57 protein-coding genes and 2 pseudogenes (1 of these 59 running past the window's edge) are annotated in these 56,228 nt (G+C 56.0%); 27 read left to right on the top strand and 32 right to left on the bottom strand.

What is annotated here, in order from left to right; translation table 11 throughout:
• Positions 1-942, bottom strand: the 5' portion of a protein-coding gene (gene glyQ, locus IV01_RS13295) for a glycine--tRNA ligase subunit alpha (RefSeq protein ID WP_020292021.1). The gene continues 12 nt to the left of window position 1, outside the view; 942 of the gene's 954 nt are visible here — the first part of the coding sequence; its start codon is at positions 940-942; its stop codon lies beyond the left edge, outside the window.
• Between the two features lie 80 nt (positions 943-1,022).
• On the opposite strand from glyQ, the gene IV01_RS13300 reads away from it, so the two are divergent.
• Both IV01_RS13300 and IV01_RS13305 read left to right on the top strand, forming a co-directional pair.
• A complete protein-coding gene (locus tag IV01_RS13300; RefSeq protein WP_032628483.1) occupies positions 1,023-1,574 on the top strand; it encodes a DNA-3-methyladenine glycosylase I in 552 nt (183 codons plus the stop codon).
• A 38-nt stretch (positions 1,575-1,612) separates the two neighbouring features.
• Positions 1,613-2,500, top strand: coding sequence for a lysophospholipid acyltransferase (locus IV01_RS13305; RefSeq protein ID WP_032628482.1), 888 nt, complete (start codon positions 1,613-1,615; stop codon positions 2,498-2,500).
• Between the two features lie 115 nt (positions 2,501-2,615).
• Here the strand turns inward: IV01_RS13305 and trkA are convergent, their stop codons facing one another.
• The 4 genes from trkA to def all read right to left on the bottom strand — a co-directional run bounded on the left by trkA (position 2,616) and on the right by def (position 7,071).
• The gene (gene trkA / locus IV01_RS13310) at positions 2,616-3,989 is read right to left on the bottom strand and encodes a Trk system potassium transporter TrkA (RefSeq protein WP_032628481.1); all 1,374 of its coding nucleotides are present in this window, start codon (positions 3,987-3,989) and stop codon (positions 2,616-2,618) included.
• 169 nt (positions 3,990-4,158) lie between these two features.
• Entirely contained in the window at positions 4,159-5,475 is a 1,317-nt protein-coding gene (gene rsmB / locus IV01_RS13315) for a 16S rRNA (cytosine(967)-C(5))-methyltransferase RsmB (RefSeq protein WP_032628480.1), read from the bottom strand.
• On the bottom strand, positions 5,472-6,431 hold the full coding sequence (gene fmt / locus IV01_RS13320; RefSeq protein WP_032628479.1) for a methionyl-tRNA formyltransferase: 960 nt from the start codon (positions 6,429-6,431) through the stop codon (positions 5,472-5,474). The genes rsmB and fmt overlap by 4 nt, the downstream gene beginning before the upstream one ends.
• 133 nt (positions 6,432-6,564) lie before the next feature.
• Positions 6,565-7,071: a peptide deformylase gene (gene def, locus IV01_RS13325; protein WP_032628478.1), complete on the bottom strand. Its 507-nt coding sequence runs from the start codon at positions 7,069-7,071 to the stop codon at positions 6,565-6,567.
• Between the two features lie 140 nt (positions 7,072-7,211).
• On the opposite strand from def, the gene IV01_RS13330 reads away from it, so the two are divergent.
• From IV01_RS13330 to IV01_RS26315, 6 genes and pseudogenes are all read left to right on the top strand, one after another.
• On the top strand, positions 7,212-8,237 hold the full coding sequence (locus tag IV01_RS13330; protein WP_032628477.1) for a LysM peptidoglycan-binding domain-containing protein: 1,026 nt from the start codon (positions 7,212-7,214) through the stop codon (positions 8,235-8,237).
• 123 nt (positions 8,238-8,360) lie between these two features.
• Positions 8,361-9,047 (top strand): annotated as a pseudogene (locus tag IV01_RS0125035) (DNA-processing protein DprA); the annotation flags it as partial.
• 31 nt (positions 9,048-9,078) lie between these two features.
• On the top strand, positions 9,079-10,758 hold the full coding sequence (locus tag IV01_RS13335; RefSeq protein WP_195758781.1) for a recombinase family protein: 1,680 nt from the start codon (positions 9,079-9,081) through the stop codon (positions 10,756-10,758).
• Between the two features lie 70 nt (positions 10,759-10,828).
• A complete protein-coding gene (locus IV01_RS13340; protein ID WP_032628475.1) occupies positions 10,829-11,053 on the top strand; it encodes a hypothetical protein in 225 nt (74 codons plus the stop codon).
• Between the two features lie 331 nt (positions 11,054-11,384).
• Entirely contained in the window at positions 11,385-13,157 is a 1,773-nt protein-coding gene (locus tag IV01_RS13345; protein WP_032628474.1) for a hypothetical protein, read from the top strand.
• Between the two features lie 247 nt (positions 13,158-13,404).
• Positions 13,405-14,442 carry a replication initiation protein gene (locus IV01_RS26315; protein ID WP_080290290.1) on the top strand — a complete coding sequence of 346 codons (1,038 nt, stop codon included), beginning with the start codon at positions 13,405-13,407 and terminating at the stop codon, positions 14,440-14,442.
• Positions 14,443-14,550: 108 nt separating this feature from the next.
• On the opposite strand, the gene IV01_RS13350 is transcribed toward IV01_RS26315, so the two are convergent.
• From IV01_RS13350 to IV01_RS13360, 3 genes are read right to left on the bottom strand one after another with little or no spacing between them, the layout of a single operon-like run.
• Positions 14,551-14,937 carry a hypothetical protein gene (locus IV01_RS13350; protein WP_032628473.1) on the bottom strand — a complete coding sequence of 129 codons (387 nt, stop codon included), beginning with the start codon at positions 14,935-14,937 and terminating at the stop codon, positions 14,551-14,553.
• A gap of 47 nt (positions 14,938-14,984) precedes the next feature.
• Positions 14,985-15,398: a hypothetical protein gene (locus tag IV01_RS13355; RefSeq protein WP_032628472.1), complete on the bottom strand. Its 414-nt coding sequence runs from the start codon at positions 15,396-15,398 to the stop codon at positions 14,985-14,987.
• A gap of 29 nt (positions 15,399-15,427) precedes the next feature.
• Entirely contained in the window at positions 15,428-16,324 is an 897-nt protein-coding gene (locus tag IV01_RS13360) for a TIR domain-containing protein (protein WP_050507512.1), read from the bottom strand.
• Positions 16,325-16,406: 82 nt separating this feature from the next.
• Between IV01_RS13360 and IV01_RS0125030 the strand changes: the two are divergent.
• Positions 16,407-16,835 (top strand): annotated as a pseudogene (locus IV01_RS0125030) (DNA-processing protein DprA); the annotation flags it as partial.
• A 36-nt stretch (positions 16,836-16,871) separates the two neighbouring features.
• A complete protein-coding gene (locus tag IV01_RS13365) occupies positions 16,872-17,429 on the top strand; it encodes an L-threonylcarbamoyladenylate synthase (RefSeq protein WP_032628471.1) in 558 nt (185 codons plus the stop codon).
• A gap of 138 nt (positions 17,430-17,567) precedes the next feature.
• On the opposite strand, the gene IV01_RS13370 is transcribed toward IV01_RS13365, so the two are convergent.
• Positions 17,568-18,545, bottom strand: coding sequence for an NADPH:quinone reductase (locus IV01_RS13370; protein WP_032628470.1), 978 nt, complete (start codon positions 18,543-18,545; stop codon positions 17,568-17,570).
• 330 nt (positions 18,546-18,875) lie between these two features.
• Between IV01_RS13370 and hemF the strand changes: the two genes are divergently transcribed.
• Positions 18,876-19,793 carry an oxygen-dependent coproporphyrinogen oxidase gene (hemF, locus tag IV01_RS13375; RefSeq protein ID WP_032628469.1) on the top strand — a complete coding sequence of 306 codons (918 nt, stop codon included), beginning with the start codon at positions 18,876-18,878 and terminating at the stop codon, positions 19,791-19,793.
• Between the two features lie 164 nt (positions 19,794-19,957).
• Positions 19,958-20,779, top strand: a complete 822-nt coding sequence (gene aroE / locus IV01_RS13380; RefSeq protein ID WP_032628468.1) for a shikimate dehydrogenase — start codon at positions 19,958-19,960, stop codon at positions 20,777-20,779.
• Here aroE and IV01_RS13385 read toward each other — a convergent pair.
• The 3 genes from IV01_RS13385 to betC all read right to left on the bottom strand — a co-directional run bounded on the left by IV01_RS13385 (position 20,776) and on the right by betC (position 25,015).
• Positions 20,776-22,344, bottom strand: coding sequence for a SulP family inorganic anion transporter (locus IV01_RS13385; protein WP_032628467.1), 1,569 nt, complete (start codon positions 22,342-22,344; stop codon positions 20,776-20,778). The two genes, aroE and IV01_RS13385, sit on opposite strands and share 4 nt — an antisense overlap.
• Positions 22,345-22,535: 191 nt before the next feature.
• A complete protein-coding gene (choX, locus tag IV01_RS13390) occupies positions 22,536-23,462 on the bottom strand; it encodes a choline ABC transporter substrate-binding protein (RefSeq protein WP_032628466.1) in 927 nt (308 codons plus the stop codon).
• A 47-nt stretch (positions 23,463-23,509) separates the two neighbouring features.
• Positions 23,510-25,015 (bottom strand): choline-sulfatase, encoded by a 1,506-nt coding sequence (gene betC, locus IV01_RS13395; RefSeq protein ID WP_032628465.1) that lies wholly within the window; start codon positions 25,013-25,015, stop codon positions 23,510-23,512.
• 115 nt (positions 25,016-25,130) lie between these two features.
• Here betC and IV01_RS13400 point away from each other — a divergent pair, with 115 nt between their 5' ends.
• Positions 25,131-26,081 carry a choline sulfate utilization transcriptional regulator gene (locus IV01_RS13400; RefSeq protein WP_032628464.1) on the top strand — a complete coding sequence of 317 codons (951 nt, stop codon included), beginning with the start codon at positions 25,131-25,133 and terminating at the stop codon, positions 26,079-26,081.
• Positions 26,082-26,218: 137 nt separating this feature from the next.
• Here the strand turns inward: IV01_RS13400 and IV01_RS13405 are convergent, their stop codons facing one another.
• A complete protein-coding gene (locus IV01_RS13405; RefSeq protein WP_032628463.1) occupies positions 26,219-26,797 on the bottom strand; it encodes an NAD(P)-dependent oxidoreductase in 579 nt (192 codons plus the stop codon).
• Positions 26,798-26,893: 96 nt separating this feature from the next.
• On the opposite strand from IV01_RS13405, the gene IV01_RS13410 reads away from it, so the two are divergent.
• The gene (locus IV01_RS13410; RefSeq protein ID WP_032628623.1) at positions 26,894-27,226 is read left to right on the top strand and encodes a DOPA 4,5-dioxygenase family protein; all 333 of its coding nucleotides are present in this window, start codon (positions 26,894-26,896) and stop codon (positions 27,224-27,226) included.
• A gap of 128 nt (positions 27,227-27,354) precedes the next feature.
• Here IV01_RS13410 and IV01_RS13415 read toward each other — a convergent pair whose 3' ends face one another.
• From IV01_RS13415 to trpB, 3 genes are all read right to left on the bottom strand, one after another.
• Positions 27,355-27,861, bottom strand: coding sequence for an anti-virulence regulator CigR family protein (locus IV01_RS13415; protein WP_032628462.1), 507 nt, complete (start codon positions 27,859-27,861; stop codon positions 27,355-27,357).
• 123 nt (positions 27,862-27,984) lie between these two features.
• On the bottom strand, positions 27,985-28,797 hold the full coding sequence (gene trpA, locus IV01_RS13420; RefSeq protein WP_032628461.1) for a tryptophan synthase subunit alpha: 813 nt from the start codon (positions 28,795-28,797) through the stop codon (positions 27,985-27,987).
• Positions 28,794-30,023 carry a tryptophan synthase subunit beta gene (trpB, locus tag IV01_RS13425; protein ID WP_032628460.1) on the bottom strand — a complete coding sequence of 410 codons (1,230 nt, stop codon included), beginning with the start codon at positions 30,021-30,023 and terminating at the stop codon, positions 28,794-28,796. The genes trpA and trpB overlap by 4 nt, the downstream gene beginning before the upstream one ends.
• A 124-nt stretch (positions 30,024-30,147) precedes the next feature.
• Between trpB and IV01_RS13430 the strand changes: the two genes are divergently transcribed.
• On the top strand, positions 30,148-31,047 hold the full coding sequence (locus IV01_RS13430) for a LysR family transcriptional regulator (protein WP_032628459.1): 900 nt from the start codon (positions 30,148-30,150) through the stop codon (positions 31,045-31,047).
• A 22-nt stretch (positions 31,048-31,069) separates the two neighbouring features.
• On the opposite strand, the gene IV01_RS13435 is transcribed toward IV01_RS13430, so the two are convergent.
• Entirely contained in the window at positions 31,070-31,396 is a 327-nt protein-coding gene (locus IV01_RS13435; RefSeq protein WP_032628458.1) for a DUF883 family protein, read from the bottom strand.
• 167 nt (positions 31,397-31,563) lie between these two features.
• On the opposite strand from IV01_RS13435, the gene IV01_RS13440 reads away from it, so the two are divergent.
• Positions 31,564-31,779 (top strand): dodecin, encoded by a 216-nt coding sequence (locus IV01_RS13440; RefSeq protein WP_032628457.1) that lies wholly within the window; start codon positions 31,564-31,566, stop codon positions 31,777-31,779.
• Between the two features lie 159 nt (positions 31,780-31,938).
• On the top strand, positions 31,939-32,163 hold the full coding sequence (locus IV01_RS13445; RefSeq protein WP_032628456.1) for a DUF1161 domain-containing protein: 225 nt from the start codon (positions 31,939-31,941) through the stop codon (positions 32,161-32,163).
• A gap of 379 nt (positions 32,164-32,542) precedes the next feature.
• Here the strand turns inward: IV01_RS13445 and IV01_RS13450 are convergent, their stop codons facing one another.
• Complete coding sequence (locus IV01_RS13450) at positions 32,543-33,544, bottom strand: LLM class flavin-dependent oxidoreductase (protein WP_032628455.1); 1,002 nt, start codon at positions 33,542-33,544, stop codon at positions 32,543-32,545.
• A 246-nt stretch (positions 33,545-33,790) separates the two neighbouring features.
• Between IV01_RS13450 and IV01_RS13455 the strand changes: the two genes are divergently transcribed.
• Together IV01_RS13455 and IV01_RS13460 are read left to right on the top strand one after the other, a co-directional pair.
• Positions 33,791-34,222: an OsmC family protein gene (locus IV01_RS13455; RefSeq protein ID WP_032628454.1), complete on the top strand. Its 432-nt coding sequence runs from the start codon at positions 33,791-33,793 to the stop codon at positions 34,220-34,222.
• A gap of 128 nt (positions 34,223-34,350) precedes the next feature.
• Positions 34,351-34,584 (top strand): DUF1161 domain-containing protein, encoded by a 234-nt coding sequence (locus IV01_RS13460; protein ID WP_032628453.1) that lies wholly within the window; start codon positions 34,351-34,353, stop codon positions 34,582-34,584.
• 3 nt (positions 34,585-34,587) lie between these two features.
• On the opposite strand, the gene IV01_RS13465 is transcribed toward IV01_RS13460, so the two are convergent.
• A complete protein-coding gene (locus tag IV01_RS13465; protein WP_080290297.1) occupies positions 34,588-35,001 on the bottom strand; it encodes a hypothetical protein in 414 nt (137 codons plus the stop codon).
• A gap of 92 nt (positions 35,002-35,093) precedes the next feature.
• Here IV01_RS13465 and IV01_RS13470 point away from each other — a divergent pair, with 92 nt between their 5' ends.
• On the top strand, positions 35,094-36,152 hold the full coding sequence (locus IV01_RS13470) for an aminopeptidase (protein WP_032628452.1): 1,059 nt from the start codon (positions 35,094-35,096) through the stop codon (positions 36,150-36,152).
• Positions 36,153-36,316: 164 nt separating this feature from the next.
• Here the strand turns inward: IV01_RS13470 and IV01_RS13475 are convergent, their stop codons facing one another.
• From IV01_RS13475 to dadA, 5 genes are all read right to left on the bottom strand, one after another.
• Positions 36,317-36,739 carry a c-type cytochrome gene (locus IV01_RS13475; protein WP_032628451.1) on the bottom strand — a complete coding sequence of 141 codons (423 nt, stop codon included), beginning with the start codon at positions 36,737-36,739 and terminating at the stop codon, positions 36,317-36,319.
• Positions 36,740-36,911: 172 nt separating this feature from the next.
• On the bottom strand, positions 36,912-37,460 hold the full coding sequence (locus tag IV01_RS13480; RefSeq protein ID WP_032628450.1) for a cupin domain-containing protein: 549 nt from the start codon (positions 37,458-37,460) through the stop codon (positions 36,912-36,914).
• A 224-nt stretch (positions 37,461-37,684) separates the two neighbouring features.
• Positions 37,685-38,755, bottom strand: coding sequence for an alanine racemase (alr, locus tag IV01_RS13485; protein ID WP_032628449.1), 1,071 nt, complete (start codon positions 38,753-38,755; stop codon positions 37,685-37,687).
• 136 nt (positions 38,756-38,891) lie between these two features.
• A complete protein-coding gene (locus IV01_RS13490) occupies positions 38,892-39,245 on the bottom strand; it encodes a RidA family protein (RefSeq protein WP_032628448.1) in 354 nt (117 codons plus the stop codon).
• Positions 39,217-40,518, bottom strand: coding sequence for a D-amino acid dehydrogenase (dadA, locus tag IV01_RS13495; RefSeq protein WP_032628447.1), 1,302 nt, complete (start codon positions 40,516-40,518; stop codon positions 39,217-39,219). The genes IV01_RS13490 and dadA overlap by 29 nt, the downstream gene beginning before the upstream one ends.
• Before the next feature lie 157 nt (positions 40,519-40,675).
• On the opposite strand from dadA, the gene IV01_RS13500 reads away from it, so the two are divergent.
• Entirely contained in the window at positions 40,676-41,164 is a 489-nt protein-coding gene (locus IV01_RS13500) for an Lrp/AsnC ligand binding domain-containing protein (protein WP_032628446.1), read from the top strand.
• A 132-nt stretch (positions 41,165-41,296) separates the two neighbouring features.
• On the opposite strand, the gene IV01_RS13505 is transcribed toward IV01_RS13500, so the two are convergent.
• Complete coding sequence (locus tag IV01_RS13505) at positions 41,297-41,650, bottom strand: YkgJ family cysteine cluster protein (RefSeq protein ID WP_032628445.1); 354 nt, start codon at positions 41,648-41,650, stop codon at positions 41,297-41,299.
• Positions 41,651-41,792: 142 nt separating this feature from the next.
• Between IV01_RS13505 and IV01_RS13510 the strand changes: the two genes are divergently transcribed.
• Positions 41,793-43,106 carry an NAD(P)/FAD-dependent oxidoreductase gene (locus tag IV01_RS13510; protein ID WP_032628444.1) on the top strand — a complete coding sequence of 438 codons (1,314 nt, stop codon included), beginning with the start codon at positions 41,793-41,795 and terminating at the stop codon, positions 43,104-43,106.
• Between the two features lie 250 nt (positions 43,107-43,356).
• On the opposite strand, the gene IV01_RS13515 is transcribed toward IV01_RS13510, so the two are convergent.
• Positions 43,357-43,590, bottom strand: coding sequence for a DUF1127 domain-containing protein (locus tag IV01_RS13515; protein WP_032628443.1), 234 nt, complete (start codon positions 43,588-43,590; stop codon positions 43,357-43,359).
• 176 nt (positions 43,591-43,766) lie between these two features.
• Between IV01_RS13515 and IV01_RS13520 the strand changes: the two genes are divergently transcribed.
• Entirely contained in the window at positions 43,767-45,185 is a 1,419-nt protein-coding gene (locus IV01_RS13520) for a PLP-dependent aminotransferase family protein (protein WP_032628621.1), read from the top strand.
• Between the two features lie 69 nt (positions 45,186-45,254).
• On the top strand, positions 45,255-46,838 hold the full coding sequence (locus tag IV01_RS13525) for a phospholipase D family protein (protein WP_032628442.1): 1,584 nt from the start codon (positions 45,255-45,257) through the stop codon (positions 46,836-46,838).
• On the opposite strand, the gene IV01_RS13530 is transcribed toward IV01_RS13525, so the two are convergent.
• Together IV01_RS13530 and IV01_RS13535 are read right to left on the bottom strand one after the other, a co-directional pair.
• Entirely contained in the window at positions 46,835-47,983 is a 1,149-nt protein-coding gene (locus IV01_RS13530; RefSeq protein WP_032628441.1) for an MFS transporter, read from the bottom strand. The two genes, IV01_RS13525 and IV01_RS13530, sit on opposite strands and share 4 nt — an antisense overlap.
• 197 nt (positions 47,984-48,180) lie before the next feature.
• Positions 48,181-49,674 carry an aldehyde dehydrogenase gene (locus IV01_RS13535; protein ID WP_032628440.1) on the bottom strand — a complete coding sequence of 498 codons (1,494 nt, stop codon included), beginning with the start codon at positions 49,672-49,674 and terminating at the stop codon, positions 48,181-48,183.
• Positions 49,675-49,947: 273 nt separating this feature from the next.
• On the opposite strand from IV01_RS13535, the gene IV01_RS13540 reads away from it, so the two are divergent.
• Both IV01_RS13540 and IV01_RS13545 read left to right on the top strand, forming a co-directional pair.
• Complete coding sequence (locus IV01_RS13540) at positions 49,948-50,310, top strand: cupin domain-containing protein (protein ID WP_032628439.1); 363 nt, start codon at positions 49,948-49,950, stop codon at positions 50,308-50,310.
• A gap of 83 nt (positions 50,311-50,393) precedes the next feature.
• Complete coding sequence (locus IV01_RS13545; RefSeq protein WP_032628438.1) at positions 50,394-50,597, top strand: I78 family peptidase inhibitor; 204 nt, start codon at positions 50,394-50,396, stop codon at positions 50,595-50,597.
• A gap of 194 nt (positions 50,598-50,791) precedes the next feature.
• Here IV01_RS13545 and rpmG read toward each other — a convergent pair whose 3' ends face one another.
• Both rpmG and rpmB read right to left on the bottom strand, forming a co-directional pair.
• Entirely contained in the window at positions 50,792-50,947 is a 156-nt protein-coding gene (rpmG, locus tag IV01_RS13550) for a 50S ribosomal protein L33 (RefSeq protein ID WP_003437824.1), read from the bottom strand.
• Positions 50,948-50,958: 11 nt separating this feature from the next.
• A complete protein-coding gene (rpmB, locus tag IV01_RS13555; protein WP_007920377.1) occupies positions 50,959-51,192 on the bottom strand; it encodes a 50S ribosomal protein L28 in 234 nt (77 codons plus the stop codon).
• 365 nt (positions 51,193-51,557) lie between these two features.
• Between rpmB and IV01_RS13560 the strand changes: the two genes are divergently transcribed.
• Positions 51,558-53,147, top strand: coding sequence for an ABC transporter substrate-binding protein (locus IV01_RS13560; RefSeq protein WP_032628437.1), 1,590 nt, complete (start codon positions 51,558-51,560; stop codon positions 53,145-53,147).
• A 137-nt stretch (positions 53,148-53,284) separates the two neighbouring features.
• Here IV01_RS13560 and IV01_RS13565 read toward each other — a convergent pair whose 3' ends face one another.
• Both IV01_RS13565 and IV01_RS13570 read right to left on the bottom strand, forming a co-directional pair.
• Complete coding sequence (locus IV01_RS13565; protein ID WP_032628436.1) at positions 53,285-55,222, bottom strand: acetyl-CoA hydrolase/transferase C-terminal domain-containing protein; 1,938 nt, start codon at positions 55,220-55,222, stop codon at positions 53,285-53,287.
• A 181-nt stretch (positions 55,223-55,403) separates the two neighbouring features.
• Positions 55,404-56,057, bottom strand: coding sequence for an HAD family hydrolase (locus tag IV01_RS13570; protein WP_032628435.1), 654 nt, complete (start codon positions 56,055-56,057; stop codon positions 55,404-55,406).
• Between the last annotated feature and the right edge of the window lie 171 nt (positions 56,058-56,228).

Here is a 56,228-nt window from a genome sequence, read left to right as displayed (position 1 = left end):
CTCCAGCTTGGCCAATACTTCATCACGTAGATCAGGCGGCGCCATCGGGAAGCCCAGCTTGGCGCGAGCCATCAGGTAAGCTTGAGCCACCGAGCGCGCCAGGGTCCGCACACGCAGGATGTATTGCTGGCGAGCGGTGACCGAAATGGCGCGACGTGCATCGAGCAGGTTGAAGGTATGGGAGGCCTTCAGAACCATTTCGTAGCTTGGCAGCGGCAGCGGCTGATCCAGTTCGATCAGACGCTTGGCTTCGCTTTCATAGAAATCGAACAGTTCGAACAGCTTGTCGACATTGGCGTGTTCGAAGTTGTAGGTCGATTGCTCCACTTCGTTCTGGTGGAACACATCGCCATAAGTCACGCGCCCGAACGGACCGTCAGCCCAGACCAGGTCGTAGACCGAGTCGACGTTCTGCAGGTACATCGCCAGGCGTTCCAGACCGTAGGTGATTTCCCCGGTAACCGGGTAGCACTCGATACCACCCGCTTGCTGGAAGTAAGTGAACTGCGACACTTCCATACCGTTGAGCCAGATTTCCCAGCCCAGACCCCAGGCGCCCAGCGTTGGCGATTCCCAGTTGTCTTCAACGAAGCGCACGTCGTGGACCAGCGGGTCCAGACCGACATGCTTCAACGAGCCCAGGTACAACTCTTGAAAGTTGTCCGGGTTAGGCTTGAGCACTACCTGGAACTGGTAATAGTGCTGAAGGCGGTTCGGGTTTTCGCCATAACGGCCGTCAGTGGGACGGCGGCTTGGCTGTACGTAGGCGGCGTTCCAGGTTTCCGGGCCAACGGCGCGCAGAAACGTGGCGGTGTGGAAAGTACCGGCGCCTACTTCCATATCGTAGGGCTGAAGTACCACGCAACCTTGCTCGGCCCAGTATTGCTGGAGGGCGAGGATCAAGTCTTGGAAGGTACGCACGGCTGGCGTAGGCTGGCTCACGAAATTCACCTGTACTGGGGCTGCGATTTAAAGAGCGGGAGTATACCCGATTCGGCCGCACCTCTACCCTTGGGAGCCCTATGCCACGCTGCTTTTGGTGCAACGAAGAGCCGATTTACATCGATTATCACGATCAGGAGTGGGGCGTGCCGTTGCGCGATGCGCAGAAGCTCTTCGAGTTGCTTTTGCTCGAAGGGTTCCAGGCGGGGCTTTCATGGATCACGGTTCTGAAAAAACGCGCCCGCTATCGGGAGGTAATGTTTGGCTTTGACGTGCATCGTATCGCCGCGATGACTGACGATGAGGTCGAGGCGTTAATGCAGGAACCGGGCATCATCCGTAACCGTCTCAAGCTCAACGCCGCTCGGCGCAACGCGCAGGCATGGCTGAAGCTGGATGATCCGGTCGCATTCCTCTGGTCATTCGTGGGAGGCAAACAGAAGGTCAACCACTTCAAAAGCCGCAGCGAAGTCCCGGCCATCACGCCCGAGGCCGAGGCCATGAGCAAAGCCTTGAAGAAAGCCGGCTTCACCTTCGTCGGCCCAACCATCTGTTACGCCTACATGCAGTCCAGCGGCATGGTCATGGACCATACGGTGGATTGTGATCGATACGCGGTTTTGACTCGCTGATGGTTACAATGGCCGCCTTGAGTTTTAGGGAGTGATCTGTGGAAAAGTTTAAAGGTGCCTTTATGGTGGGCGCGTTGCGACTGTTTGCCTTGTTGCCCTGGCGCGTTGTGCAATGGGCTGGCGCGGGTATCGGCTGGCTGATGTGGAAGCTGCCGAACCGTTCGCGAGAGGTGGCGCGTATCAATCTGGCCAAGTGCTTCCCGGAAATGGATCCCGCCGAGCGTGAGCGTCTGGTGGGTCGCAGCTTGATGGACATTGGCAAGACGTTGACCGAAAGCGCCTGCGCGTGGATCTGGCCCGCTCAGAAGTCCATCGACCTGGTCCGCGAAGTGGAAGGCCTCGACGTGCTCAAGGAGGCGCTGGCTTCGGGTAAAGGCGTGGTCGGCATCACCAGCCACCTGGGTAACTGGGAAGTGTTGAACCACTTCTATTGCAGCCAATGCAAACCGATCATTTTCTATCGTCCCCCCAAGCTCAAGGCGGTCGATGACCTGCTGCGCAAACAGCGCGTGCAGCTCGGTAACCGGGTAGCAGCGTCCACCAAGGAAGGCATTCTCAGCGTCATCAAGGAAGTGCGTAAAGGTGGCTCGGTGGGCATTCCGGCGGATCCGGAGCCAGCTGAATCAGCGGGAATCTTCGTGCCGTTCTTCGCGACCACGGCGCTGACCAGCAAGTTTGTGCCGAACATGCTGGCCGGCGGCAAGGCAGTGGGTGTGTTCCTGCATGCCATGCGCCTGCCGGATGGTTCGGGCTACAAAGTGGTTCTGGAAGCGGCGCCTGAAGCCATGTACAGCACCGATACCGAAACCTCGGCGGCGGCCATGAGCAAGGTGGTCGAGAAATATGTCCGGGCCTATCCAAGCCAGTACATGTGGACCATGAAGCGCTTCAAGAAGCGTCCGGCGGGGGAAGCTCGCTGGTATTGAACATTATGAGCTTTGTTGGAGCGAGGCTTGCCCGCGAATGTGTCACCTCGGTCTGTCAGGCACACCGCGTCTAATTCTTCGCGGGCAAGCCTCGCTCCAACGAGTACGAGATGCTTCAAAAAAAGCTCAACCCCACCTGAAACAGCCGCTCCACATCTCGGATGTACTTCTTATCCACCAGAAACATGATCACGTGGTCGCCGGATTCGATGACCGTGGCGTCGTGGGCGATGATGACTTCGTCGGCGCGGATGATCGCGCCGATGGTGGTACCCGATGGCAGCGCGATGTCTTTGATGGCACGGCCGATCACCTTGCTGGATTTCGGATCGCCGTGGGCGACCACCTCGATTGCCTCCGCTGCCCCTCTGCGTAGAGAGTGAACGCTGACGATATCGCCACGTCGCACATGGGCCAGCAAGGTGCCAATCGTCGCCAGTTGCGGGCTGACCGCGATGTCGATTTCCCCGCCCTGCACCAGATCCACATACGCCGGGTTATTGATGATGGTCATTACCTTGCGCGCACCGAGCCGCTTGGCCAGCAATGACGACATGATGTTCGCTTCGTCGTCGTTGGTCAGCGCGAGGAACAGATCGGTGTTGGCGATGTTCTCTTCCATCAGCAAATCGCGATCCGACGCACTGCCCTGCAACACCACGGTGCTGTTCAGGGATTCCGACAGGTAGCGGCAGCGAGCCGGATTCATCTCGATGATCTTGACCTGATAGCGGCTTTCGATCGCCTCGGCCAACCGCTCGCCAATGTGCCCGCCGCCGGCAATCACGATACGTTTGTAGTTTTCATCAAGGCGGCGCATTTCACTCATCACCGCGCGAATGTCAGCTTTGGCGGCGATGAAAAACACTTCGTCGTCCGCTTCGATGACTGTGTCGCCCTGGGGCATGATCGGCCGGTCGCGACGAAAGATCGCGGCCACCCGCATATCCACATTGGGCATGTGTTCGCGCAATTGACGCAGTTGCTGGCCTACCAGTGGTCCGCCGTAATACGCCTTCACCGCGACCAGTTGGGCTTTTCCACCGGCGAAGTCGATCACTTGGAGCGAACCTGGGTACTCGATCAGGCGCTTGATGTAATTGGTCACCACCTGCTCAGGGCTGATCAGCACATCCACCGGGATCGCGTCGTTATCAAACAGCCCGGAACGGGTCAGATACGCGGCTTCCCGCACGCGGGCGATCTTGGTCGGCGTGTGGAACAAGGTATAAGCGACCTGACAGGCAACCATGTTGGTTTCGTCGCTATTGGTCACCGCCACCAGCATGTCGGCATCGTCAGCTCCGGCCTGGCGCAGCACCGTTGGGAACGATCCGCGTCCCTGCACGGTGCGGATATCCAGGCGGTCGCCCAGATCACGTAACCGGTCGCCATCAGTGTCGACCACTGTGATGTCGTTGGCTTCGCTGGCCAAATGCTCAGCCAGCGTACCGCCAACCTGCCCTGCGCCGAGGATGATGATTTTCAATCGGTTGCTCCTTGAAGCGGCGGAATGCTCTGTTTTTGTGGGACCGGCTTTAGCCGGGAAGGCGGCATTCCTTATAAAGCAAATGTGGCGATTGGTCCGGCCCCTTCCCGGCTAAAGCCGGTCCCACGGGGTTTCATTCAGCCCGATAAGTGCCGGAATCAGCTCGCGATCAACCCGCGATCTTGATCAGTTTGGCGTAATAAAACCCGTCGTGCCCGCCTTCCTGAGCCAGCAACTGGCGTCCGTGAGGTTGTTTCAGGCCCGGGGGCTGTTGGCCCAGTTGACCGGCGATGTCCAATTCACGGGCACCTGATGTACGGGTCAGGAAAGCTTCAATGACTTCGGTATTTTCCATCGGCAGCGTTGAGCAGGTGGCATATAAAAGTATGCCGCCCACCTGCAATGTCGGCCAAAGGGCGTCGAGCAATTCGCCTTGCAGCGTCGCCAGTGCGGGAATGTCATCGGCCTGACGGGTCAGCTTGATATCAGGGTGGCGACGGATTACGCCGGTGGCCGAACACGGGGCATCCAGCAGGATCCGCTGGAACGGCTTGCCGTCCCACCACGCTTTGGTATCCCGGGCATCGGCGGCGATCAGTTCAGCGCTCAGCCCCAGGCGTTCGAGGTTTTCCCGTACGCGAACCAGACGCTTGGCTTCCAGATCCACCGCCACGACACTCGCCAATGCCGGCTGCACTTCCATCAAGTGGCAAGTCTTGCCACCGGGGGCGCAGCAGGCGTCGAGCACCCGCTGGCCTGGGGCGAGTTCGAGCAGGTCGGCGGCCAGTTGCGCGGCTTCGTCCTGCACGCTGATCCAGCCTTCAGCGAAGCCTGGCAGGCTGCGCACGTCGCAAGGTTCGGCGAGCAGAATGCCGTCCTGGCTGAAGGTGCAGGCGATAGCCTGAATATCGGCGCCGCGCAGCAACTCAAGGTACTGATCGCGGCTGTTATGGCGACGATTGACCCGCAGGATCATCGGCGGATGGGCGTTGTTGGCGGCGCAGATCGCTTCCCATTGTTCAGGCCATGCAGCCTTCAGCGCTTTTTGTAGCCAGCGCGGGTGAGCGGTACGCACGACCGGGTCATGCTCCAGCTCAGCCAACAGTGCTTCGCTTTCTCGCTGGGCGCGGCGCAATACCGCATTGAGCAAGGCCTTGGCCCATGGCTTTTTCAGCTTGTCGGCGCAACCCACGGTTTCGCCGATGGCGGCATGGGCCGGAATGCGCGAATAGAGCAACTGATACAAACCCACCAGCAGCAAGGCTTCGACGTCGGCGTCGGCAGCCTTGAAGGGCTTCTGCAGCAACTTGGCGGCCAGCGCGGAAAGTCGTGGCTGCCAGCGCGCGGTGCCGAATGCCAGATCCTGGGTAAGACCGCGATCACGCAGTTCAACCTTGTCCAGTTGCGTGGGCAGCGAGCTGTTCAGCGAAGCTTTACCGCTGAGTACAGCGGCCAAGGCCTTGGCAGCGGCCAGACGCGGGTTCATTGCGCCGCTTCCTGGTGACCCAGCACGGTGCCGATGGCGAATTTCTCGCGACGGCTGTTGAACAGATCAGTGAAATTCAGCGGCTTGCCGCCGGGCAATTGCAGGCGAGTCAGACGCAAGGCGCCGTCCCCACAGGCCACGATCAGGCCATCTTTGCTTGCTTCGAGAATTTCCCCCGGCGCGCCCTGCCCTTCGGCCAGGCTCGCGGCCAGAACTTTCAGAGCTTCGCCGTTCAGCGTGCTGTGGCAGATCGGCCATGGATTGAAAGCGCGGACCAGCCGCTCAAGCTCATCAGCCGGACGGCTCCAGTCGATGCGCGCTTCGTCTTTGTTGAGCTTGTGGGCGTAAGTCGCGAGGGAGTCGTCCTGGACTTCGCCTACCAGCGTGCCGTCAGCCAGACCGGCAATGGCTTGCAGAACGGCGGGCGGACCCAGTTCTGCCAGACGGTCATGCAAGGTGCCGCCGGTATCTTCAGCGGTAATCGGGGTAACGGCCTTGAGCAGCATCGGCCCGGTATCCAGGCCCAGCTCCATGCGCATCACAGTGACGCCGCTTTCGGCATCGCCAGCCTGCACGGCGCGTTGGATCGGAGCGGCGCCGCGCCAGCGTGGCAGCAAAGAGGCGTGGCTGTTGATGCAACCCAGACGCGGGATATCCAGTACCACTTGCGGCAGGATCAAGCCGTAAGCGACGACCACCAGCAAATCGGGGTTGAGCGCGGCGAGTGCTTCCTGAGCCGCCGCATCGCGCAAGGTCGGCGGTTGCATGACCGGGATGTCATGCTGCGCAGCCAGTTGTTTGACCGGGCTTGGCATCAGCTTTTGTCCACGACCCGCCGGGCGATCAGGCTGGGTATAGACCGCGATGATCTGGTGAGGGCTGTCGAGCAAGGCCTTGAGGTGTTCGGCGGCAAATTCGGGGGTGCCGGCGAAGACGATGCGCAGTGGCTCAGTCATGGGCTTCTCAATGAGGAATATGACGGTAGGAGCGCGCTTGCCCGCGATAGCATTCTTTCAGCAACAGGAAGGTGGCTGACACACTGCTATCGCGGGCAAGCGCGCTCCTACGGATTGTGTGCGGGTCGACAAATCAAGCATTCTGCTTATGCAGTTTTTCGAGCTTTTTCTTGATTCGGTCGCGCTTCAGGTTGGACAGGTAATCGACGAACAGTTTGCCGTTCAGGTGATCGCATTCGTGCTGGATGCACACAGCCAACAGACCTTCGGCGATTTCCTCGTAAGGCTTACCGTCGCGGTCCAGGGCTTTAATGCGGATTTTCTGCGGGCGATCGACGTTTTCGTAGAAGCCTGGCACAGAAAGGCAGCCTTCCTGATACTGGTCCATCTCGTCGGTCAGGGTTTCGATCTCCGGGTTGATGAAAACCCGAGGCTCGCTGCGGTCTTCGCTGAGGTCCATGACCACGACGCGTTTATGCACATTGACCTGGGTGGCGGCCAGCCCGATACCTGGCGCTTCATACATGGTTTCAAACATGTCATCGACCAATTGGCGAATACCGTCGTCTACTACGGACACCGGCTTGGCGATGGTGCGCAGGCGCGAATCGGGAAACTCGAGAATGTTTAGGATAGCCATATACGTAAGAGCTGCACTTGTAGGGTAAAGTCAAAATCGGCTGCCGGGGTTTGGACGTCCAAGCAGGGCAACCATTTTTTTAATTCGAGCCTGTCAGACTCTATGTTCACGCGAAGCAACATGATAAAGGGATTCACCGCATGAGGAAATCACTACTCGCCCTGCTGCTTTTGGCCGCGACAGGTCTTGTGCAGGCGCAGGTGCAGCTCAAGGAAGGCCATCCGCAAACTTACACCGTAGTCGCCGGTGACACGTTGTGGGACATTTCCGGGAAATTCCTCAATGAACCCTGGAAGTGGCAGGAAATCTGGCGCGCCAATCCGCAGGTCCACGACCCTGATCTGATCTACCCTGGCGATACCTTGATGCTCAGCTACGTCGATGGTCAGCCGCGTCTGACCGTCAATCGGGGTGAGTCGCGCGGCACCATCAAACTATCGCCACGGGTGCGCAGCACGCCGATGGTCGAAGCGGTGCCGAGCATTCCTCTGGGCGCGATCAATGCTTTTCTGCTCAGCAATCGGATCGTCGACACCCCCCAGGAGTTCGACCGGGCGCCCTATATCGTCGCGGGCGATTCCGAGCGCGTGTTGAGCGGCGTCGGTGATCGCATCTATGCCCGTGGCACCTTCCAGCCAGAGCATCGGGTCTACGGCATCTTTCGTCAGGGCAAGGTCTACGTTGATCCAGTGACCAAAGAGGTGCTGGGCATCAACGCCGACGACATCGGCGGTGCAGAAATTGTTGCTGGCGAAGGCGACATGTCGACCTTGGCGCTGCAGCGCTCCAATCAGGAAGTTCGGCTGGGCGACCGTCTGTTCAGCAGCGAGGAACGGCCGATAACATCGACCTTCATGCCAAGCTCCCCGCAATCGAATATCGAAGGCCTGATCATTGATGTGCCGCGCGGCGTGACGCAGATTGGTGTCTTTGACGTTGTCACCGTCAACCGGGGCAAGCGTGACGGTCTGGCGGAAGGCAACGTACTCGCCATTTACAAGACCGGCGAAACAGTCCGGGATCGCATCACCGGTGAACAAGTCAAAATTCCTGACGAGCGCTCGGGTCTGCTGATGATTTTCCGCACCTACGACAAGCTCAGCTATGGACTGGTGTTGCACGCTAACCGTTCTTTGGCGGTCATGGATAAGGTTCGAAACCCGTAAGGGTATGTTGCAGAATTGATACAGATTTCTGTCGTCGTACCACCACTTATCAAATTGTTGTCAACAGAGTTATCCACAGGATAGTCCACCATTTTTGGTGGGCTACAGATCAAGGAAGATCTCATGCCGCTGTTCGAAAAAGCTGCCCCTTCGCCTGCAGAACTGGAAGCGCGCCTGCGCTTGCATCGCTTACCGGAGGTCGGTGGCAAACGCTTCATGAAGCTCATCAATGCTTTTGGATCTGCCTCCGCAGCCCTTAGCGCACCTGCCAGTGCATGGCGTGCGTTAGGGCTGCCGACGGCGTGCGCCGAAGCCCGTCGCGACCCGGATATCCGAGACGGCGCAAGTGCTGCACTGGCTTGGCTAGAGCGTTCGGGCCAGCAATTGCTGATGTGGGACGATCAGAACTATCCCGCGCTGCTCGCGGAAATTCCCGACCCTCCGCCGTTATTATTCGTGGCTGGTAACGCCACTATCCTTGATCGCCCGCAGTTGGGCATGGTCGGCAGCCGCCGCGCTTCGCGTCCTGGGCTGGACACGGCCAACGCTTTCGCCAAGAGCCTAGCAGGTGCCGGATTCGTGATTACCAGTGGCTTGGCGTTGGGCATCGATGGCGCTGCGCATCAAGGCGCTTTGGATGTCGGCGGCGCGACAATTGGCGTGTTGGGCACCGGCATCGAAAAACTTTATCCACAGCGCCATCGGTCGTTGGCAGCGCGGATGATTGAGGAGGGAAGCGCGGTGGTTTCCGAGTTCCCGCTGGACGCCGGTCCCAACGCCAGTAACTTTCCACGGCGTAACAGAATCATCATCAGGTGATATAGTTTGCCGAGTGAATTTTTTGGATCTCTCCATCGTGCCAAAAGCATACGCATACATCAGATTTTCTCGTGCTATCCAAGCCACCGGGGATAGCGAAAACCGTCAGTTAACGGCTCTGGAACTGTTTGAGACGTCCACAGGGACCAAAATCGTGGAGGTCGTATACGACAAGGGCAAATCGGCGTTCAGGGGCGACAACGCCCGGTCAGGCAATTTCAAAGAAATGTTAGACAGGATGGGCAGCGGTGCCATTCGTGCGGGGGATTATCTGGTCGTTGAGAGTATTGACCGAATAACACGCCAACGGGTGCTTGATGGTGTAGAGCTTCTTCAAGGTATTTTGAAAAAAGGTATCAACATCTACACGACTGTGGACCAAAAAACGTACTCGTATAACGACCCATCCCGAGATTTTGAAAACCTGCTGATGATTAGCCTGATTGCCAAACGGGCGAACGAGGAATCTGAAACAAAATCTGGTCGTTTATTATCAGCTTGGAAAGCACGTAAAGCCAAAGCAGAAAATGGCGAAGTCATAATCAAAAAGGGCAAATCCATCCCTTACGGCTTGCGTGTGGAACACGGTAAGTTTGTCATTCATAAAGAAGAACAAGAAGAAATCCAAAAGCTTTTTGAATTACTGCTGAAATTTGGACTTAATACTGCAATCACGAAAACAAACGAAACGTCTCTAAAAAAATGGAACAACGGTACAGTTAATAAAATCCTGAAGAACAAAACTGTTATCGGTTGCATGGCGACACATCGCGTTGAATATACCGCAGATGGTAAAGCCAGGAAAATATTAACTGGGTTTATCGAAAACTATTATCCCAACCTTATAGAGCCCGGCTTGTTCTATAAGGTTGTTGATACTATGTCAAATCGCAAACAAAAAAACTGGTCGGGTAGGAGAACAGAACAAGACTTCAACATTTTCAAGCATTGTATATATTGCGAGCAATGCGGTGGAAAAATGTACTACGACCACCGGGGGAGTAGATACAAGGGGAAAATATACCCATTTTTCAAATGTGATAATTCACGGATTCAAAAGCATATATGTAACGCTGATAACGTTCGGTTTGAATATGTTTTTGGTTCGTTATTAGAATGTGTTTATCTTATCAATAGAGTTGCAACAGGTATCACAAAGGATTTTAAAGGAATTTCGACCCAGGCCCGGTATCTGAATCCTAGAATAAATAATCTATTAAAAATTGATGATAGCCAGCAGAATATTGAACTGGAAGAAAAGCGGAAAAAGCTAGTCGCTTCCAGAACAAAGCTCGACGGTATGAATCTCCGAATGATTGAGGCGGACTACAACGTACCGACAGAATATATGCGTCAAATGTCGAGTTTGGAAATAGAGATTGAATCACTTAAAAGATCTATTGCACTTCTTGATGACGCTGGCAGCGATGGTATAACCATTGAAGACACTCAAACAATAATTGACCTGTTTCAGACAGATGATGGCAGGGCTAAACTCAATTCATTTTTTAAATCGAACGATATTGTATTCTATGCTTCACATATTAAAAGTACACGTAGCACGGTATTCAGAATGCACCGCAAAAATTCGAATGTAGATGAGCGCATTAGTGAGACGACAAAAGTATTCCCTTTGAAAAATATTCTCCAAGAATTTGGTCTCGGGGATTTACAGACAATGTTCGACCTTAAAACAAATTGATAACCCAGCCCTCAAAAACCAGAATTAAAATTCTGATTTTTCGAGGACTCAAATTTAAGGCGTGAGTTCTATGAAAGAGTTTCTAATCGAGGATTATCTGAACAGTGATTCTGATATTCAAGCACTCTTGAATATTGTCATTGAGGAAGGTAGTCAGCAAGGTCTGATAGCGTGCATAAGAGCAATCGCCCGCGTCAAAAGCATTGATCTAAATCTTGATGACAGTTTCGTCTCTATTCAAAAAGCATTGCAGGCTATAGGGTATAAGTTTGCCGTCGAGAAGCTAGATACTTAATTCTTCTCAACACCCTATTTAGCCATTTCAATATGTTATTCTAAATATGTGAGGTAATAAGTAACTCGCTACACTTTCCGACACACTTTTGCTGCGCAAAAGATGAGTCTCCAAGTTTCACTCGTGCTTGTCAGCAGGACAGAAGCCAAAGCAAAAGCAACGCAAGTGCAAAAAACATCACACGAAACTGACTAAAAAATATCGCGGCGCTCATTATTTTTTATCCAGTTTCTTCGGATAGCTTTGCAAAAAATGTCGCTCTATCGCTCATAATTTTTTTCAAATCAATCACAAAAGGAAAACTAAAAAAACTAAAAAACCGGTGAACATAATGGCTACAAAAAAAACAGTAACGATGATTTACAAACATCTAAATTTTCAAAATGACAGACTCGGAAAATCCAAGCTTCTAAAGAGTCTCGCTCACTCGCTCCGCATTTCCCCATCTGATAAAAACAAAATAAACAAAACAAAAACGTTGGAGTGGAATGAAGACCTAGCTCATACAAATTTAATTTTTGCGGCTCATTTAGGTTCAAAACCAGTTCGACTGGACAGTCTAACAGAAGAGCAAAAAGTAAAAATTCAAACCGGATTTATCGGTAAAATCAATGACGAGCAAAAACAAAAAGATAGTAACTCCGAGACTCTTGACACGTTAAGAAAGTATAAAGCGAAAGTAAATAAATGGTCAAAATCAATCACTGATAATACCGACCCGATAAAGATTTTTCTCGATAAAATTCGAGATGAAAAAAGCCCTGTTCAGATAGAAAGTGAGATTAATACTTTAACCCAATTTGAGTTCGCCCGTAAAAATCAAAAGACTGAAACAGTCAGAAAGTTTTTAGAGCTTCACAATGAAGTTATCGAAAATAAATCTGATATTTCTCGAAATAAAATTTTTATACAAGAAGCTTTTTTCAAGATCCCTTCGCACAACAACGTCAACATATCAACTTCCGATTTGGTGACTAATATTCATTCGTTCTACAAGGAAAATTTTCCAGACTACCCAGTAAAGCTAATCGTTTTTCACGGCGACGAGGTTGGAAATCACCCTCACATTTTCATAGACGCAAAGAATCAACGCACTGGAAAATACGATTTGCTAACTGCGCAAAAGAACTTTGTAAATGACAATATTGAAAAGCTAAAAGATGAATATCCTGACGCTAAAAGATTAGATTTTTCAGAAAGAGATTATTCTGCAAAAAAACTTCAAGCACAATATTTCCAAACGTTGTTTTATCAACATTCAAACAAGATGCTTAATAAGTACGATATTGAAGCAAAAAAACTTGAAAAGACAAAAGAAAATAATGCTCGAATGGCGTTGATTGAAGCAGATGCTAAAAAGCCTAAAGTCGAACGTGAATATAGTTTCTTTAATGCCAAGAAGGTAGAAAGTAATAAAGACCTATCAGATATACAAAAAGCAATCTCCGAAGCGCGAAAAGAACTATGCACTTTAAATGAAAACCTTCCAGCGCTTCGTGATGAAAGTTCTAATCTTAAACAATCAAATATTGAGTTGAAATGCAAGAATGAGGAATTAACTCCACTTTCTAAACGTTACGATAAAATGAAGCGAGATTTTGATGAGATGGAACCTAAATACAATCACATGCTTACGAATTATCAAGAGATTGTAAATAAAGCAAAGACACAGATTAAGGATGGAATTAGAGAAATCCTCACGGTCATGTGGGGACTACAAGCATGGGGGAAAGAGAAATTCACCTTCGGAATGTTTAATAAAAAAATGAAGGGAGAACCAAACGATTTAAAGGAGTTCGATGAAAGCATAGAAAAGCTTGTTCGTCTTACAGCTGACGAGGCTTTGGATACATATATTGATATTGATTTTCTCACACCCAAAGAGCCGATAGCACAAAGCTTCAAAGCGAAAGTAATTGAAGAAAGAAACCATCCCGAACGTCGAGAAAGAAAATTATACATTGATAAAGAAGTAGATATATTCGACAAAGCTTTTAATACAAAAAAATCAAACGTTGAAATTGCTAGGGAGCTATTTGACGAACAAGAAATTGAACAGCATCGTGAGCAAAAGAAAAATACTACCCATTCGATAAAGCCATGATATGGATTGATGAGCTTACAACCAGCGGTGTCAGAAGCGGAAGCGTCGCAGACTTGCTTTTGACTTTGCTTTTATATGGATAACTTTCTATTTAATTGAAAGTTACATAAAAGCGACACTTATTCATATATGCGACATTCTTATACAAATGCGACAACTTAATTCACAGGCAACAAAAAAGAGCCATTAGGCTCTTTCTTTTTAATTTTAAAAGTTATAATTAAAGCACTACCAAATAACTATAACAATGCACCCTCTTATTCAGTGTAACACTTTAAATAAAAATTCTAATACCTTACTAGAAAAAACTTTGGAAATTTATCAGTCTAAATTACCAATTAAACCTTATTATACCGACGATTATCATTTCGGAAAAAAAATAGCCAATCATAATATTGCTTTAAAAGCTCGACACATACAGCCTAACTCAAAGACGCATATACATTATATGTTGTTCGATGTTGATACCTCTACATCCGCAATGGACTGGTATGACCTCAATTTGCCAGCGCCGCATCTTGTGGTAAAAAACCCTTCGAATGGTCACTCTCATATTACTTACATACTTGAAAAATCTGTAAAGGCTGATGTATCAGGGCGCTCAAAGCCGCTAAATTACTTTGCTGACATTGAATTGGGTCTTGCTATAAAGTTGCGCGCGGACCTTTCCTATAATGCTACCTTGACTAAAAATCCGTTTAATAAAGCTTGGCAAACATTTTCCTTTGAGAACGCCCCCTATGAATTGGGTTATTTGAACGAATTTGTAGATAAGAATCTTGTTGCTCAATATAGACAAGCACAAAAGGCAAAAGAAAAGAATGTCGGTTTTTCGACAAGCAGAAATTGTCAGCTCTTTGATGACTTACGAATTTGGGCCTATAAAAATTTTGCACATGAGAATTTTCTTGCTGAATTAGAATGGCAGGCAAGTTTTCTCAATTCATTTGACTCTCCATTGGGTTCTAGTGAGTTAAAGACCATTATCAATAGCGTATACAATTTTATATCTAGAAATTTCTCAGTCGAAAGACTGAATGAGTTAAAGAGTAATCGAGCCCGACAATCAGCTCTGAAAGGCGGAGGAAGACCTAAAATATATAACGATGAGGTAAAACCCTGGGAAGAAAGGGGAATATCAAAATCTTGGTATTATAAAACAAAAGAAGTCGTCATAGCTGAAACAGTCCAGCCTGAAAAAGTCGAGGCTTGGAAAGAGTTAGGGATGTCACGTAGAACATATTTTAGGAAAAAAAGCCAAGGACTGATAAGTGGCACTAAATAAGAGACTTAAACTATATCAGGATAATAGCCCTATGGGAGGCTTTATGTGGGGGGGGCTCCCTCTTTGCACTATAAAAAGTTCAAAAAACAATCTATTCGTGTATGTTGGTCAATAATAAGGGTTTGTTGGTAGCGTGTATGTTTTTATAACCACATTACTACTCAAATACTCTGGATTTCTCCAAAAGTTTTCGTCTTGCATTGTCCAAAGCGTTTTAGACTCTTCACAGCTTCCACTCTTGAAGTTAAATGAGTGGCTTATTTGAAGCATAGAACTGCCTCGTTCATTGTATGAGTCTTTACTTTTGCAGTCGTTAGCTGCATTTTGAAAAGCTTTTACAGACTCTTTTCTCTCTTTGTCAGTCAGCCTATCCTTTGCCGAGATTTTAGCTTCGATAACCGTCCCTTGCTGAACATCGTTATTTTTAAAATAACCAGTGTTTACTGCAATGCAAAGCGCACCGAGAACCACAAAGAATTTAAAGACATCTTCCATATCAATTAGAGATTATTATCTCTCAATTGTAGCACTTCTATCCAGTTTCACTTAAATATGCTAACACCCAAAGCAGCTACTGAAACTATAATGGCAACTCCTGAAATCCAAGTGGTTGTAAGAAATTTACTTTTCTCTGATTCTAGCCCTGCCAAAATCGAAGACATCAGTGGGAAGTGTATGCAGTGAACATCACTGCCAACCTGTAACGCAAAGAGTGGCACTTTCGATTTTCGTTCGTCATCATTTACATAAGAGTGAAGTCTGTTTAAATGATTATACAGCCGCCCGAAAACAATACCTGCATCTACGTTCAGTCGTGACGCAATGAGCTTTATGTCTATTGGCATATAGGCTTTTCCGCCACGTCCGTTTTCTTCTCCCTCCCGATAATTGCTATACGCTTCATAATACTCTTTGTATATCGCGTCTAAAACTTTAAGGTCTGTAGGTAGCTTCATTTTTCTCCTTCAAATACTCACTATACGCGTCAAAATGGTATGTCATCATCAAAAGAGTCAAATGCTTTGTCTTTTGGTTTGGTTGGCTTTACAGCAGGCTTGGGTTTTCGAGAAGCTTTTATCTTTGCTTCATTAGCTAAAATGTACTCTTGCCCATCAGGGGTTATAGAGTATGTGTAATACTCATACATGTTGTCTGCTCGCACTTCTTTTTCAATAAGTCCTAACCGTTCCAACTTAATGACAGCAATAGAATAGAACTCTTGAGAGTTAGCATTGTTGAATATATCACTAGACATCACACCTTCAACATTGTGAAGGCCTTTTTCAAACACTTCTAATAGTAAGCGTAATTCGGTTTCGCCCACTTCATAACTGAATCCGGTTTTTTTAGTTTGGGCTTTAATGATTTCAATATCATCAGTAGCTAAACCTAGTCGAACAATCTCTTTTTTAACTTTGTTGCACGGCGCACCAACTGCCTGCGTTAAGTCCTTATCTGAACGATTACCATCGTAGTCAGCCGGAGTTAGACCTAGCAAGTCGGTAGGAAAATGAAGGTTAATATCCCGAGGCTTAACAATAAAGCATCGTTCTTTTGTTAGCATACCGATGAAGAGACCAAGTTCGAATAGAACGTTATCTCTTGCTACAATATGGCTTTGCTCTCGAATAGTTGATATATCATCGGGAGTGAAAACGAAAATCGCAAAATCTACCGTTCGGGATTTTTCCATTAAACTGTCTATTGTATTACTGGACAGACTGAACCCGGCCTTCCAGTGCACAATTTCGGCGTCATAGTCGAGGCACTCATTGATAGCGTCAGCTACAGGCATCCCCTCAACCGAAGATGCTAAAAATACCCGAGGTTTCCTCATTTTTACCGATCCGTGTGCGTGGCGAATTGACCATTTTTTGAGCATAGCGAAATGCCTCCATCATCACCACCATGTTGCGTACATGCAGGTGAATTGGCTAGATTTTTCACTCGGATAAATCGTTTACCGAATCATCAGCGGATTATCCCTTGGCGTGCTGGTGGTCGAGGCCAGCGTTGCCAGTGGCTCGTTGATCACCGCGCGATTGGCTGCCGAACAAGGTCGCGAGGTATATGCCATCCCCGGTTCGATTCATCATCCTGGCGCAAGGGGTTGCCACCAGTTGATTCGCGATGGCGCCGTGTTGGTGGAAACCGTGGAGCATATCCTCGAAGCGCTGCGCGGCTGGCAGGTGGTTGTGCCCGCCGACTCTACCCCTGAGCCCCTCAACGCTCATCCATTGTTGGCGCTGTTGCATGCCGCGCCACAGACCAGCGAAGGCCTGGCTCACTCTAGTGGTTGGCCGCTGCCCAAGGTGCTGGCGGCATTGACCGAGTTGGAGTTGGATGGGCGTCTTGCTTGTGAAGCAGGACGATGGTTTGCCCGGGCGCCCTGAGGGTAAACTGCCGGCAATGTTTAGCGGAGAGTGCAAATGATCAGCAGTTGGCGTGTGCAACAAGCCGCTCGCGAGATTCGCGCCGGTGCGGTAATTGCCTACCCAACCGAAGCGGTGTGGGGCCTGGGCTGTGATCCCTGGGATGAGGAGGCGGTATACCGTTTGCTGGCTATCAAGTCACGGCCTGTGGATAAAGGGCTGATTCTGGTGGCCGACAATATTCGCCAGTTCGACTTTCTGTTTGATGACTTCCCGGAATTGTGGCTCGACCGCATGGCTAGCACCTGGCCTGGGCCGAATACCTGGCTGGTTCCGCATCAGAACCTGTTGCCGGAATGGGTTACCGGGATTCATGAGACCGTCGCCCTGCGCGTCAGTGATCACCCTACCGTCCGTGAACTGTGCGCGCTGGTTGGGCCGCTGATTTCCACGTCGGCCAACCCCGCAGGCCGCCCCGCAGCCCGCACGCGAATTCGCGTCGAGCAGTATTTTCGCGGGCAGGTGGATGCAGTGCTCGGTGGCACCCTGGGCGGCCGCCGCAATCCGAGCACGATCAGGGATGTGGCGACTGGGCAGGTTGTCAGGGCGGGTTGAGATTGCCCCGGTGGCGTTGAACCTGTGGGAGCGAGCTTGCTCGCGAAGAGGCCTATATATCCGCTCGATATCTTTGAGTCGGAATCCGTCTTCGCGAGCAAGCTCGCTCCCACAGGTTTTTTTGCAGGCTACTTCAGATCAGGGAATCAAAATGCTCGACCCAATGGTGCGGCGGGCGGACAGTTCAATCTGTGCCTTGGCGGCATCCTTGAGGGCGTATTGCTGGATGTCGTCGACCTTGATCTTGCCATCGGCGAGCATGGCGAACAGCTCATCGGCCATGGCCTGCAGGTTTTCCGGGTTGTTGGCGTAGCTGCCCAGGGTTGGACGCGTGACGTACAACGAACCTTTACTGGCCAGAATCCCCAGGTTCACACCCGCGACCGGGCCGGAGGCATTGCCGAAGCTGACCAGCAGACCCCGCGGCGCAACGCAGTCCAGAGATGTTGTCCAGGTGTCCTGACCTACGCCGTCGTAGACCACTGGGCATTTCTTGCCATCAGTCAGCTCCAGCACACGCTTGGCCACATCTTCATGGCTGTAGTCGATGGTTTCCCAAGCACCCAAGGCTTTGGCGTGCGCCGCCTTCTCGGCAGAACTCACGGTCCCGATCAGTTTTGCGCCCAGCGCCTTGGCCCATTGGCAGGCCAAGGATCCCACGCCACCCGCAGCGGCATGGAACAGGATCGTTTCGCCGGCTTTTACCTGATAAGTCTGGCGCAGCAGGTACTGCACGGTCAGCCCTTTGAGCATGATGGCGGCAGCCTGTTCGAAGCTGATTGCTTCCGGCAGGTGCACCAGATTATCGGCTGGCAGGGTATGCAGTTCGCTGTAGCTGCCCAGCGGGCCGGTGCCATATGCCACGCGGTCGCCCACCTTGAAGCGCGTCACTTCACTGCCGACTGCGTCGACGATGCCCGCGCCTTCGTTGCCCAGGCCTGACGGCAGCGATGGCACTGGATACAGGCCGCTACGGAAGTAGGTTTCGATGAAGTTCAGACCGATTGCCTTGTTGCGCACCCGTACTTGTTGCGGGCCAGGCGCGGCGGGTTCGAAGTCTACATACTCGAGAACTTCCGGTCCGCCGGTGGTGTTGAACTGGATACGCTTTGCCATTTGCTCTCTCCGTGATCAATCGAACAGGGTGTGAATGTTCTTATCAGGCATTAGATAAGTATCTGATATTGAAATACCTCGCTGTAGGAGCGCGCTTGCCCGCGATAGCGCCCGGTCAAACGATAATTTTTTGACTGAACCAACGCTATCGCGGGCAAGCGCGCTCCTACAGGTCCCCGTTTGCTGCGCGGGAATCCCCTATCGGACTCCTTCACTTGACCCACGTCAACTGCGGCGCCTCTGCCGGAGCTGTTATGCTACGCGCCAATTTCTCTGCGGCCCTTCAAGTCCGGGGGCTGAGCCTTTTGCAGTCAGTTTTAAGGGATCGCCATGTCTTCTAGCCGCACTGAGGCCGTCAAAGCCTACCTGCTCGATCTGCAAGACCGGATCTGCAACGCTCTGGAACAGGAAGACGGCAACGCCGTTTTCGTCGAAGATGCCTGGACCCGTCCAGCAGGTGGCGGTGGGCGGACCCGGGTGATTGAGAACGGCGCGGTGATCGAAAAAGGCGGGGTGAATTTCTCTCACGTATTCGGCAGCGGCCTGCCGCCGTCGGCCAGTGCCCATCGGCCAGAGCTGGCGGGCCGTGGCTTCGAAGCGCTGGGCGTGTCGCTGGTGATCCATCCGCACAACCCCCACGTACCAACCTCCCACGCGAATGTGCGTTTTTTCATTGCTGAAAAAGAGGGCGAAGATCCGGTCTGGTGGTTCGGTGGCGGTTTCGACCTGACTCCTTACTACGGCGTCGAAGAAGACTGCATCCACTGGCACCGCGTTGCCGAGCAGGCCTGCGCGCCGTTCGGTGCCGACGTGTACCCGCGTTACAAGGCCTGGTGCGACACCTACTTTCATATCAAGCATCGCAACGAGCCACGGGGCATCGGAGGTCTGTTTTTCGATGACTTGAATCAGTGGGATTTCGACACCAGCTTTGCTTTCATTCGCGCCATCGGCGACGCATTCGTCGATGCGTACCTGCCCATCGTGCGCCGTCGTAAAGCTGCTGCGTATACCGTGGAACAACGGGAGTTTCAGGAATTCCGCCGTGGCCGTTACGTGGAGTTCAATCTGGTCTACGACCGTGGCACGCTGTTTGGGCTGCAATCGGGCGGGCGCACCGAGTCGATCCTCATGTCGCTGCCGCCGCAGGTTCGCTGGGGCTACGACTGGAAAGCAGTACCGGGCAGTGAGGAAGCACGGCTGACCGAGTATTTCCTGCAGGATCGGGATTGGTTGGCATTGGGGTGAGCCCCACAACAGTCTTCAATTGAAATGCATTCCCCCTGTGGGAGCGGTGCTTGCCCGCGATACAGGCACCGCGATTTTCCCATAGATCACCTAAACCTTATCGCGGGCAAGCACCGCTCCCACAGGGAAGTGCTGTGTCCACAAACCATGCTCCAGGAAAACCAATGGACCACTACGTCGTCTTCGGCAACCCCATCGGCCACAGCAAATCACCGCTGATTCACGGCCTGTTCGCCGAGCAAACTGGTCAGCAGCTGGATTACCGCACCGCGCTGGCGCCGTTGGATGACTTCACTGCATTCGCCAAGGCGTTCTTCACCCAAGGCCGTGGCGCCAACGTGACTGTGCCGTTCAAGGAACAGGCATTTCGCATGGTCGACAGCCTGACCGAGCGGGCGCTGCGTGCTGGCGCCGTGAATACCTTGAGCAAGCTGGCCGATGGCACGTTGCTGGGGGATAACACTGACGGCGCCGGTCTGGTTCGGGATCTGACCGTCAATTGCGGCGTTAGCCTGCGCGGTAGGCGCGTGTTGCTGCTGGGTGCGGGCGGCGCGGTACGCGGCGCGCTGGAGCCGCTGCTGGCTGAGCGTCCTGCGGCTTTGGTCATCGCCAATCGCACCGTGGAAAAAGCCGAGCTGCTCGCCCAGCAATTCGCTGATCTGGGGCCGGTATTTGCCAGCGGTTTCGATTGGCTGGAAGAGTCCGTGGACGTGATCATCAACGCCACTTCCGCGAGCCTCACCGGCGAGCTGCCGCCGATCTCTCCGAGCCTGATCGAACCGGGTAAAACCTTCTGCTACGACATGATGTACGGCGCAGAGCCGACGGCCTTCTGCCGTTGGGCCACTGAACATGGCGCTGCACAATCGGTAGATGGCCTGGGCATGCTGGTCGAGCAGGCTGCCGAGGCGTTCTTGCTGTGGCGCGGTGTGCGTCCGGATTCGACCCCGGTGCTGGTCGAACTGCGCCGACAGCTAGCGGTTTAGTCTTTAAACAGGATCGGGCATTTCTCTGCCCCTTCCAGCTTGCGTAGCTCGTCGATGACCTGCGGCCTGGCCCCTCGCAGTGTCAGGGTTCGATCCTGAGTGCGCAGACGTCGCGCTTCCTGGTGAAGCATTTCAACGCCGGAGTAGTCGATGAAGTTGATCTGCTGCGCCTCGATAACCACATGTTTGCCTTCAGTGCGCTGCAAACGGGTTTGCAGGTAGTGGCTGGCACCGAAGAAGATCGAACCACCCACGCGCATGATCTCCTCGTCGCCATCGCGCCATTGCTGTACCCGTGGCTGCGACGTGCGCTTGAGGTAAAAGAACAGCGACGCCAGCACGCCCGCGTAGATGGCGGTCTGGAGTTCCAGCAGCAAAGTCGCCAGGCAGGTCAGCGCCATGACCAGAAACTCGGAACGGCTGACCCGGAACAGTGCCCGTATACCCCGTCGATCCACCAAGCCCCAGCAGATCAGCAGGATCGATGCCGCCATGGCCGGGATCGGAATATGGGAAATCAACGACGCACCGGCCACCGCGAACAAAGCGACCCATAGCGCCGAGAACACTCCCGCCAGTGGCGAGCGTGCGCCGGCTTCAAAGCTCAGCGCAGCCCGAGTGAACGAGCCTGCTGACAAGTAGCCGGAAAACAGGCTGCCCGCCATATTCGACAGGCCTTGGGCGCGGACTTCCTGATTGGCATCGAGCAACTGCTGAGAGCGCGCTGATAGCGAGCGGGCAATCGAGAGGCTATTGACCAGACCCAGCATGCCCACCGCGACGGCCGTCGGCAGCAGTCTGAGGACCAATTCCAGATCCATGGGCAATGGACTAAGCGGCGGCAAGTGACCCACGAAGGCACTGACTACCCGGACGTGCCCAAACATCCCGGGCCATAACCAGACCAACAGGCTGGCGGCAATCAAGGTGATCAGCAACGTGGGCCAGCGTGGCACCAGCAGTTTGAGGACAATCCCCAGCGCCAGGGTCAGCAGGCCTAACAGCAACGAAGGCATATCCAGCTCGCCACGATGCTCCAGCACGCCCATCAGGCTTTTCAGGGCGGTGGTCTGGCTGGGCAGATCGATGCCGAACAGATTCGGTATCTGCCCCAGCGCAATCACCACCGCCGCGCCAAGGGTGAAGCCCAGTACCACGGAATGAGAGACGAAATTCACCAGCGCGCCAAAGCGCAGCATTCCCAGCAATAGCTGGAATACCCCGGCGATGAAGGTGAGCAACAGGATCAGGGTGATGTAGTCCTGACTGGCAGGCACCGCCAACGGGCTGATGCTGGCGTAAAGCACAATGGAGATGGCCGCCGTCGGGCCACAGATCAGGTGCCACGATGAGCCCCACAGACACGCGACCAGGACCGGCACGATGGCAGCGTACAGGCCATATTCGGCCGGCAGCCCGGCGATCAGGGCATAGGCGATAGATTGCGGCAGCGCGAGAATGGCCCCGCTCAAGCCCACCAACGCATCACGGCCAACGCTGGTGCGAGTCTGGCGGGGGAGCCAGGCCAGGAAAGGCAGGAATTTATGACGGTTGAGCCAACCCATGAAACGCTCTTGGAAGATTGCGGAAGGGGTAAGGGTGAGGTGTTGGCGGTTGGGGCGCAATACCTGTTGGAGCGAGGCTTGCCCGCGAAAAAGTCGGAACGACTTTCATACGAACTCTACTTCCCATCTTTGCGACTGCTGCGCAGCCGTTCGCGGGCAAGCCTCGCTCCAACAGATTCGGTGGGCGCTAGTTACAACTTCGCCTTCACCGCCGCCAACGCTTCCTTGTCATCAATGGTTTTCACGCCATCGAGCCACTTTTCCAGCACGGCCGGGTTGGCTTTGATCCAGGTTTTCACAGCAGCAGCGTTGGTGACTTTGTTATTCGCCACGTCAGCCATGATGCCGTTTTCCATGTCCTGAGTGAACGTCAGGTTGGTCAGCAACTTGGCGACATTCGGGCAGGCTTCGGCATAGCCTTTGCGCGTCAGGGTGAAGACCGAACCCGTCGCACCAAAGTACTTCTCACCGCCGGTGAGGTAGTGCATGCCCTTGATCTGCACGTTCATCGGGTGCGGCGTCCAGCCCAGGAAGACCACGAATTCCTTGCGCTTAACATTGCGCTGCACTTCGGCCAGCATCGCCTGTTCGCTGGACTCGATCAGCTTCCAGTCGCCCAGATCAAATTCGTTTTTCTTGATGATCTCCTGAATCGACAGGTTCGCCGGTGCGCCTGAGCCGATGCCGTAGACCTTTTTCTTGAATTTGTCGGCGAATTTGTTCAGGTCGGAGAAATCCTTCACGCCCGCTTCGTAGACATAGTCCGGAACCGCGAGGGTAAATTCGGTGCCCTCAAGGTTCTTCGACAGCTGGGTGACGTCGCCAGTGGCGATGAACTTGTCATAGAAGCCCTGTTGCGCCGGCATCCAGTTACCCAGAAAGACGTCCATCTGCCCGTCCTTGAGGCCACCGTATGCGATTGGCACTGCCAGGGTATCCACCTTGGCCTTGTAGCCCATACCGTCGAGTAGAAAACCGGCGATGGCATTGGTGGCAGCAATATCGCTCCAGCCTGGATCAGCCATCTTCACGGTGCTGCAACTTTGCTCGGCGGCCTGGGCTGCAAGGCTGCTCAATGCCATGACACCAATCACGAGTGTTCTGGAAACCGTCTTCATTCACTTCCCCTGATTTCTTGATCTGGTTTTTTGGTTTTTTGGCAGGGTCAAGGTTGCGGATAACGTGCCTTGCGCTCCAGATCGTCTAGATCGATATGGTTGCGCATGTACTGCTGACTGGCGTCTACCAGCGGCTGGTGATCCCAACTCTTCAGCTTGCCGAGTGCCAGCGATTCAGCGACAAAGCGCCGCCGACGTTGGCTGGCGAGCACCTGACGGTGTATCGCCGGTATATCCCATTTGGCCCGAGCTTCAGCCAGAAAATCATCGAACAGTTGCTTATGGACAGCCGATTGACTCAACTCCTCACGCTCTTTTGGATCGTTTTGCACATCGAACAGCAGACACGGGTCCTGCTCCGAATAAATGAATTTGTAAGGGCCGCGACGGATCATCATCAGCGGACTGTTGGTGCCTTCGGCCATATACTCGCCAAACACTTCGTCATGGCCGCCCTCGCCCAGCAAATGCGGGAGCAACGACTGACCATCCAGCGGTAGCCCCTCGTTTAACTCACCCTCGGCCATTGCCACGAAAGTAGGCAGCAGGTCGGCCGTCGAGACCGCTGCACTCACACGTCCGGCCTTGAACTGCCCTGGCGCATACACCAACAGCGGCACCCGGGCGGACATCTCGAACCAGTGCATTTTGTACCAGAGGCCGCGCTCGCCCAGCATGTCGCCGTGGTCACCCGAAAACACGATGATGGTGTCTTCGGCGAGGCCGCATTCCTCAAGAGTTTGCAGCAGCTTGCCGACGTTACTGTCGATGTAGCTGCAGGCGCCGAAGTAAGCGCGCCGTGCGTCGCGGATTTTATCTTCCGGCAGCGGTTTGTCCCAAAGATCATAGACCTTCATCAGGCGCTGCGAATGCGGGTCCTGATCGGCCTGGTCCGGCTGGTAGTCCGGCATCGGGATTTCTTCATCGCTGTACAAATCCCAGAACGGTTTCGGGATGGTGTACGGATCGTGTGGGTGAGTCATGGAGACGGTCAGGCAAAACGGCTGATCGCCATCGTTGCGCACATGATCGAACAGATACTGCTGGGCCTTGAAGACCACTTCTTCGTCGAAGTCCAGCTGGTTGGTGCGAACGCATGGCCCGGCTTGCAGCACTGACGCCATGTTGTGATACCAGGTGGGGCGCACGTCCGGCGCATCCCAATTGACCGACCAGCCGTAATCGGCGGGATAGATATCGCTGGTCAGACGCTCTTCGTAGCCGTGCAACTGATCGGGACCACAGAAGTGCATCTTGCCGGACAAGGCGGTCTTGTAGCCCAGACGACGCAGATAATGCGCATAGGTTGGAATATCAGCCGGGAATTCGGCGGCATTGTCATAAGCGCCGATCTTGCTCGGCAACTGGCCGCTCACCAGCGTGAATCGCGACGGCGCGCAGAGCGGGCTATTGCAGTAAGCGGCATCGAACACCACGCCTTCGGCGGCGAGGCGGCTCAAGTTAGGCATTTTGACTGGAGACGAAGCGTAGAACGGCAACATCGGCGCGGCCATTTGATCGGCCATGATAAAAAGAATGTTTTTGCGCTTCATGAATTTCGCGGCATCCCATAGTGAATATTTATGCGAAAGTGCTGTGCTTGAGGATGGGACCCATGCGGTTTACGGTAAAGCCCATGCAAAGCAATGCCTAGGATAAGTACAGCTTATGTTTGAATCCCTCGGTGACATGTCGCTGGATCTACTTCGTGCGTTCGAAGTTGCCGCTCGTTTGCGCAGCTTCACCGCCGCCGCCATTGAGCTGGGCACCACGCAGCCAGCGGTCAGCCAGCAGATCAAGCGCCTTGAAGAACAGCTGGCGACTCGCCTGTTCGACCGGATCTACCGGGGCATCGAACTGACCGAGGCGGGGGAAGTGCTGTTCAGCCATGTGCAAAGCGGTATGCAATCCATGGACGCCGGTTTGGTTGCCGTCACCGATCAGAACCAGCACGAGGTGCTGCAAGTCGCGACGGACTTCGCCTTCGCGGCCTATTGGCTGATGCCGCGATTGCACAGGTTCCACAAAGCCAATCCGGACGTGGACGTCAGCCTGGTGACCAGCGAACGCAGCCACAGCATGCTGCGCGCCGATATCGACATAGCGGTGCTGTTTGGCGATGGGCGCTTCAAACAGGGCGAGAGCCGCTGGCTGTTCAGCGAAGAAGTCTTTCCGGTATGCAGCCCACAACTGCTGGCGGGCCGAGAACCGCCGTTGCCGACCGACGTACTGCGCGAATTCCCGCTGCTGCACCTGCGTGGTGAAGGCAGTGCCAACTGGTTTGACTGGGCAGGCGTGTTCCGCGCCCTCAACATCCCCCAGGCTCCGGCCCCTGGCCAACTGCGTTTTGATAACTACACGCTGCTGATCCAGGCAGCCATCGCCGGCCAAGGCGTAGCCATCGGCTGGCGCCACCTGGTAGACGCCCTCCTCGACCAAGGCCTCCTCTGCCGCCCCATCGCCCCTTCCGCTATTTCAGGCTACGGCTATTACGTCGTCCTGCCCCAACGCAAACGCCGGGTACAGATCGTCCAGCAGTTCGTGGATTGGCTGGCGAGTGAACAGGCGCGCAGTGGCGATGGGTTAGCGGGTAGGCCGCTGCCGTCGATTGCGGTCTGAAATCCGTTAGTGGATGCTCATCTGTGGGAGCGAATTCATTCGCGAAGCGTTGTGTGAGGCGCTGATGTATAGCCTGGAAGGTCGCCTTCGCGAATAAATTCGCCCACAGGTTCTGCATTCCGACCGGCTCATAACAGTCACACCACAAAATTCACCACTTCCCGCTTATGCAGATTCAACGTCAGCTCATCGGCGATACCCGCCGCCACTCGCGCCAGTCTTTCCAGCGGGGGTGCGAGGCCGGGTTCGAGGCTGGTGCTGATCTGGCTGAAGTGTTCGATGGTCAAACCGGCGACGCCCTGCGGGGCGTTGATCAGGGTCCAGTTGATGGGGGTTTGTTGGAGGACAGCAGACAGCGGTGATGCGTCGTTCAGTGTTGTGAAGTCGTCGATCAGGATCAAACGTTTGATGCCCATCCGCTGCATGGAGGTGAGCAATAATCGAACAACATCCGACGGCTCTGAAGGTTCCGGGCTGGCGTCCAGGAGGCAGATCACCACTGAACTGCCGGCGATGCTCTCGCAGACGGCATCGGCGTCGAGCAAGCTGCCGACCTTCGTCCTCAACCCCGGTCGCGGTGCCAGGGCGTTCAGGTCATCGAGGATGGCGATCACTTCGTGCTGTCGGCGGAGCATTTCGGCCATGAGCGCGCTGCCCAGGCTGCTGATTGCGCCGAACAGGACTATTTTCACGACGGGCGTTTCTGCATTCTTCATGGAAAATTGATCCAGGTCTGTGGATAACTCACATAAAGATTCAGACTCACGGCCTGATGCAGCGTTCAGCCAATTTCAAGCGGAGCAATGACGCAAATGTCCCAGATTCAGGGCTATCACGCCCATGTGTACTTTGACGAGGGCACCATTGAGCAAGCCCGTGCCTTATGCGAGGCCGCTGCGGAGAATTTTGGCGTCGCGATGGGCAGGATTCACGAGCGGCTAGTAGGGCCACATGTGGACTGGAGTTGCCAGTTGGCGTTCGACCATGGGCAATTTGCAGACGTCATGCTGTGGCTGGCGCTCAGTCGTGGCGGATTGGTAGTGCTGATCCATCCGCTGACGGGCGATGACCTGGCCGATCACACCGAGCATGCGATGTGGATGGGGGCGGTCAGGCCGCTCGATGTGGGGATGTTCAAAAGGTAACGCAGACTCTGTAGGAGCGCACGAGCAGCGCGAGGCCGCGATGGCGGTGTATCAGGCAGGCCGCCATCGCTGCCTCGCGTTGCTCGTGAGCTCCTACAGGAGGTATTTCAATTCGGACGATTATTCGATCAGTTCAGCACGCCATCCAGAATCGCATAAACAATCCCGGTACCGACCGCGATCAGCACCACGTCAGTGCCCATGCGGCGCCATTCGTAGCCGTCGTAATGCGGCAGGTGTTGCAGCGAACGGCTGTCCAGGCGTTTGCCGTAACCAGGTGGCAGCGGGCGGCCTTTGACGACATGGATGTTCGGCGGCAGCGGCTGACCACGACCAATCACGTCGCGATGCTGCTGAATGGTGTTGCGCACGTTATCAAAGTTCTCCGGTGGTCGATTGCCGCCCCGGTTGTCTTGATGCGCTTGCTGTTGCGGCCGATTGTCGTTGCCACGGCCTGGCGGACCCTGATTGCCTTGATCGTGACCACCTTTGCTTTGGGGCCCCGGTCCTTGTTGCTGGCCTTGACGATTATCGTCCGGGCCGCCGCGCTGATCTGGCGGCGCTGCTTGCAACAGCGGACTGGCGCTGATCATCAACACACCCAGCCCGGCAATCAAACGGTTCGGCAGTTTCATGTGCTGCTCCTGAAAAAATCGATGCGGCAAAAAGGGGTTCAAGACATCAGCCTTGAACCCCTTTGCCTAACCAGTTAGTGCATCAACTGGTGCATTGATTCCTTTGTATCAGGAACTTTACCTTCAGCCGATACGGGCGCCGCGCACGCCATTGGCCAGGGCCGCACACAGGCTCAGCACGTCGTCGACGGCTTGTTCTGGGGAAGCGGCATTGGCGATCTTGTCCACCAGTGCCGAGCCCACCACCACACCGTCTGCCAAGCGTGCAATTGCCGCGGCCTGCTCAGGGGTGCGAATGCCGAAACCGACGCAGATTGGCAGGCTGGTGTGGCGATGCAGACGGGCGATTGCGCCTTCAACGTGCTCCATTGTCGCCGAACCTGCACCGGTTACGCCGGCAACCGAGACGTAGTAAACGAAGCCGGAACTGCGCTCAAGTACACGCGGCAAGCGGGCATCGTCGGTGGTTGGCGTGGTCAGGCGAATGAAGTCGATGCCCGAGGCCTGAGCCGGAGTGGCCAGTTCGGCGTCATGCTCAGGTGGCAAGTCGACGATGATCAAACCATCGACGCCCGCTTCACTGGCGGCGGCCACGAACTTCTCGACGCCAAAACGGTGGATCGGGTTGTAATAACCCATGAGCACGATGGGCGTGGTCTGATCGTCGACTCGGAATTCACTGACCATTTGCAGAGTTTTCAGCAGGGTCTGACCGGCATCCAGTGCGCGCAAGGTTGCCAGCTGAATTGCCACGCCATCGGCCATGGGGTCCGTGAACGGCATGCCCAGTTCGATCACGTCGGCACCGGCCGCCGGGAGACCCTTCAAGACTTTCAGCGACGTATCGTAGCCAGGGTCGCCAGCCGTGACGAAGGTGACCAGCGCGGCGCGGCCTTCGGTTTTCAGCTGGGCGAAACGTTGTTCGAGACGGCTCATACCAGCTTCTCCTGATTCTGTTCGGCGGCAGCCATGTGGCTCATGACGGTTTGCATGTCTTTGTCACCCCGACCGGACAGGCAGACCACCATCAAGTGGTCGTCGCGCAGGTTGGTGGCGCGTTTCATGGCTTCAGCCAGGGCGTGAGCGGTTTCCAGGGCCGGGATGATGCCTTCGAGCAGACAGCAATGGTGGAATGCTTCCAGGGCTTCTTCGTCGGTGATGCTGACGTATTCGACACGCTTCACTTCGTGCAGGAACGCGTGCTCAGGGCCGATGCCCGGATAGTCGAGACCGGCAGAAATCGAATGCGCGTCAGTGATCTGGCCATCTTGATCCTGCAACAGGTAGGTGCGGTTGCCGTGCAGCACGCCCGGTACCCCGCCATTGAGGCTGGCGGCATGCTTGTCGGTGTTGACCCCATGGCCACCGGCTTCGACGCCGATGATTTCCACGCTGCTGTCATCCAGGAACGGATGGAACAGGCCCATAGCGTTGGAGCCGCCGCCGACGCAAGCGATCAGGCTATCGGGTAGACGGCCTTCTTTTTCCTGCAGTTGTGCTTTGGTTTCCTTGCCGATGATCGACTGGAAGTCACGAACCATCGCCGGATACGGGTGCGGGCCAGCCACGGTGCCAATCAGGTAGAAGGTGTCATCAACGTTGGTGACCCAGTCGCGCAGGGCTTCGTTCATGGCGTCTTTGAGGGTGCCGGTGCCTGAGGTGACCGGGATGATTTCAGCGCCCAGGAGCTTCATGCGGAACACGTTGGCCTGTTGACGCTCGATGTCGGTGGCGCCCATGTAGATCACGCAAGGGAGGCCGAAACGCGCTGCCACGGTGGCAGTTGCAACACCGTGCATGCCAGCGCCGGTTTCAGCGATCAGGCGCTTCTTGCCCATGCGCTTGGCGAGCAAAACCTGGCCGATGCAGTTGTTGATCTTGTGCGCGCCGGTGTGATTCAGTTCTTCGCGCTTGAAGTAGATCTTCGCGCCGCCGCAGAACTCGGTCAGGCGTTCAGCGAAATACAGTGGGTTCGGACGGCCAATGTAATCGCGTTGAAAGTAAGCAAGCTGCTCGACGAATTCCGGGTCAGCTTTGGCGGCTTCGTACTCGCGGTTCAGGTCAAGCACCAGCGGCATCAGGGTTTCGGCAACATAGCGGCCGCCGAATGAGCCGAACAGGCCATTGGCGTCTGGGCCGCTGCTGTAATTGGACTGGGTCATGTGACCTCCAGGGTCGTTAAGCGAATGAGTGAGCCGAATCGGCAATGAACACACTTTAACCAGCGCCGACTCCGATGAAAACCGATAAGATCGCTGCAACCTGTCAGGAAAACTCACAGATACCATGAGCCGCGATCTTCCTCCTCTGAATGCCCTGCGTGCCTTTGAAGCCGCCGCACGTCTGAATAGCGTCAGTCAGGCGGCTGAACAGCTGCACGTCACCCACGGTGCTGTTAGCCGCCAACTTAAAGTGCTCGAAGAACACTTGGGCGCCGCCCTGTTCGTCAAGGATGGGCGCGGCCTGAAACTCACAGATGCAGGCATTCGACTGCGAGACGCCAGCGGTGATGCTTTCGACCGGTTGCGTAATGTCTGCGCGGAAATCAGCCAGGGCAGCGCCGATGCGCCTTTCGTACTGGGCTGTTCCGGGAGTTTGCTGGCGCGCTGGTTCATCCCGCGCCTGGGTCGCTTGAATGCTGACCTGCCAGATCTGCGCTTGCACCTGTCGGCCGGCGAAGGTGATCTCGACCCCCGTCGTCCTGGGTTGGACGCTTTATTGGTATTTGCCGAGCCACCGTGGCCAGCGGACATGCAAGTGTTCGAATTGGCCGTTGAACGAATCGGGCCGGTGTTGAGCCCGCATTTCGCCCGCTACGCGCAATTGCAGAATGCACCGATAAAGGAATTGCTCGGCGAAACGTTGCTGCAGACCACGTCACGTCCGCAGGCCTGGCCCAGCTGGGCACGGCAAAATGGCGTTGACGCAAAAGCGCTGCGCTATGGGCAGGGTTTCGAGCATTTGTATTATTTGCTGGAGGCGGCCGTGGCTGGCCTGGGTGTGGCGATTGCTCCGGAACCCTTGGTCGTGGATGACCTGCGGGCCGGTCGCCTCGTTGCGCCATGGGGCTTCAGCGAAACCCCGGCGCAACTGGCGTTATGGGTTCCCAAACGTGCCGCTGACGGGCGCGCTCAATCTTTGGCCAAGTGGCTAAAAAATGAGCTGAAACGTTCGGGAAAACCCTAGCTCGATCAGAGCCGCGCGGCGATCAATTGCCGCGTTTGCACAACAGGTAAGCAGCCAACAGGCCTACCGCACCGACGGCAACGCCAGCAGTAGTCCATGGGTGCTCCTGAGCATAGTCACGAGTAGCGACGCTGGTTTCACGGGTTTTGACTTTGACGTCTTCATAAACATCGCTGAGCAGGCTGCGCGAATGGCTCAGCGCGCTTTCAGCGTTCGCTTTCAGGCTTTTGAGGGTCCTGCGCGATTCGTCCGAAGCATCGGATTTCAGGCTTTCCAGCGATTTGAGCAGACTTTCGATTTCCGCTTCCATGCTTTGCAACGAGGCTTTACGAAGTGAGGTGCTAGCCATGATGTTTCTCCTGCGATGGTGAGTGGCGTGTGTTGTTTCCGACTACAGGGTTTTCGGAAAGTGCGGTTGCATTTGTGCAAAGTCCTGAACTTTTCCGCTGATTTTCCCCACAGAGGTAATACGCATCATCACTGCTACGCTCGTATTGAGCCCTTTGGAGAACTGCCATGACTGATCATCACACGTACAAAAAAGTTGAGCTGGTTGGCTCGTCTACCACCACCATTGAAGACGCGATCAACAATGCGCTGGCTGAAGCCAGCAAAAGCATCAAGCATCTGGAGTGGTTCGAAGTCGCTGAAACCCGCGGCCACATCGAAGACGGCAAGGTTGCTCACTACCAGGTCACGCTGAAAGTCGGTTTTAGAATCGCGAACAGCTAAGCCAGACCTGAACTTTTGCACTGGCTCAATGCCATATCCTGCGCTAGACACATAGAATCCGCTGCTGCGAACAGTCGTTGAAGTGGTTAAATTTTTTCAGGTCCTTCTACGTACACGAGACATGAGCGACCTGTTTTGGCCTGACGAAGGAGTGTTTCCATGAAAAAGTTTCTATTGGTGGTAGGTTTGGTGAGCATAGCTGGCACCGCGATGGCTGCCGGTAAACCGTGCGAAGAGTTGAAGGCGGAAATCGACGCGAAGATTCAGGCCAAGGGCGCTGCTTCGTACACGCTTGAAATCGTCGACAAAGGCAGCGTGACCGACAAGACCGTTGTCGGCAGCTGTGAAGGCGGCGCCAAGGAAATCGTGTATCAGCGCGGCTGATCGATTGCAGATACAAAAAAACCGACCCAATGGGGTCGGTTTTTTTGTGCTCTCGAGAATGCCTGTTGGAGCGTGTGGGCGGCACTCCGACTTGCCCGCGAATAACGATGACGGGGTGTGTCGGGCTTATCGACGTGACTGATTCGCGGGCAAGCCCAGCTTCAACAGGTATCCCCATAACCTGTGGGAGCAAGCTTGCTTGCGAAGGCGTCGGTTCAGTCTTGCAGATGTTGCGGCTGTACCGTCCCCTTCGCGAGCAAGCTCGCTCCCACGGAAGATCGCCGAACCCCCGGGAGCGAGGCTTGCCCGCGAATACGATTACGCGGGATGTCTGGCTAACCGCATTGGCTGGTTCGCGGGCAAGCCTGGCTCCAACCAGTCAGATTTGCGCAGCCTCGGCGAGGATTTCATACGAACGCAGCCGGTCGGCGTGTTCATACATGTCACAGGTGAAAATCAGCTCATCGGCATCGGTCTGTTCCAGCAGCACATCCAGCTTGGCGCGGATTTTTTCTTTGCTGCCCACCATCGCCAGACCGAGGAAGTCGCCAACGGCTGCCTGTTCATGGGGCAACCACAAACCGGCCATGCTTTTCACCGGCGGCTTTTGCATCAGCGTCTGGCCGCGCATCAACGACAGGATCCGCTGATAGAGCGAGGTCGCCAGATATTCCGCCTGTTCATCGGTATCAGCCGCAACCAGAGGCACGCCCAACATCACGTAAGGCTTGTCGAGTACCGCTGACGGCTGGAAATGCTCGCGATAGACCCGGATGGCATCGCGCATGTAGCGCGGTGCAAAGTGCGAAGCAAACGCATAAGGCAGGCCTCGTTGTCCTGCCAACTGTGCACTGAACAGGCTTGAGCCCAGCAGCCAGATCGGCACATTGGTGCCCGAACCCGGCACGGCAATGACTCGCTGATCAGGGGTGCGCGGACCTAGATACGCCATCAGCTCGGCAACGTCGTCCGGGAAATCATCGGCACTGCCGGAGCGCTCGCGACGCAGCGCTCGGGCCGTCATTTGATCCGAACCCGGCGCGCGGCCAAGACCCAGATCGATGCGGCCCGGATACAGGCTGGCCAGGGTGCCAAACTGCTCGGCAATCACCAGTGGCGCATGGTTAGGCAGCATGACACCGCCAGCTCCGACCCGAATGGTCGAAGTGCCACCAGCGAGATAAGCCAGCAGAACAGAGGTGGCCGAACTGGCGATGCCGTCCATGTTGTGGTGCTCGGCAACCCAGAAGCGGTTATAGCCGAGCTTTTCGACATGTTGGGCGAGATTCAGCGAGTTGTGCAGGGACTCTGCGGGGCCTTTATCGTGGCGCACAGGCACCAGATCGAGGGTGGAAATCTTCACATCGGCTAAACGTTTCATAGGTCGTTAACGATCCTCGAAAGTGTTTTGCGGTTCTGGTGGCTGGCTTGGCTTAGCAAAAATGCCAGCGGTCAAAAACTCGCGGTTGATAGTGAGGATAAGCCCATATCTCACATATTCAACCCCTAAAGTAGAAAAATACTACTTTAGCTGTAGCCTTTTCCCACAATTGAACTTTATAAACCCGGCTATCCTCAGACCTTCATCGACGTGTGAAAACTTGTACACCATCCAAGAGGAGACATCATGAGCATTGTCAAAAAAGCATCCGCACATTGGGAAGGCGATCTGAAGACTGGCATCGGCAGTATCTCCACTGAAACCGGCGTACTGCGTGAGGCGCCCTATGGCTTCAAGGCTCGCTTCGAAGGCGGCAAGGGCACCAACCCTGAAGAATTGATCGGCGCAGCACATGCTGGCTGCTTCTCCATGGCCCTTTCGATGATCCTGGGTGGCGAGAATCTCACCGCAGAAAGCATCGATACCACCGCAGATGTGACGCTGGATCAGGTTGAAGGCGGCTTCGCGATCAGCGCTGTACACCTGACCCTGAAGGCCAAAGTGCCGGGCGCCACTCAGGAGCAATTCGACAAGCTGACTAAAATGGCCAAAGAAGGCTGCCCAGTGTCGAAAGTCTTGAACGCTAAAATCACGCTGGACGCTACTCTGGTCAGCTGATCAAAGTGCGGCATCCCATGACCCGCTCAGGCCTGGCTTGAGCGGGTCTTGTTGGTTTAGTGAGGGTGGCAGTTTCGGCGCAAGAGCCTTTCTGGCGCAGGCTGCGAGTTGTATCGAAGGAGTCGAGCATGAAACGTTTTGCATTAGCTGCTGTGGTCATGTCGCTGACCACCGGTGCCCTAGCGGCCCCGAAAGATTGTGAAGAACTCAAAGCTGAGATCGAAGCCAAGATCCAGGCCAACAATGTCAGCTCCTACACACTGGAAATCGTCACCAACGATGAAGTGCACGACCAGAATATGGTCGTTGGTAGCTGCGACAACGGCACTCGCAAGATCATCTATCAGAAGAACGATCGCTGAACCTCAAATACAGGTCACGCTACTTTCCTCGGCCAGCACCTTGCGCTGGGCGTCCAGCAGTTCGGCGGTGACGTCGTTGGTCAGTGAGCGGACTTCGATCATATAGCGCTGCCCTGCTGCGAAATGGTCGTACTTCAGCTCGACGAAACACGTAAGTTCGGTGTACTCATCGCCGATGGCCGTGAAGAGCCCGTAATGGATCTCATAGTCGTAGCGTACCTGCAGCTTGTGGCTGCCCGGCGATACCTGAAAGTAACGTCCATCGTAAGTGGTCTGACCATCGACTTTGTCGGCCATCACCAGTTTGCCGGTCATGGTGCGCATGTCCACCCAGGCTTGCTGCGGGTCGACGGCGGGCAGCGGGCCTGCGCATCCGGCGAGGGTGGTCAATCCTAGGATCATCAATAGAGGGCGCATGGTCGGCTCGATGTGAACGGAACGCGATGATGGTTGCGTCATGCCCAAGGTGTCCGGCATAACGGGTGATGTCTCGAACTTTAAGGCGATCCATGCCCGGTCTCAATCTTTTACGTCTGCGCCTTATGCCCGCACTGGTCTTGCTGCTATTGGGCGGTTGCTCAAGCGTCAATTACTACGACCAGTTGGTCAGCGGGCAGTTGCATCTGCTTGCCGCTCGGGAGCCGGTGGAAGATGTGATCGCTGACCCCGGCCGCGAGCCCAAACTGCGCCAGCATCTGGCCCAGGCACAGCTGGCGCGGACGTTCGCCAGCAGCCATTTGCACCTGCCCGATAACCAGAGCTACCGATTGTATGCCGACATCAAGCGCCCGTATGTGGTGTGGAACGTGTTTGCTACGCCAGAGTTTTCCCTGCAACCGATTACCCATTGCTTTCCGATTGCTGGCTGCGTGGCTTATCGCGGTTATTACAGTGTGGGTGGCGCTCGAGGCGCAGCGGCACTGCAGCGTCAGGCAGGCAAGGACGTATTTGTCGGTGGTGTCGAGGCTTATTCGACTCTCGGATGGTTCAATGACCCGATTCTGAGTTCGATGCTGGGATGGGGAGATGAGCGGCTGGCGGCGCTGATTTTCCATGAGTTGGCCCATCAGCGTTTCTACGTGAAGGACGACACAGAATTCAACGAGTCCTATGCGCGCTTCGTGGAGGAGCAAGGTGCGCGGCAATGGCGTGCAGCACGAGGCCTGACGGCACAGAGCGACAAGCAGTCGGAGCAGATCGAAGCGCTCACCCGGTTGGTGATCGCGACACGGGAGCGTCTGGGGCTGCTTTACCGTGAGCCTTTGAGCGCTGAACTGATGCGCCAGCGCAAGGCTGCCGAGTTTGAAAGGCTGCGCAAAGAATACCGCGACCTGCGTGATCAGCGCTGGCCGGGGGACAAGCGCTATGACGCCTGGATTAACTCGCCTCTGAACAACGCCAAATTATTACCTTTCGGGCTGTACACCCAATGGGTGCCAGCCTTCGAGGCGCTGTTCAAAAAGGTGAACGGCGACTGGCCAGCGTTTTATGCAGAAGTTGAACGGCTGGGCGCTTTGCCGATGGTGGAGCGTAGGCTGCGGTTGGAGGAATTGCACAAATCCCTGTAGGAGCCGTCGGAGGTTACGACGGCCGCGAAGCGATGCATCTGACACGCTGCAATTCTCTGTAGGAGCGCACGGAGGTTACGACGCCCGCGATGGCGATGTATCAGACAGACCGCTATCGCTGCCTCGCGGTGCTCGTGAACTCCTACAAAGGACGGCGGAGCGGGTTACTTCAACCCCGACATCTTCTGAATCGCGCCCTTTAGCTCTTCGTCCGAGCAGTCGGCGCATGTGCCTTTGGGTGGCATGGCGTTGATGCCGGTAATCGCCTTGGCCAACAAGCCATCAAGCCCGCCCTGCTGATCGGCGCGGGTTTTCCAGGCAGCGGTGTCGCCGATCTTTGGCGCATTCAACAGGCCCGTGCCATGGCAGGCGTTGCAGTGTTTGCCGATGACATCGTCCGGCGATTTCGCGCCACCGCCCCCTGCTGCGGCGACGACTTCCATGCCTGCGCATTCCTTGCCCTGAACGCAGACCTGGCCGACCGGCTCAAGCCGCTTGGCAATCTCGTCATTGGTCGCCGCCTGAGCGTTAAACGCCCAAAAAGCCAGCGCGGCAGCAACTGCAAGAATCTTATTAGTTAGGTTCACGCTCACACCCTCATGGTGACTATTCACGCTCGCCTGCCACGGTTTAGCAGGCGGCGAAAGTATAGCCCCTCGTATGAGAGTCCGAAACAACCCTTCAATAAGAAAGGTTATTAGCGAACGGCTCGATATACTGAGAGTTAAGCCCAAGCCCTGAGTTTGCGGGGGCTCTGGCCTAGAAGTTGGCTGGCGTGGCTGCGCTGATTAGTCGCGCCGGGACATCAAACGGGTTGCGGAAGCGATGAGGCTTGGTGCTCTCGAAGTAGTAACTGTCCCCCACTTCGAGGATATAAGTGTCCAGCCCAACCACCAGCTCCAGGCGGCCTTCCACCAGGATGCCGGTTTCTTCGCCTTCATGAACCAGCATTTCGTCGCCGGTATCGGCACCTGGCGGATAGACCTCGGTGAGAAACGCGATCGCCCGGCTGGGATGCGCCTTGCCCACCAGTTTCATGGTGACCGCGCCGTCCGAAATATCGATCAGCTCGCTGGCCTTATAGACGATCTGCGTAGGGTTTTCCTGCTCAAGTTCTTCGGAAAAGAACTCCACCATGGACATGGGAATGCCGCCGAGCACTTTGCGCAGCGAACTGATCGATGGACTTACGCTGTTTTTTTCGATCATCGAAATGGTGCTGTTGGTCACACCTGCTCGTTTGGCAAGTTCGCGCTGGGACAGACCCTTGAGTTTGCGAATGGATTGCAGTCGTTCACCGACGTCCAATGCGGCAGTCCCCCTAATCAATCAGTAAGGTCGAATTGAGCGCCATGATGGCAATAGCGTTCAGTATTTACAACACTTGGACTGGTTACTGATTGTTCGGGGGACTGGCGGGAGTTCAGGTATTCGTCTTATGGAAGTGTGTAATGGCTAATGACGTCATCGCGGGCAAGTGCGCTCCTACGGACAGGGCGCCTGTAGGAGCGCGCTTGCCCGCGATGACGATGTCAGCCCTGATAAACCCTTGGCACCCGCCGCAAGTTGCAGAAAATCCGATACGGAATGGTCCCAGCGTGGGCGGCTACCTTGCTGGCCAGGACATTTTTGCCCCAGAGTTCGACTCGGCTGCCCAGGCCTGAAGTCGGCAGATGGCTCAAGTCCACGCAGAGCATGTCCATCGAGACCCGGCCCAGCAGCTGACTTGGCTGCCCATCGATCCACACCGGCGTACCCGTGGCAGCTTCGCGTGGATAACCATCTGCGTAACCCATGGCCACCACGCCGATCCGGCTGGCGCGCTCGGTGACAAAAGTCGCGCCATAGCCGACTGGCTCCCCGGCAGGCAATTCACGCACGCAGATGACCTTGGATTCCAGAGTCATTACCGGCTGCAACTGATCGGCCACCGCTTGAGGTTGATCGAAAGGCGTTGCGCCGTAGAGCATGATGCCGGGGCGGACCCAGTCGCTGGGCACGTTCGGCCAAGCCATTACCGCTGGCGAATTGCGCAGGCTGATTTCTGCAGCCATGCCCTTGCGGGCAGCTTCGAATACGGCCAACTGCTCGTTGCTGCTGGGGCAATCGGGCTCGTCGGCGCGAGCGAAATGGCTCATGAGCACAATCTTTGCCACTTTCCCGCTGGCCAGCAGACGCTGATAAGCGGCTTGAAAGTCTTTCGGATGCAGACCGACACGATGCATGCCTGAGTCCAGCTTGAGCCACACCACCAGGGGCTTACGCACGCTGGCCTGTTCGATGGCTTCCAGCTGCCATAACGAATGCACCACGCACCAGAAGTCATGCTCGACGATCAAATCCAGCTCATCGGCTTCGAAAAAGCCTTCCAGCAGCAGGATCGGCGCGCGGATACCGGCTGCCCGCAACTCCAGCGCCTCTTCGATACAGGCAACGGCAAAACCATTGGCGTCGGCCTCAAGGGCCTGGGCAACCTGCACCGCGCCATGGCCATAGGCATCGGCCTTGATGACGGCAAGGGCCTTGGCACCTGCCGTTTCGCGGGCGAGCTGGTAGTTATGACGCAGGGCTTGAAGATCGATAATGGCGCGAGCTGGACGCATGGTGTGTGGTTCTAGGTCGGGTAAGAATTAAATGTAGGAGCGAGCTTGCTCGCGATAGCGTCGGTGGGTGCGACATGTTCTTTTTCTGAAAAAACGCTATCGCGAGCAAGCTCGCTCTTACAGATTTGATTTGCGTTTAAGGCAACGCCGCCACAACCGACAACTCAACCAGAATTTCCGGTTCGCAGAGTTTGGCTTCCACGGTTGCGCGTGCCGGAGCGACGCCTTTGGGCAGCCATTGGTCCCAGATACTGTTCATGCCAGCGAAGTCGGCATCGATGTCCTTGAGGTAGATCGTGACCGACAGGATACGACTCTTGTCGGTGCCCGCCAGATCCAGCAAGCGCTCGATGCTGCCCAGGGTTTCGCGAGTCTGCTGCTCAATCCCGGCGGCCATATCGTCTCCCACTTGGCCCGCGAGGTATACGGTGCCATTGTGAACGACGATCTGGCTCATGCGCTCATTGGTGAGCTGGCGCTGGATGGACATTTTTTGCGATCTCCTTGGTACTGCCATAACGAGAAATATCGAGGCCGGCGGCGCTGATCTGTGGGGTTTTACGCGCAATCAGGTCGGCAAGCAAACGACCCGAGCCGCAGGCCATGGTCCAGCCCAGCGTGCCGTGACCGGTATTGAGGAACAGGTTGCGGAACGGCGTGGCACCGACAATCGGCGTGCCGTCCGGGGTGGTCGGACGCAGACCGGTCCAGAAATCGGCCTGCTGCAAATCCCCGCCCCGAGGATAGAGGTCGTTGACGATCATCTCCAGCGTCTCTCGCCGACGCGGATTCAGCGACAGGTCAAACCCAGCAATTTCAGCCATGCCGCCCACCCGGATGCGGTTGTCGAAGCGGGTGATTGCGACTTTGTAAGTCTCGTCGAGGATAGTCGAAGTCGGGGCCATGGCCGGATCAGTGATCGGCACAGTCAGCGAGTAACCCTTGAGCGGGTAGACCGGTGCCTTGATACCCAGTGGCTTGAGCAACTGCGGCGAGTAACTGCCCAGCGCCAGGACATAGCGATCGGCGGTTTCCAGCTTGCCGTCGATCCACACGCCATTGATGCGATCGCCTGCAAAGTCGATGCGCTCGATGGACTGGTTATAACGGAATTCGACACCCAGATTCGCGGCCATGTCAGCCAGGCGCGTGGTGAACATCTGGCAATCGCCGGTCTGGTCGTTGGGCAGACGCAAAGCGCCCGCCAGAATGTTGGTCACCCCTGCCAGCGCGGGTTCAACCCGGGCAATACCGGCGCGATCAAGAAGCTCGTAGGGCACACCGGATTGCTGAAGAACGGCAATGTCTTTGGCGGCGTTGTCCAGTTGCTCCTGAGTGCGGAACAGCTGAGTAGTGCCCAGGGTGCGGCCTTCATAAGCGATGCCGGTTTCAGCGCGCAGCTCATCGAGGCAGTCGCGGCTGTATTCGGACAAGCGAACCATGCGCTCTTTGTTGACGGCATAGCGGCTGGCCGTGCAGTTGCGCAGCATTTGCGCCATCCACAGGTATTGGTCGATATCCGCAGTGGCTTTTATCGCCAGTGGAGCATGACGCTGCAACAGCCATTTGATGGCTTTGAGCGGCACGCCGGGCGCTGCCCAAGGCGATGCATAACCTGGCGAAACCTGGCCTGCGTTGGCGAAACTGGTTTCCATCGCCGCCGCTGGCTGACGATCGACTACAGTCACCTGCATGCCCGCTCGGGCCAGATAATAGGCACTTGTCGTACCGATCACACCACTACCAAGGACCAGAACGCGCATGTCGATTTACCCCATCGCGGATATCCGCTGACGTTTTGAAGTTTTAAGCAAGGATGTAGGCAGTATATGCAGCGAAGGGCAGTGCTTTTCACTATATAACCACCTATATTTGGCGGTAATTCTCGGCAAAGAAGCCTTTGATAGAGGTGGTTAACCCATGCGCACCCAGCATCAGTCCAAACGCGAGCTGGACAAGATTGATCGCAGCATCCTGCGCATCCTCCAGGCAGACGGCAGAATCTCGTTCACTGAGCTCGGCGAGCGGGTGGGATTGTCGACGACGCCTTGTACCGAACGGGTCCGGCGTCTGGAGCGCGAAGGCATCATCATGGGCTACAACGCCCGCCTGAACCCGCAAGCACTGAAGGCTAGCCTGCTGGTGTTCGTCGAGATCAGCCTGGACTACAAGTCAGGCGACACCTTCGAGGAATTCCGCCGCGCGGTGCTCAAACTGCCCCACGTTCTGGAATGCCATCTGGTGTCGGGGGACTTCGATTACCTGGTCAAGGCGCGTATCTCGGAGATGGCCTCGTATCGCAAACTGTTGGGCGATATCCTGCTCAAACTGCCCCATGTGCGGGAGTCCAAGAGCTATATCGTGATGGAAGAGGTGAAGGAGAGCCTTAATCTGCCGATTGCAGAGTAACGCATGTCCATGCAACGACGTGGGACCGGCTTCAGCCGGGAAGGCGGCATACGGGACGATAGATATGGAGTGGATGTTCAGGCCTCTTCCCGGCTGAAGCCGGTCCCACGTCGTCACATTCCCTTGCCGGCGTTAAACCAACACCTGTCGGGTCGACGCCATGTACTCGTGTATCTGCTTTTCAACCCGTGGATGAATCAATTCCACCGGCCGCCGACCGTTGGGGCAAGGCAAGGTCGGGGTGGTGCCGAACAGGCGGCAAATCAGCGGGCGTTCGTCGTAGACGGTGCAGCCGTTGGGGCCCAGGTGTACGCAGTTGAGTTCGTCCATGGCGGCGTCTTGCTCGGCAGCGGTCTTGCGCGGCAAGCGAGACATTTCTTCCGGCGAGGTGGTGACCGGTCCGCAGCAGTCATGACAGCCTGGGACGCACTCGAAAGTGGGGATCTGCTGGCGCAATGTACGAATTTTCTGACTGTTACAACTCATTGAATCCTACCCGCTGTGAATGGGCGCGATTCTGCCTCAGATACCCCCGCCGATACAGCGCCGCTGGACCGAACCTTGCCCGCCATCGGATCTGCGGCTTATCCTCCCTGACGTTTTCAGACACCTGCAACGGGATAACCCTATGAACGCCCGCGTTCAATCTGCGATCACCAGCGCGCAACACGCTGCATCCTATTACGCCGCCAGCAGCCACCCAAAGCCGGATTATCCGCCGTTGCAGGGTGAGTTGCAGGCCGACGTCTGCGTGGTGGGCGGCGGCTTTTCCGGACTGAACACCGCTATCGAACTGGCCGAACGAGGCCTGAGCGTAGTGTTGCTCGAAGCTCGCAAAATCGGTTGGGGCGCCAGCGGTCGGAACGGCGGGCAATTGATTCGCGGCGTAGGCCATGGGCTGGATCAGTTTGCTGACGTGGTGGGTGCCGAGGGTGTTCGCCAGTTCAAGCTGATGGGCCTCGAAGCCGTGGAGATCGTGCGCCAGCGCGTCGAGCGTTATGGCATCGATTGCGACCTGACCTGGGGTTATTGCGATCTGGCCAACAAACCCCGTGATCTGATTGGCCTGGCGGAAGATGCCGAAGAACTGCGCAGCCTCGGCTACCGCCATCCGCTGCAATTGCTGGAAGCCAGCGAGATGCGCAGCGTTGTCGGTTCTGATCGCTATGTGGGCGGCATGATCGACATGGGCTCCGGGCATCTGCACCCGCTCAACCTGGCATTGGGCGAGGCTGCTGTGGCGCAGTCGCTGGGTGTCCAGGTCTTCGAGCAGTCGGCAGTGACCCGCATCGATTACGGCCCACAGGTCAAAGTTCACACTGCACAAGGCGTGGTGCGGGCAAAAACCCTGGTGCTGGCCTGCAACGCTTATTTGAATGACCTTAATCCGCAATTGAGCGGCAAGGTATTGGCTGCCGGCAGTTACATCATCGCCACCGAGCCATTGAGCGAAGCGCAGGCACGACAAATATTGCCGCAAAACATGGCGGTCTGTGATCAGCGGGTGACCGTTGATTACTTCAGGCTCTCGGCGGATCGCCGGTTGCTCTTCGGGGGCGCCTGCCATTATTCCGGGCGTGACCCGCAAGACATCGCCGCTTACATGCAGCCGAAGATGCTCAAGGTGTTTCCGCAGCTGGCAGGTGTGAAGATTGATTATCAGTGGGGTGGCATGATTGGCATTGGCGCTAACCGGCTGCCTCAGATCGGGCGGCTCAAGGATCAGCCCAATGTGTTCTATGCCCAGGCGTATTCCGGCCATGGGCTGAACGCCACGCATCTGGCGGGCAAACTGCTGGGCGAAGCCATCGCCGGTCAGCACAGCGATGGTTTCGAATTGTTCGCCAAGGTTCCGCACATCACCTTCCCGGGCGGCAAGCACCTGCGCTCGCCGCTGCTGGCGCTGGGGATGTTGTGGCATCGTTTGAAGGAATTGAGGTGAACCTGATCCCTATCTGTAGGAGCGCGCTTGCCCGCGATGCGATTTCAAAGACGGCACATTAGTCGCTTTGGAAAGCGTCATCGCGGGCAAGCGCGCTCCTACAGAATCGAGGTGTGACAGGAAGAATGCCGACCCTGTGGGAGCGAATTCATTCGCGAAAGCGGCCGTACATACGAGGAATCTCTTGCAGCTGTACTTGCCTCTTCGCGAATGAATTCGCTCCCACAAAGATTTGTTACGGCTGCGAGAATCACTCCCTCCAGAACGCTTTCAAGCCCTCGCGCATCGCCTGTCCGCCAGTCAGGCCGATATCTCGCAGTTCGTCTTCCGTCAGGCTGAGCAGCACTTTCCGGGACATCCAGCGGTGACGGTAGAGCGCCCAGCGGCCGAGCTTCGGTGCGCTTGCGGTCTTCATGACCACTGCTCGCCCTTCGCTCAATTCCTGGCTGTAAAGCGTTAACCGCACATCGCTGAACCCGTTCATTTTCCCAACCCTCATCATGTTGTGGTGTGGGGTCCATAATGAATCCGGGCGCGAAACCGTTACAGATCCAAACAAATCTATTTATTTGCATACAGAGCTTTCAGAATGGCGGCTGAATGCTGTATTTTTCGCAGATCTGTATGGCTTTGCTTTTGCAAATTATCGAGAGTATGCCCGTGACCCTCTACGTCAATCTTGCCGAATTGCTTGGTACCCGCATTGAAAACGGCTTCTATCGGCCCGGCGACCGGCTGCCTTCAGTGCGGGCACTGAGCGTCGAGCACGGCGTGAGTCTAAGCACAGTGCAGCAGGCTTATCGCGTCCTGGAAGACAACGGCCTCGCGCTCCCCAAGCCCAAGTCCGGCTATTTTGTCCCGGCCAGCCGTGCTGTTCCGGCGTTGCCGGTGATTGGTCGCCCGGCGCAACGGCCGGTGGATATTTCGCAATGGGATCAGGTGCTGGACCTGATGCGTACCAAGACCATCCCTGGTTTGGTGCAATTGGGTCGCGGCATGCCTGACGTCACCAGCCCGACCTTGCGGCCACTGATGCGCGCCTTCGGCAAGATCGCCAGGGATGAAGGCTTGTCTGCTCTGTATTACGACAGCATTCAGGGTAACCAGACACTTCGTGAGCAGATCGCTCGGGTGTTGCTGGATTCGGGCTGCAATCTGACCGCCAATGACCTGCTGATTACCGCCGGTTGCCATGAAGCACTGTCGGCCAGTGTGCGGGCGATCTGTGAGCCGGGGGATATTGTCGCAGTGGACTCACCGAGTTTTTTCGGCGCGATGCAGACCCTCAAGGGCTTGGGCATGAAAGCGCTGGAGATCCCCACCGACCCACTGACCGGTATCAGCCTTGAGGCACTTGAGTTGGCGCTGGAGCAGTGGCCGATCAAAGTCATACAGTTGACCCCTAGCTGCAATAACCCCTTGGGCTATGTCATGCCGGAAAGCCGCAAGCGTGCACTGCTGACCCTGGCCCAACGGTTCGATGTGGCGATCATCGAAGACGATGTGTATGGCGATCTGGCGTTCAGCTATCCACGCCCGCGGACCATTAAATCCTTCGACGAAGATGGCCGTGTGCTGCTCTGTAGTTCGTTTTCCAAGACCCTCGCTCCGGGCTTGCGGGTGGGCTGGGTCGCACCCGGTCGCTACCTTGAACGGGTGCTGCACATGAAATACATCGGCACCGGTTCCACCGCGCCACAGCCGCAGTTGGCGGTTGCGGATTTTCTCGCCAACGGACATTACGAGCCGCATCTGCGGCGCATGCGCACCCAGTACCAGCGCGGCCGTGACCAGATGATTGATTGGGTGATGCGCTACTTCCCAGAGGGGACAAGAGTCAGCCGTCCTCAAGGCGGCTTCATGCTGTGGATCGAACTGGCTGAGGATTTTGATACGCTGCGGCTCAATCGCGCACTGCTCGCGCAAAATGTACAAATCGCGGTCGGCAGCATTTTTTCCGCTTCCGGCAAATACCGTAATTGCCTGCGCATGAATTTCGCCGCCAAGGCGTCCCCTGAGGTTGAGGCTGCCGTAAGCAAGGTGGGGGCAACCATCTTCAGGTTGATCGAAGAAGAATGATCCGCGTTCGGTAACTTTTCCCGGCTTTTAGCGGTCATATCGACATGTTGTACCTTCCGGGTGATTAATTTGAAGAACACATGGGCACTGCCCTTCTGTCTGTTGGTTGTGTTGTGTGTCAGTGGCTGCGCCCATACCAGCGTCCCCAATGAACCGAGCCAGGCGTTACCGCCTTCGGACTCGGCTTTCGGCCGTTCGATTCAATCGATGGCGATGCCCCACGAAGGTCGCTCGGGTTTCCGCCTGCTCTCCAACAGCACCGAAGCCTTCATGGCCCGCGCTGAACTGATTCGCAATGCGCGCAGCAGCCTGGATTTGCAGTACTACATCGTCCATGACGGCCTGAGTACCCGGGCCCTGATCGATGAATTGCTCAAGGCTGCCGACCGCGGCGTGCGGGTGCGCATTCTGCTTGATGACACCACCAGTGATGGGCTGGATCAGGCCATCGCCACGCTGGCGGCGCATCCGAACATTCAGATTCGCCTGTTCAACCCCCAGAGCCTGGGGCGTGAAACCGGCGTTACTCGCACCATGGGCCGACTGTTCAACTTGTCTCGCCAGCATCGGCGGATGCACAACAAGCTGTTTCTGGCGGACAGTAGTGCGGCAATCGTTGGTGGGCGCAATCTGGGCGACGAATATTTCGACGCCGAAGAAAACCTCAACTTCACCGATATCGACATGCTCAGCGTCGGTCCGGTGGCTCAACAGCTCGGCCACAGTTTCGATCAGTACTGGAACAGCACCCTGAGCAAGCCCATCGCCGAGTTCATGTACTTCTTGCCAACGGTTCGCGACCTGGCCAAGTCGCGCAAACGCCTTGAAGCTTCGCTGGAGGAATCGAGGCAAAAGCACCACGCGCTTTATGATCGCCTGATGACGTATCAGACCCAGCCGCGTATGAAAATCTGGCTCAATGAGCTGGTCTGGGCTCATAACCAGGCGCTGTGGGATGCCCCGACCAAAGTCCTGGCCCGTGGCGAGCCTGACCCCCATTTGCTGCTGACCACTCAACTGGTGCCGGAACTGGCCAACGTTAAGCAGGAACTGATTTTGGTCTCGGCTTACTTTGTGCCGGGCGAAGAAGGCCTGCACTACCTCACCGGCCGCGCAGATGCGGGTGTTGCCGTGAGCTTGCTGACCAATTCCCTTGAAGCCACAGACGTGCCCGCCGTGCACGGCGGTTACGCGCCTTATCGTCAGGAGCTGCTGGAGCATGGGGTGAAGTTGTTCGAGTTACGCCGTCAGCCCGGAGATCCGGGTAGCAGTGGCGGCGGCAGCGGACCTCACCTTTTCAGCAAAGGCACCTTTGGTGGCGGTTCGGACTCCAGTCTGCACAGCAAGGCGATGATCTTTGATCGCCAGAAATCTTTCGTCGGCTCGTTCAACTTCGATCCGCGCTCAGTGCTGTGGAACACAGAGGTGGGCGTCCTGGTGGACAGTCCACAGCTGACCGAAAGCCTGCGCGAGTTGGCTTTGCAGGGCATGGCGCCAGACCTGAGTTATCAGGCCAAGCTGGAAGGTGGGCAGGTGGTGTGGGTTACCGAAGATAACGGCAAAATCCACACCCTGCACAAAGAGCCCGGCGACAAGTGGCGGCGCTTCAACGCCTGGTTCAGCCGGGCGGTTGGCCTGGAGAAGATGCTCTAAGCTGCTGCAGCTGGCTGAACCCCGAACGCTCCGCGCCGCTGCGACAGCAGTACCAGCCCGAACGCGCCTGCTGCCATCAGCAGCGGCAACGCCTGGCCGCTCACCCACTGGCTGCCTGCACCCGCCGCCAGAGGGCCCAGCAGGCAGCCGATGCCCCAGAGTTGCGCCACATGAGCATTGGCGCGCACCAGCGCGTCATCGCGATAACGTTCGCCGATCAGAATCAGCGACAAGGTGAACAAACCACCGGCACTGGCGCCGAATAGTACCCACAGTGGCCAGATCAGCACGGTATCGACCAGTAGCGGGACCAGCAGGCTGGATACCATCAAAGCCATTGCGCAGCTGGAAAACAGCGTGCGTCGCGATACCTTGTCCGCCAGCGCGCCAATCGGCAGCTGCAACAACGCATCGCCCACCACCACCGTGCTGATCATCGCCAGTGCGACTTCCGGGGTGAAGCCCTGGCGCAGGCAGTAAATCGGCAATAACGTCAGTATCAGGGCTTCGAACGCAGCAAACAGCGCAACCGCCCAGGCGATGGCAGGCATGGAGCGGCAGAAGCCGGCCAGATCAATGAAGGTAACTCGGCAAGCATCGGCACTTGGCGCGCCGCTGCGGCCCAGCAACAGGAATGGTGAGCAGACCAGCAGCCCGACGCCGACCCAGAAGCCGGTGTCATGCTCGGTCCCCAGTGCACCCAGCAGCAAGGGCCCTGCCAGTTGGCACAAGGCGTAGGTGCTGCCGTACAGCGCGACCAGTCGACCACGCCACTTTTCGACCACCAGTTGGTTGATCCAGCTTTCGCCGAGAATAAACACGATGGTGAGAATCACCCCGAGCATCAGCCGCAGGATCAGCCACACGGAGTAATAGGGCAGCAACGCCAGCAAGCCAACCGACAGCGCCCCGGCCCACAGGCAGTAGCGCATCAACGCCGCCGTTCCGAAACGTGCAGCCAAGCCACTGGCCAGGCTGGCGCCAAGTAGCACGCCGATGGCAGGCATCGCTGCCATCACGCCAATGGCGAACGAGCCATAGCCCCAGCTTTCCAGCCGCAGCGACACCAGAGGCATGCTGACACCCAGCGCGAGGCCGACGGACAGCACCGACGCCAGTACCGCAAAATAAGTACCCCAACGCATTCCGCGCTCCTGTGGATCAAAGGGCCAAGACGACAAAGCCGGGCTCCTTATCGGAGGCCCGGCTACATGCATAGTGTCGGATGATCAACTCTGTGGGAGCGGTGCTTGCCCGCGATAAGGCTGGACGCAATCCTAAGGCAGATCACCAAAACCTTATCGCGGGCAAGCACCGCTCCCACATGTGTTTAGTCGTGGACTTACAACTTAATCCACGTCGCTTTCAGTTCGGTGTATTTATCGAACGCATGCAGGGATTTGTCGCGGCCGTTGCCCGATTGCTTGAAGCCACCGAACGGCGCGGTCATGTCGCCGCCGTCGTACTGGTTGACCCACACGCTGCCGGCACGCAACGCTTTGGCGGTCAGGTGGGCTTTGGACAGATTGGAGGTCCAGACCGCAGCAGCCAGCCCGTAAGGCGTGTCGTTGGCGATCTGAATGGCTTCTTCAGCGGTGTCGAAGGTCAATACTGACAATACCGGGCCGAAAATCTCTTCCTGAGCGATCTTCATGGCATTGGTCACGCCATCGAAAATCGTCGGCTCAACGTAAGTGCCGCCAGTTTCCTGAAGGATGCGCTTGCCGCCGACCACCAGCTTGGCACCGTCCGAATGCCCGGCTTCGATGTACGACAACACGGTATTCATCTGTTGAGTGTCGACCAGCGCGCCCACTGTCGTAGCCGGGTCCAGCGGATTGCCTGGCTTCCAGCCTTTGAGGGCCTCGATGACCATCGGCAGGAATTTGTCCTTGATCGAGCGCTCTACCAGCAGACGCGAGCCTGCAGTACAGACTTCGCCCTGATTGAAGGCGATGGCGCTGGCGGCGGATTCCGCTGCGGCCTGCAAGTCCGGAGCATCGGCGAACACGATATTCGGGCTCTTGCCGCCCGCTTCCAGCCAGACGCGCTTCATGTTCGATTCGCCGGAATAGACCAGCAGCTGCTTGGCAATTTTCGTCGAGCCGGTGAATACGACAGTGTCCACATCCATGTGCAGCGCTAGCGCCTTGCCGATAGTGTGGCCGTAACCTGGTACGACGTTGAGCACGCCTGCCGGGATGCCCGCTTCAATCGCCAGCTGAGCAATGCGAATCGCGGTCAGTGGGGATTTTTCCGAAGGCTTGAGCACCACGGAGTTACCGCTGGACAGTGCTGGGCCGAGTTTCCAGCAGGCCATCAACAGCGGGAAGTTCCACGGCACGATGGCCGCCACCACGCCGATGGCTTCGCGGGTGACCAAGCCGAGCTGGTCGTGAGGGGTTGCAGCCACTTCGTCATACAGCTTGTCGATGGCCTCGCCGCTCCAGCTCAGGGCTTGGGCAGCGCCGGGGATGTCGATGCTGAAGGAGTCACTGATAGGCTTGCCCATGTCCAGGGTTTCCAGCAGAGCCAGCTCTTCCACGTTCTTGTTCAGCAGAGCAGCGAAGCGCAGCATGGCGGCCTTGCGCTTGACCGGTGCCAGACGCGACCAGGCACCCGAATTGAACGTCTTGCGTGCGCTTTCGACGGCGCGCTGGGCGTCGGCGCTGTCGCAGCTGGCGACTTTGGCCAGCAGGCGGCCATCAACCGGGCTGATGCATTCGAAGGTCTCGCCCGATGCAGCGTCGGTGTATTCGCCATTGATAAACGCGCGGCCCTCAATCTTCAGGTCCTTGGCGCGTTTTTCCCAGTCAGCATGGCTTAGGGTGGTCATTCGTATGTCCTCCGCTCTATCGATTAAGGTGTTCAGGGGCGGCGAATCAGAGGCAAAGACAGGTCATCTGCAATTCGTCGCGCTCAAGCAACGGCACTCACCACCCTAAACCAGTGATACGGCGATTTCCAATATCTTTGACAGAGGAAGCTGAAACGCCCCGAAATGGTGGCGTAATGTTCGTTTTATACAACATGTCTGTGTCTGGTTTTGGCACCATTGCCTTAACGCCGCATCAAACCACCAACACTCCATCTACCGCGAGGGGAAGAAATGACTATCGAAAGCATCGTGGACTTCAGTGAAGCTGGCACCGCGCCCGAGCACTATCGCCCTGCCGCGGAAAAAGTTTTCAAAGGCGACCCTGAACAGACCGTCTACAACCATTACAACAGCCCCTGCGGACAAATGAACGCGGGCGTGTGGGAAGGCGAAGTCGGGCAGTGGTCGGTCAACTACACCGAGCATGAATACTGCGAAATCGTTCAGGGCGTTTCGGTGCTGCGCGACGAACAGGGCCAGTCGAAAACCCTGCGCGCAGGTGATCGCTTTGTGATCCCGGCGGGGTTCAGAGGGACTTGGGAAGTGCTGGAGCCATGCAGGAAAATTTATGTGGTTTTCGAGCAAAAACCATAAATATGTACCGCACGCAGTTGGCGTAAGGGGAGGACTCTGAGGGCGTCCATGAGGGACATTCAACACACATAAAGGACTATGTCATGACCAATGAAGAAATCATCCAGCAACTGCACTACCTGATCGGCAGCCGCTACGTATCCACCGTAAAGGCATACATCGGCGAATTGACGGCTCGCGAGCGCGTGGTCAGCTCGAAGGATTTCGTCACCCGGGAGTTCGACATCGATCGGATCACTGTCGACATTGATGGTGCGGGTCGTATTGCGGCGTTCAGCTTTGGTTGATCGAGGCTTTCTCTCTGGAGAAACGCAAACCCTGTAGGAGCTCACCGAGGTTACGAGGCCAGCGATGGCGGTGTGTCAGACAAATCGCTATCGCTGCCCCGCGGTGCTCGTGAGCTTCTACAGGGTCAGAATAATTGCAATAAAAAAGGCCCGTATCGTGAGATACGGGCCTTTTTCACAAGAAGAAAAATCAATTACTTGATTTTGGCTTCTTTGTAGATCACGTGCTTGCGAACCCGCGGATCGAATTTTTTGATTTCGATTTTGTCCGGAGTGGTGCGCTTGTTCTTATCGGTGGTGTAGAAATGGCCTGTACCAGCGCTCGACACCAAACGGATCAATTCACGCATGACTTTCTCCCTTAAATTTTGCCGTCGCGACGGAGTTCAGCAAGAACGACAGTGATGCCGCGCTTGTCGATGATACGCATGCCTTTGGCAGATACGCGCAGACGAACAAAACGTTTCTCTTCTTCAACCCAGAAGCGGTGATGCTGCAGGTTTGGCAGGAAACGACGACGGGTTTTGTTGTTTGCGTGGGAAATGTTATTCCCAGTCACCGGACCCTTACCGGTAACTTGACATACTCTCGACATGCCTCAGCCCTCTAAAACCACATGCCCAACCCGGCATGGGTTGGCCGCTTAATCTCTCAGTCATTTGGCGCCAGGCGCCGCGTTTCTTTAAGGGTCTTACCGGCTACACCTACAGTGAAGGAACCGGGCCCCTAGAAAAGAGCGCTGCTTTATACCAGAAAGGCTTTGGTGTCACAACAGGCAAAGCACTTTACCTCTCACGGCGCAGCGCCTTCAGCCCGGCAGTCTGGCGGTTGTGCGGGTTGATAGCAAATCTACCGCCGGTCGGGTCATGGAGATTGTTCTGTGCCAGCGCATGGTCTAGGGTAACTCACTCACCAGACTGCGCCAGCAGATGGGGCCCTTTTCTGAACAGGAATCTAGCCATGCGTCTTGCTGCGATACCATTTTTGCTCGCTCCTTTGTTGTTCCCGGTGATGGCCCAGGCCGCGACCTCCTTGAGCGTTTGTACCGAGGCCAGCCCTGAAGGCTTCGACGTTGTGCAGTACAACTCGCTGACCACCACCAACGCGTCGGCGGATGTGCTGATGAACCGTCTGGTGGACTTCGATGCCCAGAGCGGCAAGCTGGTGCCGAGCCTCGCGCAGAGCTGGACGGTTTCCCCAGATGGCCTGACATATGAATTCAAGCTGCATCCTGGAGTGAAATTCCATCACACCGATTACTTCACCCCGACGCGTGAACTGAACGCCGATGATGTGATGTTCAGTTTCCAACGCATGCTCGATCCGCAGAATCCGTGGCACAAGGTTGCGCAGAGTGGCTTCCCCCACGCGCAATCCATGCAGCTGCCCGCGCTGATCAAGAAAATCGACGCGCCGGACCCGCTGACCGTGCGCTTTACCCTTGATCACCCGGATTCGACCTTCCTCGCGACCTTGAGCATGGGCTTTGCCTCGATCTATTCAGTTGAATACACCGCGCAACTGCTCAAGGCCGGCAAGCCGGAGCTGCTCAACAGTCAGCCAATCGGCACCGGGCCGTTCGTGTTCAAGCGCTTCCAGAAAGACGCCGTTGTCCGTTACGCCGCCAACCCGGACTATTTCGCTGGCAAGCCTGGGGTCGACACCCTGATCTACGCCATTACCCCGGACGCCAACGTGCGCCTGCAGAAAATTCGCCAGAACGAATGCCAGATCACGCTTTCTCCCAAGCCACTGGACATTCAGGAAGCGGCGAAAGACCCAGCTTTGAAAATCGAAAAAACCGAAGCCTTCATGACGGCGTTCCTGGCAATCAACAGCCAGCATCCGCCGTTCGACAAGGCTGAGGTACGCCAGGCCGTGAACCTCGCATTCGACAAGGACAGCTACCTCAAGGCCGTGTTCGAAGGCACGGCGGAACCGGCCAACGGCCCATTCCCGCCGAACACCTGGAGCTACGCCAAAGACTTGCCGGGCTACAAGCATGACGCCGCCAAAGCCAAGGAATTGCTGGCCAAAGCTGGTTACAAGGATGGTTTCAAGACTACGATCTGGACCCGCCCGTCCGGCAGCCTGCTAAACCCGAACCCGAGCCTCGGTGCACAGCTGTTGCAAGCGGATCTGAGCAAGGTCGGCATCAAGGCTGAGATTAAAGTCATCGAATGGGGCGAACTGATTCGTCGCGCCAAGGCGGGCGAGCATGATCTGCTGTTCATGGGCTGGGCAGGCGATAACGGTGATCCGGATAACTTCCTGACGCCGCAATTCTCATGCGCTGCCGTGAAGTCCGGGACCAACTTCGCCCGTTATTGCGATGCGAAACTGGACAAGCTGATCACCGACGGCAAAGCCACCAGCGACCAGGCGGCCCGCAGCAAGCTGTACCAGCAGGCGCAGGCGCAGATACAACAACAGGCCTTGTGGCTGCCACTGGCGCACCCAACCGCTGCGGCCATCACCCGCAAGGATGTCAGCGGTTACCAGGTCAGCCCGTTTGGTCGTCAGGATTTCTTTAAGGTGCAGGTGAAGTAGCAGGGAGACTCCGGTAATCAAGAACTTGTGGGAGCGAGCTTGCTCGCGAAGAAGCCAGTACATCCGATAGAGTTTCATCGTCGGACGGTCAGCCTTCGCGAGCAAGCTCGCTCCCACGGGTCACCGAACCCACAGGTTTACTCCGTCGTCTCTGAGCGCACCGTACTCTGCAACCCCGCCAGCAGCAGCCGCTGATACAACTCCTCTTTCCAGCCTTGAGGCTCCGCGAGCTGCATGCGCTCCAGGTGGGGCATGAAGGCGGCGGGTTCTGGTGCGTCCAGGGTGGCTTTGCCCAGTTCGATGATCTCCGTGAGCTTGAACTTGCTTTCCAGCCAGTTCAGCGCCCGCAGCAGATCGCGCTCCTCGGCATTGAAGTCGCAACCCAGAGGGTATTCGGGAAATAACTGCGAATAGTGCTCAGCAATCTCCTGAAGGCGTTCAGAGGTGTTGTGCGCGAAGCGCGGGTCCAGTCGGAAGTCTTTGGGCAGCTTGCCGATTTTCTGCGCTTGCTCGATCAGGCCTGGTTGAAATCGAGAGTCGCAGATGTTGAGCATCGCTTCGATGACCGCCGCGTCGGTCTTGCCACGCAGGTCGGCGATACCGTACTCGGTCACCACAATGTCGCGCAGATGGCGCGGAATCGTGGTGTGGCCGTACTCCCAAACGATATTCGACGTTACATCGCCGCCGGATTCACGCCAGCTGCGCAGGATCAGAATCGAGCGCGCGTCTTCCAGAGCATGAGCCTGGGCCACGAAGTTGTACTGGCCGCCGACACCGCTTACTACCCTGCCATCTTCCAGCTGATCGGAAACCGCGGCACCCATCAACGTCACGGTGAACGCACTGTTGATGAAGCGCGCATCGCGGCGCTGCAGGCGTTTGAGCTGCTCGTCGCCATAGAGCTCGTTGATGAAACTGATGGCAGTCATGTTGAACTGACCCAGTCGCTCGGCGGGTAACTCACGCAAACGCTGATAGAAACTCTGCGGCCCGAGGAAGAAGCCACCATGCACCATGACGCCATCGGTATAGGTCGATTCGTCGAGAGTGCCGGCGTTGGCTTCCTGCTGGCGCGGTATGTCGGGATAAACCCTGCGTCGGATGATCCCGGCATCGACCAGCACCAGCAGGCCATTGACCAGCATTTCACTGCAGCCGTACAGCCCGGAAACGAAGGGCCCCAAACCACCTTCGCGATCGATCAGGGTTTGCCAGTCGCTGATATTCAACTCGTTGAGCGCCGCACGATAGGTGTCGTTGTCCGCTTGACGGGCCAGCAGCGCAGCAGTCAGCGCATCGCCCATGGAGCCGATGCCAATCTGCAAGGTTCCGCCGTCGCGCACCAGGGTGCTGGCGTGTAGGCCAATAAAGTGATCCTGGAAGCCAACCGGCATGTTCGGCGTGGAAAACAGCGTGCTGCGCTCGTCTTCGTCGATCAGGAAGTCAAAGTCCGCCTCGTCCAGCTCCGAGTCGCCGGGCATGTATGGCAGGTCGGCATGCACCTGGCCCAACAGCAGAATGGTTTCCCCGGCTGCCCGGCGTTTGGCAATCATCGGCAGCAAGTCGAGGGTGACATCCGGGTTGCAGCTCAGGCTCAGCTTGCCGGGACGCTGTTCGTCCCGGGCCAGCAGTTGCGCGATGAGATTCAACCCGCTGGCATTGATATCCCGTGCCGCATGGCTGTAATTGCTGCTGATGTAGTCCTGCTGGGCCGAAGTACTGTTGAGCAAACTGCCGGGCTGCATGAAGAATTGCTGCACACGGATGTTGGCGGGCAGGCTGTCTGCGCGCAGATCCGCCAGAAACTCAAGCTCGGGATAGTCATCGAACACCCGCTCCAGAAACGGCTGCAAGAACCTGCCCTGCAAACCATCACCCACCGGCGGACGGCCCAGGCTCAGCGCGGTATAGATCGTCAGTTGCCGCTCGGGCATCTGTTTGATCCGCTCATACAGCGCGTTGACGAAACGATTCGGCTTGCCCAGCCCCAATGGAATGCCCATATGAATATGCGTCGGCAACTGCGCGATGACATGGGCAACGGCTTGATCAATGGAACAGGACTGCGACATCGAATCCTCCTGGACTTTTATTGGATGGAGGTTGGACCGGGATTCATGTGGATTTGCTGCATTTCTGCGGAGAAACCCCGTCTCCGTTGGAGCGAGGCTTGCCCGCGAACCAGGCAACCGCGGTGGGGCAGATACACCGCGTAATCGTTCTTCGCGGGCAAGCCTCGCTCCAACGAGGATTTTATTTACCCTTCAAAAACGCAGTATGCAGCTCTGCCAATGTCTTGAAGTGATAAGTCGGTTTCTCAGCCTGCAACTCTTCACGGCTACCAAACCCATACCCCACCGCCGCGACGTCCAGGCCGTTGCGCAGGCCGCCGATCAGGTCGTGTTTGCGGTCGCCGATCATCAGGGTCTGTTTTGGGTCGAGCTTTTCGTTGGCGATCAGATGGGCGATCAGTTCGACTTTGTCGGTGCGGGTGCCATCCAGTTCGCTTCCGTAGATCATTTTGAAATGCCGGGCGAAGTCGAAGTGGCGGGCGATTTCATGGGCGAAGACCCAGGGCTTGGAGGTGGCGATATAGAGCGTACGGCCTTGATCGGCCAGCTCATCGAGCAGCTCAAACACGCCATCGAACACCAGGTTTTCATACAGCCCGGTGACCTTGAAGCGCTGCCGGTAGAAGCCCACGGCTTCCCAGGCCTTGGCCTCGTCGAAGCCATACTGGTGCATGAACTGCTGCAACAGCGGCGGGCCGATGAAGTGTTCCAGCTGCGCCAGGTCCGGCTCGTCGATACCCAATTGCTCAAGGGCGAACTGGATTGAGCGAGTGATCCCCAGCCGCGGATCGGTCAGGGTGCCGTCCAGATCGAACAGAATGTTCTGGTAGTGCATGCAAACTCCCATGGTTTGTTCAGTCGGCTGTAGGAGCGCGCTTGCCCGCGATGGGCTGCGCAGCAGACCGCTGTTGATTCTGAACGAAGGTCCTTCGGCCCTTATCGCGGGCAAGCTGAACTGGTCAAGTAATCACGGACACCGGTTACGGTTTATGCCGCTTTTTTCTCC

The organism is Pseudomonas syringae (assembly GCF_000737245.1).
GTDB lineage: Bacteria > Pseudomonadota > Gammaproteobacteria > Pseudomonadales > Pseudomonadaceae > Aquipseudomonas > Aquipseudomonas syringae_J.
The sequence above is the reverse complement of the archived record's forward strand: the minus strand, read 5'-3'. Positions and strand labels throughout refer to the sequence as shown.

Coding starts and splice junctions, on each gene's coding strand:
- IV01_RS13300 (WP_032628483.1), top strand. CDS start 1,023: ATGCCACGCTGCTTTTGGTGCAACGAAGAGCCGATTTACATCGATTAT.
- rsmB (WP_032628480.1), bottom strand. CDS start 5,475: ATGAACCCGCGTCTGGCCGCTGCCAAGGCCTTGGCCGCTGTACTCAGC.
- fmt (WP_032628479.1), bottom strand. CDS start 6,431: ATGACTGAGCCACTGCGCATCGTCTTCGCCGGCACCCCCGAATTTGCC.
- def (WP_032628478.1), bottom strand. CDS start 7,071: ATGGCTATCCTAAACATTCTCGAGTTTCCCGATTCGCGCCTGCGCACC.
- IV01_RS13330 (WP_032628477.1), top strand. CDS start 7,212: ATGAGGAAATCACTACTCGCCCTGCTGCTTTTGGCCGCGACAGGTCTT.
- IV01_RS13340 (WP_032628475.1), top strand. CDS start 10,829: ATGAAAGAGTTTCTAATCGAGGATTATCTGAACAGTGATTCTGATATT.
- IV01_RS13345 (WP_032628474.1), top strand. CDS start 11,385: ATGGCTACAAAAAAAACAGTAACGATGATTTACAAACATCTAAATTTT.
- IV01_RS26315 (WP_080290290.1), top strand. CDS start 13,405: ATGCACCCTCTTATTCAGTGTAACACTTTAAATAAAAATTCTAATACC.
- IV01_RS13350 (WP_032628473.1), bottom strand. CDS start 14,937: ATGGAAGATGTCTTTAAATTCTTTGTGGTTCTCGGTGCGCTTTGCATT.
- IV01_RS13355 (WP_032628472.1), bottom strand. CDS start 15,398: ATGAAGCTACCTACAGACCTTAAAGTTTTAGACGCGATATACAAAGAG.
- IV01_RS13360 (WP_050507512.1), bottom strand. CDS start 16,324: ATGCTCAAAAAATGGTCAATTCGCCACGCACACGGATCGGTAAAAATG.
- IV01_RS13365 (WP_032628471.1), top strand. CDS start 16,872: ATGATCAGCAGTTGGCGTGTGCAACAAGCCGCTCGCGAGATTCGCGCC.
- IV01_RS13370 (WP_032628470.1), bottom strand. CDS start 18,545: ATGGCAAAGCGTATCCAGTTCAACACCACCGGCGGACCGGAAGTTCTC.
- hemF (WP_032628469.1), top strand. CDS start 18,876: ATGTCTTCTAGCCGCACTGAGGCCGTCAAAGCCTACCTGCTCGATCTG.
- aroE (WP_032628468.1), top strand. CDS start 19,958: ATGGACCACTACGTCGTCTTCGGCAACCCCATCGGCCACAGCAAATCA.
- IV01_RS13385 (WP_032628467.1), bottom strand. CDS start 22,344: ATGGGTTGGCTCAACCGTCATAAATTCCTGCCTTTCCTGGCCTGGCTC.
- choX (WP_032628466.1), bottom strand. CDS start 23,462: ATGAAGACGGTTTCCAGAACACTCGTGATTGGTGTCATGGCATTGAGC.
- betC (WP_032628465.1), bottom strand. CDS start 25,015: ATGAAGCGCAAAAACATTCTTTTTATCATGGCCGATCAAATGGCCGCG.
- IV01_RS13400 (WP_032628464.1), top strand. CDS start 25,131: ATGTTTGAATCCCTCGGTGACATGTCGCTGGATCTACTTCGTGCGTTC.
- IV01_RS13405 (WP_032628463.1), bottom strand. CDS start 26,797: ATGAAGAATGCAGAAACGCCCGTCGTGAAAATAGTCCTGTTCGGCGCA.
- IV01_RS13410 (WP_032628623.1), top strand. CDS start 26,894: ATGTCCCAGATTCAGGGCTATCACGCCCATGTGTACTTTGACGAGGGC.
- IV01_RS13415 (WP_032628462.1), bottom strand. CDS start 27,861: ATGAAACTGCCGAACCGTTTGATTGCCGGGCTGGGTGTGTTGATGATC.
- trpA (WP_032628461.1), bottom strand. CDS start 28,797: ATGAGCCGTCTCGAACAACGTTTCGCCCAGCTGAAAACCGAAGGCCGC.
- trpB (WP_032628460.1), bottom strand. CDS start 30,023: ATGACCCAGTCCAATTACAGCAGCGGCCCAGACGCCAATGGCCTGTTC.
- IV01_RS13430 (WP_032628459.1), top strand. CDS start 30,148: ATGAGCCGCGATCTTCCTCCTCTGAATGCCCTGCGTGCCTTTGAAGCC.
- IV01_RS13435 (WP_032628458.1), bottom strand. CDS start 31,396: ATGGCTAGCACCTCACTTCGTAAAGCCTCGTTGCAAAGCATGGAAGCG.
- IV01_RS13440 (WP_032628457.1), top strand. CDS start 31,564: ATGACTGATCATCACACGTACAAAAAAGTTGAGCTGGTTGGCTCGTCT.
- IV01_RS13445 (WP_032628456.1), top strand. CDS start 31,939: ATGAAAAAGTTTCTATTGGTGGTAGGTTTGGTGAGCATAGCTGGCACC.
- IV01_RS13450 (WP_032628455.1), bottom strand. CDS start 33,544: ATGAAACGTTTAGCCGATGTGAAGATTTCCACCCTCGATCTGGTGCCT.
- IV01_RS13455 (WP_032628454.1), top strand. CDS start 33,791: ATGAGCATTGTCAAAAAAGCATCCGCACATTGGGAAGGCGATCTGAAG.
- IV01_RS13460 (WP_032628453.1), top strand. CDS start 34,351: ATGAAACGTTTTGCATTAGCTGCTGTGGTCATGTCGCTGACCACCGGT.
- IV01_RS13465 (WP_080290297.1), bottom strand. CDS start 35,001: ATGCGCCCTCTATTGATGATCCTAGGATTGACCACCCTCGCCGGATGC.
- IV01_RS13470 (WP_032628452.1), top strand. CDS start 35,094: ATGCCCGGTCTCAATCTTTTACGTCTGCGCCTTATGCCCGCACTGGTC.
- alr (WP_032628449.1), bottom strand. CDS start 38,755: ATGCGTCCAGCTCGCGCCATTATCGATCTTCAAGCCCTGCGTCATAAC.
- IV01_RS13490 (WP_032628448.1), bottom strand. CDS start 39,245: ATGTCCATCCAGCGCCAGCTCACCAATGAGCGCATGAGCCAGATCGTC.
- dadA (WP_032628447.1), bottom strand. CDS start 40,518: ATGCGCGTTCTGGTCCTTGGTAGTGGTGTGATCGGTACGACAAGTGCC.
- IV01_RS13500 (WP_032628446.1), top strand. CDS start 40,676: ATGCGCACCCAGCATCAGTCCAAACGCGAGCTGGACAAGATTGATCGC.
- IV01_RS13505 (WP_032628445.1), bottom strand. CDS start 41,650: ATGAGTTGTAACAGTCAGAAAATTCGTACATTGCGCCAGCAGATCCCC.
- IV01_RS13510 (WP_032628444.1), top strand. CDS start 41,793: ATGAACGCCCGCGTTCAATCTGCGATCACCAGCGCGCAACACGCTGCA.
- IV01_RS13515 (WP_032628443.1), bottom strand. CDS start 43,590: ATGAACGGGTTCAGCGATGTGCGGTTAACGCTTTACAGCCAGGAATTG.
- IV01_RS13530 (WP_032628441.1), bottom strand. CDS start 47,983: ATGCGTTGGGGTACTTATTTTGCGGTACTGGCGTCGGTGCTGTCCGTC.
- IV01_RS13535 (WP_032628440.1), bottom strand. CDS start 49,674: ATGACCACCCTAAGCCATGCTGACTGGGAAAAACGCGCCAAGGACCTG.
- IV01_RS13540 (WP_032628439.1), top strand. CDS start 49,948: ATGACTATCGAAAGCATCGTGGACTTCAGTGAAGCTGGCACCGCGCCC.
- IV01_RS13545 (WP_032628438.1), top strand. CDS start 50,394: ATGACCAATGAAGAAATCATCCAGCAACTGCACTACCTGATCGGCAGC.
- rpmG (WP_003437824.1), bottom strand. CDS start 50,947: ATGCGTGAATTGATCCGTTTGGTGTCGAGCGCTGGTACAGGCCATTTC.
- rpmB (WP_007920377.1), bottom strand. CDS start 51,192: ATGTCGAGAGTATGTCAAGTTACCGGTAAGGGTCCGGTGACTGGGAAT.
- IV01_RS13560 (WP_032628437.1), top strand. CDS start 51,558: ATGCGTCTTGCTGCGATACCATTTTTGCTCGCTCCTTTGTTGTTCCCG.
- IV01_RS13565 (WP_032628436.1), bottom strand. CDS start 55,222: ATGTCGCAGTCCTGTTCCATTGATCAAGCCGTTGCCCATGTCATCGCG.
- IV01_RS13570 (WP_032628435.1), bottom strand. CDS start 56,057: ATGCACTACCAGAACATTCTGTTCGATCTGGACGGCACCCTGACCGAT.